The 51,399-nt window shown below is 67.6% G+C and carries 67 protein-coding genes and 1 tRNA gene (1 of these 68 only partly in view); 52 read left to right on the top strand and 16 right to left on the bottom strand.

Annotation, left to right across the window (positions count from 1 at the left end; genetic code table 11):
* From rplB to ACK4I0_RS02475, 25 genes are all read left to right on the top strand, one after another.
* Nucleotides 1–14, top strand: partial view of a 50S ribosomal protein L2 gene (rplB, locus tag ACK4I0_RS02595; RefSeq protein WP_135063551.1) — the 3' portion only. It extends 823 nt beyond the left edge of the window; the window shows 14 of its 837 coding nt (coding positions 824–837); its start codon lies beyond the left edge, outside the window; its stop codon occupies nucleotides 12–14.
* A gap of 2 nt (nucleotides 15–16) precedes the next feature.
* Entirely contained in the window at nucleotides 17–295 is a 279-nt protein-coding gene (rpsS, locus tag ACK4I0_RS02590) for a 30S ribosomal protein S19 (RefSeq protein ID WP_184272436.1), read from the top strand.
* A gap of 3 nt (nucleotides 296–298) precedes the next feature.
* Nucleotides 299–679: a 50S ribosomal protein L22 gene (gene rplV, locus ACK4I0_RS02585; RefSeq protein ID WP_122468628.1), complete on the top strand. Its 381-nt coding sequence runs from the start codon at nucleotides 299–301 to the stop codon at nucleotides 677–679.
* Nucleotides 679–1,431, top strand: a complete 753-nt coding sequence (rpsC, locus tag ACK4I0_RS02580) for a 30S ribosomal protein S3 (protein WP_135063547.1) — start codon at nucleotides 679–681, stop codon at nucleotides 1,429–1,431. The genes rplV and rpsC overlap by 1 nt, the downstream gene beginning before the upstream one ends.
* Nucleotides 1,432–1,434: 3 nt before the next feature.
* A complete protein-coding gene (gene rplP / locus ACK4I0_RS02575; protein WP_135063545.1) occupies nucleotides 1,435–1,875 on the top strand; it encodes a 50S ribosomal protein L16 in 441 nt (146 codons plus the stop codon).
* Nucleotides 1,872–2,063, top strand: a complete 192-nt coding sequence (rpmC, locus tag ACK4I0_RS02570; RefSeq protein ID WP_135063543.1) for a 50S ribosomal protein L29 — start codon at nucleotides 1,872–1,874, stop codon at nucleotides 2,061–2,063. The genes rplP and rpmC overlap by 4 nt, the downstream gene beginning before the upstream one ends.
* A gap of 9 nt (nucleotides 2,064–2,072) precedes the next feature.
* On the top strand, nucleotides 2,073–2,315 hold the full coding sequence (gene rpsQ / locus ACK4I0_RS02565) for a 30S ribosomal protein S17 (RefSeq protein ID WP_135063541.1): 243 nt from the start codon (nucleotides 2,073–2,075) through the stop codon (nucleotides 2,313–2,315).
* Between the two features lie 18 nt (nucleotides 2,316–2,333).
* On the top strand, nucleotides 2,334–2,702 hold the full coding sequence (gene rplN, locus ACK4I0_RS02560) for a 50S ribosomal protein L14 (RefSeq protein ID WP_021698481.1): 369 nt from the start codon (nucleotides 2,334–2,336) through the stop codon (nucleotides 2,700–2,702).
* A gap of 2 nt (nucleotides 2,703–2,704) precedes the next feature.
* On the top strand, nucleotides 2,705–3,013 hold the full coding sequence (rplX, locus tag ACK4I0_RS02555; protein ID WP_135063539.1) for a 50S ribosomal protein L24: 309 nt from the start codon (nucleotides 2,705–2,707) through the stop codon (nucleotides 3,011–3,013).
* Nucleotides 3,013–3,576 carry a 50S ribosomal protein L5 gene (gene rplE / locus ACK4I0_RS02550; RefSeq protein ID WP_409607684.1) on the top strand — a complete coding sequence of 188 codons (564 nt, stop codon included), beginning with the start codon at nucleotides 3,013–3,015 and terminating at the stop codon, nucleotides 3,574–3,576. Before rplX ends, rplE begins: the two co-directional genes overlap by 1 nt.
* Nucleotides 3,577–3,595: 19 nt before the next feature.
* Complete coding sequence (gene rpsN / locus ACK4I0_RS02545) at nucleotides 3,596–3,901, top strand: 30S ribosomal protein S14 (RefSeq protein WP_135063535.1); 306 nt, start codon at nucleotides 3,596–3,598, stop codon at nucleotides 3,899–3,901.
* 15 nt (nucleotides 3,902–3,916) lie between these two features.
* Nucleotides 3,917–4,315 carry a 30S ribosomal protein S8 gene (gene rpsH, locus ACK4I0_RS02540; protein ID WP_125256867.1) on the top strand — a complete coding sequence of 133 codons (399 nt, stop codon included), beginning with the start codon at nucleotides 3,917–3,919 and terminating at the stop codon, nucleotides 4,313–4,315.
* Between the two features lies 1 nt (nucleotide 4,316).
* Entirely contained in the window at nucleotides 4,317–4,850 is a 534-nt protein-coding gene (rplF, locus tag ACK4I0_RS02535; RefSeq protein WP_409607681.1) for a 50S ribosomal protein L6, read from the top strand.
* Nucleotides 4,851–4,853: 3 nt separating this feature from the next.
* The gene (rplR, locus tag ACK4I0_RS02530; RefSeq protein ID WP_409607679.1) at nucleotides 4,854–5,216 is read left to right on the top strand and encodes a 50S ribosomal protein L18; all 363 of its coding nucleotides are present in this window, start codon (nucleotides 4,854–4,856) and stop codon (nucleotides 5,214–5,216) included.
* 12 nt (nucleotides 5,217–5,228) lie between these two features.
* Entirely contained in the window at nucleotides 5,229–5,834 is a 606-nt protein-coding gene (gene rpsE, locus ACK4I0_RS02525; RefSeq protein WP_409607677.1) for a 30S ribosomal protein S5, read from the top strand.
* 5 nt (nucleotides 5,835–5,839) lie between these two features.
* Complete coding sequence (gene rpmD, locus ACK4I0_RS02520) at nucleotides 5,840–6,034, top strand: 50S ribosomal protein L30 (RefSeq protein ID WP_409607675.1); 195 nt, start codon at nucleotides 5,840–5,842, stop codon at nucleotides 6,032–6,034.
* 111 nt (nucleotides 6,035–6,145) lie between these two features.
* Nucleotides 6,146–6,673 carry a 50S ribosomal protein L15 gene (gene rplO / locus ACK4I0_RS02515; RefSeq protein ID WP_135063525.1) on the top strand — a complete coding sequence of 176 codons (528 nt, stop codon included), beginning with the start codon at nucleotides 6,146–6,148 and terminating at the stop codon, nucleotides 6,671–6,673.
* Between the two features lie 134 nt (nucleotides 6,674–6,807).
* Nucleotides 6,808–8,211 (top strand): preprotein translocase subunit SecY, encoded by a 1,404-nt coding sequence (secY, locus tag ACK4I0_RS02510; protein WP_409607673.1) that lies wholly within the window; start codon nucleotides 6,808–6,810, stop codon nucleotides 8,209–8,211.
* Nucleotides 8,212–8,241: 30 nt separating this feature from the next.
* Nucleotides 8,242–8,802: an adenylate kinase gene (locus ACK4I0_RS02505; RefSeq protein ID WP_409607671.1), complete on the top strand. Its 561-nt coding sequence runs from the start codon at nucleotides 8,242–8,244 to the stop codon at nucleotides 8,800–8,802.
* Between the two features lie 117 nt (nucleotides 8,803–8,919).
* Nucleotides 8,920–9,603, top strand: coding sequence for an energy transducer TonB (locus ACK4I0_RS02500; protein ID WP_409607669.1), 684 nt, complete (start codon nucleotides 8,920–8,922; stop codon nucleotides 9,601–9,603).
* A gap of 142 nt (nucleotides 9,604–9,745) precedes the next feature.
* Nucleotides 9,746–10,114 (top strand): 30S ribosomal protein S13, encoded by a 369-nt coding sequence (gene rpsM / locus ACK4I0_RS02495; protein ID WP_409607667.1) that lies wholly within the window; start codon nucleotides 9,746–9,748, stop codon nucleotides 10,112–10,114.
* Nucleotides 10,115–10,123: 9 nt separating this feature from the next.
* Nucleotides 10,124–10,513 (top strand): 30S ribosomal protein S11, encoded by a 390-nt coding sequence (gene rpsK, locus ACK4I0_RS02490; RefSeq protein WP_409607665.1) that lies wholly within the window; start codon nucleotides 10,124–10,126, stop codon nucleotides 10,511–10,513.
* A gap of 88 nt (nucleotides 10,514–10,601) precedes the next feature.
* Nucleotides 10,602–11,621 (top strand): DNA-directed RNA polymerase subunit alpha, encoded by a 1,020-nt coding sequence (locus ACK4I0_RS02485; protein WP_409607663.1) that lies wholly within the window; start codon nucleotides 10,602–10,604, stop codon nucleotides 11,619–11,621.
* A gap of 106 nt (nucleotides 11,622–11,727) precedes the next feature.
* Nucleotides 11,728–12,147, top strand: a complete 420-nt coding sequence (gene rplQ / locus ACK4I0_RS02480) for a 50S ribosomal protein L17 (protein WP_409607661.1) — start codon at nucleotides 11,728–11,730, stop codon at nucleotides 12,145–12,147.
* 75 nt (nucleotides 12,148–12,222) lie between these two features.
* Nucleotides 12,223–12,693 carry a GNAT family N-acetyltransferase gene (locus tag ACK4I0_RS02475; RefSeq protein ID WP_409607659.1) on the top strand — a complete coding sequence of 157 codons (471 nt, stop codon included), beginning with the start codon at nucleotides 12,223–12,225 and terminating at the stop codon, nucleotides 12,691–12,693.
* 4 nt (nucleotides 12,694–12,697) lie between these two features.
* Here ACK4I0_RS02475 and ACK4I0_RS02470 read toward each other — a convergent pair whose 3' ends face one another.
* Both ACK4I0_RS02470 and ACK4I0_RS02465 read right to left on the bottom strand, forming a co-directional pair.
* Nucleotides 12,698–13,543, bottom strand: coding sequence for a hypothetical protein (locus ACK4I0_RS02470; RefSeq protein ID WP_409607657.1), 846 nt, complete (start codon nucleotides 13,541–13,543; stop codon nucleotides 12,698–12,700).
* On the bottom strand, nucleotides 13,533–14,429 hold the full coding sequence (locus tag ACK4I0_RS02465) for an ABC transporter ATP-binding protein (protein ID WP_409607655.1): 897 nt from the start codon (nucleotides 14,427–14,429) through the stop codon (nucleotides 13,533–13,535). The genes ACK4I0_RS02470 and ACK4I0_RS02465 overlap by 11 nt, the downstream gene beginning before the upstream one ends.
* Before the next feature lie 100 nt (nucleotides 14,430–14,529).
* Between ACK4I0_RS02465 and ACK4I0_RS02460 the strand changes: the two genes are divergently transcribed.
* The 3 genes from ACK4I0_RS02460 to ACK4I0_RS02450 all read left to right on the top strand — a co-directional run bounded on the left by ACK4I0_RS02460 (nucleotide 14,530) and on the right by ACK4I0_RS02450 (nucleotide 18,505).
* Complete coding sequence (locus tag ACK4I0_RS02460) at nucleotides 14,530–15,753, top strand: ectonucleotide pyrophosphatase/phosphodiesterase (protein ID WP_409607653.1); 1,224 nt, start codon at nucleotides 14,530–14,532, stop codon at nucleotides 15,751–15,753.
* Between the two features lie 55 nt (nucleotides 15,754–15,808).
* Nucleotides 15,809–17,050 (top strand): TCR/Tet family MFS transporter, encoded by a 1,242-nt coding sequence (locus tag ACK4I0_RS02455; RefSeq protein WP_409607651.1) that lies wholly within the window; start codon nucleotides 15,809–15,811, stop codon nucleotides 17,048–17,050.
* 78 nt (nucleotides 17,051–17,128) lie between these two features.
* Nucleotides 17,129–18,505, top strand: a complete 1,377-nt coding sequence (locus ACK4I0_RS02450; RefSeq protein WP_409607649.1) for a trypsin-like peptidase domain-containing protein — start codon at nucleotides 17,129–17,131, stop codon at nucleotides 18,503–18,505.
* Between the two features lie 9 nt (nucleotides 18,506–18,514).
* On the opposite strand, the gene ACK4I0_RS02445 is transcribed toward ACK4I0_RS02450, so the two are convergent.
* Entirely contained in the window at nucleotides 18,515–18,928 is a 414-nt protein-coding gene (locus ACK4I0_RS02445; RefSeq protein ID WP_409607647.1) for a VOC family protein, read from the bottom strand.
* Nucleotides 18,929–18,995: 67 nt separating this feature from the next.
* On the opposite strand from ACK4I0_RS02445, the gene ACK4I0_RS02440 reads away from it, so the two are divergent.
* The 4 genes from ACK4I0_RS02440 (at nucleotide 18,996) to ACK4I0_RS02425 (ending at nucleotide 22,126) form a co-directional block, all read left to right on the top strand.
* Nucleotides 18,996–20,312 (top strand): replication-associated recombination protein A, encoded by a 1,317-nt coding sequence (locus ACK4I0_RS02440; protein WP_409607645.1) that lies wholly within the window; start codon nucleotides 18,996–18,998, stop codon nucleotides 20,310–20,312.
* Between the two features lie 68 nt (nucleotides 20,313–20,380).
* Nucleotides 20,381–20,833, top strand: coding sequence for a hypothetical protein (locus ACK4I0_RS02435; RefSeq protein ID WP_409607643.1), 453 nt, complete (start codon nucleotides 20,381–20,383; stop codon nucleotides 20,831–20,833).
* A 9-nt stretch (nucleotides 20,834–20,842) separates the two neighbouring features.
* Nucleotides 20,843–21,589, top strand: coding sequence for an RluA family pseudouridine synthase (locus ACK4I0_RS02430; RefSeq protein ID WP_409607641.1), 747 nt, complete (start codon nucleotides 20,843–20,845; stop codon nucleotides 21,587–21,589).
* A 33-nt stretch (nucleotides 21,590–21,622) separates the two neighbouring features.
* Nucleotides 21,623–22,126 (top strand): CC0125/CC1285 family lipoprotein, encoded by a 504-nt coding sequence (locus ACK4I0_RS02425; RefSeq protein ID WP_409607639.1) that lies wholly within the window; start codon nucleotides 21,623–21,625, stop codon nucleotides 22,124–22,126.
* Nucleotides 22,127–22,130: 4 nt separating this feature from the next.
* Here the strand turns inward: ACK4I0_RS02425 and ACK4I0_RS02420 are convergent, their stop codons facing one another.
* Entirely contained in the window at nucleotides 22,131–22,571 is a 441-nt protein-coding gene (locus tag ACK4I0_RS02420; protein ID WP_409607637.1) for a DUF2214 family protein, read from the bottom strand.
* A gap of 44 nt (nucleotides 22,572–22,615) precedes the next feature.
* Between ACK4I0_RS02420 and crcB the strand changes: the two genes are divergently transcribed.
* The 6 genes from crcB (at nucleotide 22,616) to ACK4I0_RS02390 (ending at nucleotide 26,254) form a co-directional block, all read left to right on the top strand.
* The gene (crcB, locus tag ACK4I0_RS02415; protein WP_409607722.1) at nucleotides 22,616–23,002 is read left to right on the top strand and encodes a fluoride efflux transporter CrcB; all 387 of its coding nucleotides are present in this window, start codon (nucleotides 22,616–22,618) and stop codon (nucleotides 23,000–23,002) included.
* Complete coding sequence (locus ACK4I0_RS02410; protein WP_409607635.1) at nucleotides 22,999–23,994, top strand: RluA family pseudouridine synthase; 996 nt, start codon at nucleotides 22,999–23,001, stop codon at nucleotides 23,992–23,994. Before crcB ends, ACK4I0_RS02410 begins: the two co-directional genes overlap by 4 nt.
* A complete protein-coding gene (locus ACK4I0_RS02405) occupies nucleotides 23,991–24,668 on the top strand; it encodes an HAD family hydrolase (RefSeq protein ID WP_409607633.1) in 678 nt (225 codons plus the stop codon). The genes ACK4I0_RS02410 and ACK4I0_RS02405 overlap by 4 nt, the downstream gene beginning before the upstream one ends.
* Nucleotides 24,665–25,429, top strand: a complete 765-nt coding sequence (locus tag ACK4I0_RS02400; protein ID WP_409607720.1) for an ATP12 family chaperone protein — start codon at nucleotides 24,665–24,667, stop codon at nucleotides 25,427–25,429. Before ACK4I0_RS02405 ends, ACK4I0_RS02400 begins: the two co-directional genes overlap by 4 nt.
* A 79-nt stretch (nucleotides 25,430–25,508) precedes the next feature.
* Nucleotides 25,509–25,958 carry a hypothetical protein gene (locus tag ACK4I0_RS02395; RefSeq protein ID WP_409607631.1) on the top strand — a complete coding sequence of 150 codons (450 nt, stop codon included), beginning with the start codon at nucleotides 25,509–25,511 and terminating at the stop codon, nucleotides 25,956–25,958.
* A complete protein-coding gene (locus ACK4I0_RS02390; RefSeq protein ID WP_409607629.1) occupies nucleotides 25,955–26,254 on the top strand; it encodes a winged helix-turn-helix domain-containing protein in 300 nt (99 codons plus the stop codon). The genes ACK4I0_RS02395 and ACK4I0_RS02390 overlap by 4 nt, the downstream gene beginning before the upstream one ends.
* A gap of 3 nt (nucleotides 26,255–26,257) precedes the next feature.
* Here the strand turns inward: ACK4I0_RS02390 and ACK4I0_RS02385 are convergent, their stop codons facing one another.
* Nucleotides 26,258–26,941, bottom strand: a complete 684-nt coding sequence (locus ACK4I0_RS02385; RefSeq protein WP_409607718.1) for a tRNA1(Val) (adenine(37)-N6)-methyltransferase — start codon at nucleotides 26,939–26,941, stop codon at nucleotides 26,258–26,260.
* 194 nt (nucleotides 26,942–27,135) lie between these two features.
* Between ACK4I0_RS02385 and ACK4I0_RS02380 the strand changes: the two genes are divergently transcribed.
* Nucleotides 27,136–28,152, top strand: a complete 1,017-nt coding sequence (locus tag ACK4I0_RS02380; RefSeq protein ID WP_409607627.1) for a polyprenyl synthetase family protein — start codon at nucleotides 27,136–27,138, stop codon at nucleotides 28,150–28,152.
* A gap of 1 nt (nucleotide 28,153) precedes the next feature.
* On the opposite strand, the gene gluQRS is transcribed toward ACK4I0_RS02380, so the two are convergent.
* Together gluQRS and ACK4I0_RS02370 are read right to left on the bottom strand one after the other, a co-directional pair.
* The gene (gene gluQRS, locus ACK4I0_RS02375; RefSeq protein WP_409607625.1) at nucleotides 28,154–29,002 is read right to left on the bottom strand and encodes a tRNA glutamyl-Q(34) synthetase GluQRS; all 849 of its coding nucleotides are present in this window, start codon (nucleotides 29,000–29,002) and stop codon (nucleotides 28,154–28,156) included.
* Nucleotides 29,003–29,005: 3 nt separating this feature from the next.
* Nucleotides 29,006–30,148, bottom strand: coding sequence for a JmjC domain-containing protein (locus ACK4I0_RS02370; RefSeq protein WP_409607623.1), 1,143 nt, complete (start codon nucleotides 30,146–30,148; stop codon nucleotides 29,006–29,008).
* Between the two features lie 46 nt (nucleotides 30,149–30,194).
* Between ACK4I0_RS02370 and ACK4I0_RS02365 the strand changes: the two genes are divergently transcribed.
* Both ACK4I0_RS02365 and ACK4I0_RS02360 read left to right on the top strand, forming a co-directional pair.
* The gene (locus ACK4I0_RS02365) at nucleotides 30,195–30,869 is read left to right on the top strand and encodes a DNA-3-methyladenine glycosylase family protein (protein ID WP_409607621.1); all 675 of its coding nucleotides are present in this window, start codon (nucleotides 30,195–30,197) and stop codon (nucleotides 30,867–30,869) included.
* The gene (locus ACK4I0_RS02360; protein ID WP_409607619.1) at nucleotides 30,869–31,507 is read left to right on the top strand and encodes a trimeric intracellular cation channel family protein; all 639 of its coding nucleotides are present in this window, start codon (nucleotides 30,869–30,871) and stop codon (nucleotides 31,505–31,507) included. The genes ACK4I0_RS02365 and ACK4I0_RS02360 overlap by 1 nt, the downstream gene beginning before the upstream one ends.
* Here ACK4I0_RS02360 and arsC read toward each other — a convergent pair.
* Both arsC and ACK4I0_RS02350 read right to left on the bottom strand, forming a co-directional pair.
* Nucleotides 31,504–31,845, bottom strand: a complete 342-nt coding sequence (arsC, locus tag ACK4I0_RS02355) for an arsenate reductase (glutaredoxin) (protein WP_409607617.1) — start codon at nucleotides 31,843–31,845, stop codon at nucleotides 31,504–31,506. The genes ACK4I0_RS02360 and arsC overlap by 4 nt on opposite strands.
* A gap of 2 nt (nucleotides 31,846–31,847) precedes the next feature.
* Nucleotides 31,848–32,381 (bottom strand): hypothetical protein, encoded by a 534-nt coding sequence (locus ACK4I0_RS02350; protein WP_409607615.1) that lies wholly within the window; start codon nucleotides 32,379–32,381, stop codon nucleotides 31,848–31,850.
* 74 nt (nucleotides 32,382–32,455) lie between these two features.
* Here ACK4I0_RS02350 and ACK4I0_RS02345 point away from each other — a divergent pair, with 74 nt between their 5' ends.
* Genes ACK4I0_RS02345 through astB form a run of 4 tightly spaced genes read left to right on the top strand, consistent with a single transcriptional unit; the run spans nucleotide 32,456 to nucleotide 37,462 of the window.
* Nucleotides 32,456–33,712 carry a hydrolase gene (locus tag ACK4I0_RS02345; RefSeq protein WP_409607613.1) on the top strand — a complete coding sequence of 419 codons (1,257 nt, stop codon included), beginning with the start codon at nucleotides 32,456–32,458 and terminating at the stop codon, nucleotides 33,710–33,712.
* The gene (locus tag ACK4I0_RS02340) at nucleotides 33,712–34,719 is read left to right on the top strand and encodes an arginine N-succinyltransferase (RefSeq protein ID WP_409607611.1); all 1,008 of its coding nucleotides are present in this window, start codon (nucleotides 33,712–33,714) and stop codon (nucleotides 34,717–34,719) included. Before ACK4I0_RS02345 ends, ACK4I0_RS02340 begins: the two co-directional genes overlap by 1 nt.
* Entirely contained in the window at nucleotides 34,716–36,131 is a 1,416-nt protein-coding gene (gene astD, locus ACK4I0_RS02335; protein WP_409607609.1) for a succinylglutamate-semialdehyde dehydrogenase, read from the top strand. Before ACK4I0_RS02340 ends, astD begins: the two co-directional genes overlap by 4 nt.
* Nucleotides 36,128–37,462, top strand: a complete 1,335-nt coding sequence (gene astB, locus ACK4I0_RS02330) for an N-succinylarginine dihydrolase (protein ID WP_409607607.1) — start codon at nucleotides 36,128–36,130, stop codon at nucleotides 37,460–37,462. The genes astD and astB overlap by 4 nt, the downstream gene beginning before the upstream one ends.
* A gap of 6 nt (nucleotides 37,463–37,468) precedes the next feature.
* Here astB and ACK4I0_RS02325 read toward each other — a convergent pair whose 3' ends face one another.
* From ACK4I0_RS02325 to ACK4I0_RS02315, 3 genes are all read right to left on the bottom strand, one after another.
* Entirely contained in the window at nucleotides 37,469–41,683 is a 4,215-nt protein-coding gene (locus tag ACK4I0_RS02325) for a translocation/assembly module TamB domain-containing protein (RefSeq protein WP_409607605.1), read from the bottom strand.
* Nucleotides 41,680–43,464, bottom strand: coding sequence for an autotransporter assembly complex protein TamA (locus ACK4I0_RS02320; protein ID WP_409607603.1), 1,785 nt, complete (start codon nucleotides 43,462–43,464; stop codon nucleotides 41,680–41,682). The genes ACK4I0_RS02325 and ACK4I0_RS02320 overlap by 4 nt, the downstream gene beginning before the upstream one ends.
* Before the next feature lie 61 nt (nucleotides 43,465–43,525).
* Nucleotides 43,526–43,786, bottom strand: coding sequence for a hypothetical protein (locus tag ACK4I0_RS02315; protein ID WP_409607601.1), 261 nt, complete (start codon nucleotides 43,784–43,786; stop codon nucleotides 43,526–43,528).
* 126 nt (nucleotides 43,787–43,912) lie between these two features.
* Here ACK4I0_RS02315 and ACK4I0_RS02310 point away from each other — a divergent pair, with 126 nt between their 5' ends.
* On the top strand, nucleotides 43,913–45,655 hold the full coding sequence (locus ACK4I0_RS02310) for an ATP-binding protein (RefSeq protein WP_409607599.1): 1,743 nt from the start codon (nucleotides 43,913–43,915) through the stop codon (nucleotides 45,653–45,655).
* Here ACK4I0_RS02310 and ACK4I0_RS02305 read toward each other — a convergent pair.
* The 3 genes from ACK4I0_RS02305 to ACK4I0_RS02295 all read right to left on the bottom strand — a co-directional run bounded on the left by ACK4I0_RS02305 (nucleotide 45,631) and on the right by ACK4I0_RS02295 (nucleotide 48,100).
* Nucleotides 45,631–46,704: a CaiB/BaiF CoA transferase family protein gene (locus ACK4I0_RS02305; RefSeq protein WP_409607597.1), complete on the bottom strand. Its 1,074-nt coding sequence runs from the start codon at nucleotides 46,702–46,704 to the stop codon at nucleotides 45,631–45,633. The two genes, ACK4I0_RS02310 and ACK4I0_RS02305, sit on opposite strands and share 25 nt — an antisense overlap.
* A 59-nt stretch (nucleotides 46,705–46,763) precedes the next feature.
* Nucleotides 46,764–46,840 (bottom strand) — tRNA-Lys (locus tag ACK4I0_RS02300).
* Nucleotides 46,841–47,053: 213 nt separating this feature from the next.
* Nucleotides 47,054–48,100: a ligase-associated DNA damage response exonuclease gene (locus tag ACK4I0_RS02295; RefSeq protein WP_409607595.1), complete on the bottom strand. Its 1,047-nt coding sequence runs from the start codon at nucleotides 48,098–48,100 to the stop codon at nucleotides 47,054–47,056.
* Between the two features lie 48 nt (nucleotides 48,101–48,148).
* Between ACK4I0_RS02295 and ACK4I0_RS02290 the strand changes: the two genes are divergently transcribed.
* The 6 genes from ACK4I0_RS02290 (at nucleotide 48,149) to ACK4I0_RS02265 (ending at nucleotide 51,050) form a co-directional block, all read left to right on the top strand.
* On the top strand, nucleotides 48,149–48,601 hold the full coding sequence (locus ACK4I0_RS02290) for a PaaI family thioesterase (protein WP_409607593.1): 453 nt from the start codon (nucleotides 48,149–48,151) through the stop codon (nucleotides 48,599–48,601).
* A complete protein-coding gene (locus ACK4I0_RS02285) occupies nucleotides 48,598–48,990 on the top strand; it encodes a PaaI family thioesterase (protein WP_409607591.1) in 393 nt (130 codons plus the stop codon). Before ACK4I0_RS02290 ends, ACK4I0_RS02285 begins: the two co-directional genes overlap by 4 nt.
* Before the next feature lie 66 nt (nucleotides 48,991–49,056).
* The gene (locus ACK4I0_RS02280) at nucleotides 49,057–49,422 is read left to right on the top strand and encodes a hypothetical protein (protein ID WP_409607589.1); all 366 of its coding nucleotides are present in this window, start codon (nucleotides 49,057–49,059) and stop codon (nucleotides 49,420–49,422) included.
* Nucleotides 49,423–49,493: 71 nt separating this feature from the next.
* Nucleotides 49,494–49,841, top strand: a complete 348-nt coding sequence (locus ACK4I0_RS02275; protein ID WP_409607587.1) for a hypothetical protein — start codon at nucleotides 49,494–49,496, stop codon at nucleotides 49,839–49,841.
* Between the two features lie 89 nt (nucleotides 49,842–49,930).
* Nucleotides 49,931–50,359, top strand: coding sequence for a hypothetical protein (locus ACK4I0_RS02270; protein WP_409607585.1), 429 nt, complete (start codon nucleotides 49,931–49,933; stop codon nucleotides 50,357–50,359).
* A 61-nt stretch (nucleotides 50,360–50,420) separates the two neighbouring features.
* On the top strand, nucleotides 50,421–51,050 hold the full coding sequence (locus ACK4I0_RS02265; RefSeq protein ID WP_409607583.1) for a helix-turn-helix transcriptional regulator: 630 nt from the start codon (nucleotides 50,421–50,423) through the stop codon (nucleotides 51,048–51,050).
* A 55-nt stretch (nucleotides 51,051–51,105) separates the two neighbouring features.
* On the opposite strand, the gene ACK4I0_RS02260 is transcribed toward ACK4I0_RS02265, so the two are convergent.
* Nucleotides 51,106–51,273: an SH3 domain-containing protein gene (locus ACK4I0_RS02260; RefSeq protein WP_409607581.1), complete on the bottom strand. Its 168-nt coding sequence runs from the start codon at nucleotides 51,271–51,273 to the stop codon at nucleotides 51,106–51,108.
* Nucleotides 51,274–51,399 lie beyond the last annotated feature (126 nt).

Raw genomic sequence — 51,399 nt, 5'->3', positions numbered from 1 at the left:
AGAAGGCTCGCTAAGAATGGCCCGCTCCTCCTGGAAAGGCCCGTTTGTCGACGGGTATCTGCTCAAGAAGGCCGACGCCGTTCAAACGTCGGGCCGCAAGGACGTGATCAAGACCTGGTCGCGCCGCTCCACCATCCTGCCGCAGTTCGTCGGTCTGACGTTCGGTGTCCACAACGGCCAGAAGCATGTGCCGGTGATGGTCAACGAGGACATGGTCGGCATGAAGTTTGGCGAGTTCGCCCCGACCCGGAACTTCCCGGGCCACGCGGCGGACAAGAAGGCCAAAAGGAAGTAACCGATGGCCCAGTCCAAGAACGAGCGTCGGGTCGCCCCGACTGAAGCCCGCGCCAAGCTGGTCAACGTCCGCATCAGCCCTCAAAAGCTGAACCTGGTTGCCGCTTCGATCCGCGGCATGCCGGTGCAAAAGGCGCTGAACGAACTCGAGTTCAGCCGCAAGCGCATCGCGACGGACGTCCGCAAGGTCCTGTACTCGGCCGTGTCGAACGCCGAGAACAACCACAACCTCGACATCGACAACCTGGTCGTCGCCGAGGCCTTCGTGGGCAAGAACCTGGTGATGAAGCGTTTCGCGAGCCGCGCTCGTGGCCGCTCGTCGCGCATCCTGAAACCGTTCAGCGAGATCACCATCGTGGTCCGCGAAGCCGGCGAGGCCGCCTGATGGGTCAGAAAATCAATCCGATCGGTTTCCGCCTCGGCGTGAACCGGACGTGGGACAGCCGCTGGTTCGCCGACGGCGCCAACTATTCGCGCCTGCTGCACCAGGACCTGAAGCTGCGTACGTGGCTGAAGGAACGCCTGTCGGGCGCCGGCGTGTCGCGCATCATCATCGAGCGTCCGCACAAGAAGTGCCGCGTGACGATCTACGCCGCCCGTCCGGGTGTCGTGATCGGCAAGAAGGGCGCGGACATCGAGAAGCTGCGCAAGGACATCTCGGCCATGACCGAGGGCGAGGTTCACCTGAACATCGTCGAAGTCCGCAAGCCCGAGACCGACGCCCAGCTGATCGCCGAGAACATCGCGCAGCAGCTGGAACGCCGGATCGCGTTCCGCCGCGCCATGAAGCGTGCGATGCAGTCGGCCATGCGCCTGGGCGCCAAGGGCGTCCGCATCAACGTGTCGGGTCGTCTGGGCGGCGCCGAAATCGCGCGGATGGAATGGTATCGCGAAGGCCGCGTGCCGCTTCACACCCTGCGCGCCGACATCGACTACGGCTTCATCGAGGCCAAGACGACCTACGGCATCATCGGCGTGAAGGTCTGGGTGTTCAAAGGCGAAGTGCTCGAGCACGACCCGATGGCCCAGGACAAGCGCTGGGCTCAGGAAGCCTCGGGTCCCTCGTCCAACGAAGGCCGTGAACGCGGCCCCCGCGGCGACCGCGGCCCCCGTCGCGACCGCGGACGTGAGAACTAAGTCATGCTGCAACCCAAGAAGACCAAGTACCGCAAGGCATTCAAGGGCCGGATCCATGGTTCGGCCAAGGGCGGCTTCTCGCTGAACTTCGGCTCCTACGGCCTGAAGACGCTGGAGCCCGAGCGCATCACGGCGCGTCAGATCGAAGCGGCTCGCCGCGCGATCACCCGCCAGATGAAGCGCCAGGGCCGCGTCTGGATCCGTGTCTTCCCAGACCTGCCGGTCACGGGCAAGCCGGCCGAAGTGCGGATGGGCAAGGGCAAGGGCGCCGTGGACCACTGGGCCGCGCGTTGCCACCCGGGCCGCATCCTGTTCGAAATCGACGGCGTGCCGGACGACATCGCGCGCGAGGCCCTGCGTCTCGGCGCGGCGAAGCTGCCGGTTCGCACTAAGGTGGTGACGCGTCTCGACGCCGGCATCGCCCAACTGGAGCAAGCGGCATGACCAAGATCGCCGATCTGCGGGCTCAGACCCCCGACCAACTGGCCGACGAGCTGCTGAAGCTCAAGAAGGAACAGTTCAACCTCCGCTTCCAGGCGGCCACCGGCCAAATGGAAAAAACCCACCGCGTGGGTGAAGTGCGCAAAGACATCGCCCGTATCTCGACGCTGCTGCGTCAACAGCAGGCGTAAGGAACGAAGATGCCGAAGCGAATTCTCGAAGGCGTGGTCGTCTCCGACAAGGGCGACAAGACCGTCGTGGTCAAGGTGGAGCGCACCCTGCTTCACCCCGTCCTGAAGAAGACTGTCCGTCTGTCCAAGAAGTACCACGCCCACGACGAAGGCAACGCGCTGAAGGTCGGCGACGTGGCCCGCATCGTCGAGTGCGCCCCCAAGTCCAAGTTGAAGCGCTGGGAAGTCCTTTCCAACGCCTCGGCTTCGTAAGAAGAAGGATCGGATCCCATGATCCAGATGCAAACTAACCTGGAGGTGGCCGACAATTCGGGCGCTCGCCGGGTCATGTGCATCAAGGTGTTGGGCGGCTCCAAGCGCCGCTACGCCTCGGTGGGCGACACCATTGTCGCCTCGGTGAAGGAAGCGATTCCGCGCGGCCGTGTGAAGAAGGGCGACGTCGTTCGCGCCATCGTCGTGCGCACCGCCAAGGACATCCAGCGCAAGGACGGCTCTGTCATCCGTTTCGACAAGTCGGCCGCCGTCATCGTCAACAAGCAGAACGAGCCCGTCGGCACGCGGATCTTCGGCCCGGTTCCTCGCGAACTTCGCGCCAAGAACCACATGAAGATCATCTCGCTGGCTCCGGAGGTCCTGTAACCATGGCCGCCAAGATCAAATCGGGCGACAACGTCGTCGTCCTGACCGGCAAGGACAAGGGCCGCACCGGCAAGGTGCTCAAGGTTCTGCCGACCGAAAACCGCGTCGTCGTGCAAGGCGTCAACATGGTTCAGCGCCACACGCGCCCGACCCAGGCTGACCCGCAAGGCGGCATCAAGAACAAGGAAGCGTCGCTGCACCTGTCGAACGTCGCGATCGCCGACGCCAACGGCAAGGCGACCCGCGTCGGCTTCAAGATCGAAGGCGACAAGAAGGTCCGCTTCGCCAAGACGACGGGAGACGTCATCTGATGGCCGCTACCGAGAAATACACCCCGCGCCTGAAGGACGAGTACAAGGCTCGCATCCGCCAGGTGATGAAGGAAAAGTTCGGCTACACGAACGAGATGCAGGTGCCCAAGCTGGACAAGATCGTCCTGAACATGGGCATCGGTGAAGCGGTCGCCGACTCCAAGAAGGCGAACGCCGCCCTCAAGGATCTGACCGCCATCGCCGGTCAGAAGGCCGTCGCCACCAAGGCTCGCAACTCCATCGCCGGCTTCAAGCTGCGCGAAGGCATGGTCATCGGCGGCAAGGTCACGCTGCGCGGCGATCAGATGTACGAGTTCCTGGACCGGTTCATCACGATCGCGCTGCCGCGCGTGAAGGATTTCCGGGGCCTGAAGGGCACCTCGTTCGACGGTCGTGGCAACTACGCCACCGGTCTGAAGGAGCACATCGTGTTCCCGGAGATCAACTACGACCAGATCGACCAGATGTGGGGCATGGACATTGTCGTCTGCACCACGGCCAAGACCGATGAGGAAGCCAAGGCTCTCCTCGCCGAGTTCAAGTTCCCGTTCGTGACGAACTGAGCGGGAAGGGAAGAGATCAATGGCTAAGAAAAGCGCCGTAAACCGCAATGAAGCCGTCAAGGCCCTGGTTGCGAAGTATGCCGCGAAGCGGGAAGCCCTGAAGGCGACCGCCAACGACGAGAGCCTGCCGCTGGAGGAGCGCTTCGAAGCGCGCCTGAAGCTGGCGGAACTGCCGCGTAACTCCGCGCCGACGCGCATCCGCAATCGCTGCGAGGTGACGGGTCGTCCGCGGGCTTACTACCGCAAGCTCAAGATGAGCCGTATCGCCCTGCGCGAACTCGGCAACCTGGGGCAAGTCCCCGGCCTGACGAAGTCGAGCTGGTAAGGGGAGCGAACAGACATGATGATCAACGATCCCCTGAGCGACATGATCGCTCGCATCAAGAACGCGGCGACCCGCAAGCGTTCCAAGGTGCTGACCCCGGCCTCGCGTCTGCGCCAGCGCGTCCTCGACGTGCTGCAGGACGAAGGCTACATCCGCGGCTATTCGCTGGTTCAGAACCCCGGTGAATTCCCGCAGTTCGAGATCGAGCTGAAGTACTTCGACGGCCAGCCGGTGATCGCCGAGATCGCCCGCGTGTCGAAGCCCGGCCGCCGCGTCTATTCGGCCATCAGCGATCTGAAGCCGATCAAGAACGGCCTCGGCATCTCGATCCTTTCGACTTCGAAGGGCGTCATGTCCGACGCCGCCGCGCGCGACGCCAACGTCGGCGGCGAAGTCCTCTGCAGGGTCTACTGACATGTCCCGTATTGGCAAGAAAACCATCAGCATCCCGAAGGGCGTGAACATAACGCTCGACGGTCAGACCGTCTCGGTGAAGGGTCCCAAGGGCGAGCGCTCCTGGACCGTGGCCGAAGAGATCGAGGTCAAGCAGGAAGGCGAAGAGCTGTCGCTGACCCCGCGGACCGACACCCAGCGCGCTCGCGCGATGTGGGGTCTGTCGCGCACCCTGGTCGACAACATGGTCACCGGCGTCACCTCGGGCTTCGAAAAGTCCCTGGAACTGGTCGGCGTGGGTTACCGCGCCGCGATGAAGGGCCAGGCCCTGTCGCTGCAACTCGGCTTCTCGCATGAAGTCGACATCGATCCGCCCGCCGGCGTCACCTTCGCGGTGCCCAAGCAGACCGAGATCAAGATCTCGGGCGCCGACAAGCAGGCCGTGGGTCAGATCGCCGCCGTCATCCGCAAGCTGCGTCCGCCGGAGCCCTACAAGGGCAAGGGCGTGCGTTACGCCGGCGAGACCGTGCGTCGCAAGGAAGGCAAGAAGAAGTAAGTCATGGCTCTCTCTCTTCGACAACAAGCCAAGCGCCGCTCGGAGCGCACTCGTCGCCGCCTGAAGGCCGTCTCCAACGGCCGTCTGCGTCTCTCGATCTATCGTTCGGACAAGAACATCTCGGCCCAGATCATCGACGACGCCCAGGGCGTCACGGTGGCCTCCGCCTCTTCGCTGGAAGGCGAAAAGGGCAAGAAGGAAAAGGGCTCGGACGTCGCCGCCGCTTCGCGGATCGGCAAGCTGATCGCCGAACGCGCCATCGAGAAGGGCGTCAAGGACGTCGTCTTCGACCGTGGCGGATACATCTATCACGGCCGGGTCAAGGCGCTGGCGGAAGCCGCGCGTGAAGCCGGCCTGAACTTCTAAGGGACGCGAAGCATGGCGCATCAACCCCAGCGTGGCGGCGGCGGCAACGACCGCAACCGTCGCGACAACCGCAACGCTCCTGTGGACGGTCCGGATTCGGACATCGTCGAGAAGCTGGTGCACATCAACCGCGTCGCCGCCACCGTGAAGGGCGGCCGCCGGTTCTCGTTCGCGGCCCTGATGGTCGTCGGCGACGGCAAGGGCCGCGTCGGCTTCGGTCACGGCAAGGCGCGCGAAGTGCCGGAAGCCATCCGCAAGGCGACCGAAGAAGCCAAGAAGACCATGATCAAGGTTCCGCTGCGCGAGAACCGCACCCTGCACCACGACGGCAATGGCCGTTGGGGCGCCGGCAAGATCATGATGCGCGCCGCCCCTCCCGGGACCGGAGTCATCGCGGGCGGTCCGATGCGCGCCGTGCTCGAAACCCTCGGCGTCCAGGACGTCGTGGGCAAGTCGACCGGTTCGTCGAACCCCTACAACATGATCCGCGCCACCTTCGAAGCTCTGAAGGTCCAGTCCTCGCCCCGCATGGTCGCGTCCAAGCGCGGCAAGAAGGTCGCGGATCTGATGGGCCGTCGCAACGACGGCGCCTCGGCGCCTGAAGCCATCGAGGGCTGATAGACATGGCCAAGCAAGACACCGCCACCGTCACCATCCGTCAGACGGGCAGCCCGATCCGCCGCAAGGCCGATCAGCGCGCCACCCTGACGGGCCTGGGCCTCAACCGCGTGGGTCGTGAATCGACCCTGGAGGACACCCCCTCCGTGCGCGGCATGATCGCCAAGGTCGCCCACATGGTCGAGGTGGTCGAGAAGTAAGACCCTTCGCGACTTGCGAAGATCTGGAGGGCCGCCTATAGGCGGCCCTTCGTTTTTACACCGCCGAGTCCGGCCGATGGCCGGGCGCTAGAACCCGAAAGGATCAGGCACATGAAACTGAATGAAATTCGCGACAACGAAGGCGCCCACAAGAAGCGCATGCGCGTCGGCCGCGGCCCGGGTTCGGGCAAGGGCAAGACCGCCGGTCGCGGCGTCAAGGGTCAAAAGTCGCGTTCGGGCGTCGCCATCGGCGGCTTTGAAGGCGGCCAGATGCCGCTGTACATGCGCATGCCCAAGCGCGGCTTCAACAATCCCAATGCCCTGAAGCTGGCTGAAGTGAACCTGTGGCGCCTGCAAGACGCCATCGACGCCAAGAAGCTGGATATCAAGGGCGACATCACCGGCGAGGCCCTGGTGGCCGCCGGCGTGATCCGTCGCGTCAAGGACGGCGTGCGCCTGCTGGGCACCGGCGAGATCAAGGGCAAGCTGAACCTGGTCGTGTGGTCGGCTTCGGCCGGCGCCATCAAGGCCATCGAAGCGGCCGGCGGCTCGGTGACGCAGCAGCGCATCGAGGCCGAAGCCAAGGCTCAGGCCCGTCTGGACAAGCGCCAGGCGGCTCGCGGGAAGCCCAAGGCCTGATCGAAAAGCGTCGTCCCGCGATCGTCATTCGACGTTCGTCGGAAAGAAAAGCGGGATGACGGACTGGAAGCGGCCTCGCATAGAGGCCGCTTTTCACCTATCTGACGACGACTGAAAGTCGTGGGGACGCGCGTATGGCCTCGGCCGCTGAACAACTCGCTGCAAACATGAACATGGGCTCGTTCGCCAGGGCGACCGAGCTTCACAAGCGCCTGCTGTTCACGCTAGGCGCGCTGCTGGTCTATCGGATCGGCACCTTCGTGCCGATTCCGGGCATCAACTCCGAAGCCTTCCTGGCCTTCTTCCAGAATCCGGAGGGCCAGCGCGGCATCCTGGACATGTTCAACATGTTCTCGGGCGGCGCGGTCGAGCGGATGGCCGTCTTCGCGCTGAACGTCATGCCCTACATCTCTGCGTCGATCATCGTGCAGCTGATGCAGGCGGTCTATCCGCCGTGGGAGAAGCTGAAGAAGGAAGGCGGGGAGAGCGGCCGCAAGCAGCTTAACCAGTACACCCGCTATCTGACGGTCTTCCTGGCCGTGGCCCAGTCGCTTGGCATTGCAGTCGGACTGAACGCCCAGCCGAGTCTGGTGGACAATCCCGGTCTGTTCTTCATCACCACGACGGTCGTGACCCTGACGGGCGGCACCATGTTCCTGATGTGGCTGGGCGAGCAGGTGACGGCGCGCGGCGTCGGCAACGGCATCTCGCTGATCATTTTCGCCGGCATCGTGGCGGTCCTGCCGTCCACCGTCGCGCGCCTTCTGGGTCTGGCTCAGCAGGGCCAGATGTCCGCCTTCGTCCTGCTGTTCATCGCCATCATGGCCGTGGCCGTGGTCGCCTTCATCGTCTTCATGGAGCGGGCCCAGCGTCGTCTGCTGATCCAGTATCCCAAGCGCCAGGAAGGTAACCGCATGGCGGGCGGCGAGCGGTCGTTCCTGCCGTTGAAGGTCAACACCGCCGGCGTCATCCCGGCGATCTTCGCTTCGTCGCTGCTGATGCTGCCGGCGACCGTCGCCCAGTTCACGGCCAACGCCGACCTGCCCGAGTGGATGAGCTGGCTGCCGATGGTCACGGCCCAGCTGACGCACGGCCAGCCCCTGTTCATGGTGCTCTACGCCGCCCTGATCATCTTCTTCTGCTTCTTCTACACCTCGATCACCTTCAACCCCGATGACACGGCCGAGAACCTGCGCAAGTACGGCGGCTTCCTGCCGGGCATTCGTCCAGGCAAGCGCACGGCTGAGTATCTGGACTATGTGCTGACCCGCCTGACCACCATCGGCGCGGCCTACATCACCGCTGTCTGCCTGCTGCCCGAGTTCCTGGTTTCGCAGTTGGGCAACACCAGCCTCTATTTCGGCGGGACCTCGCTGCTGATCGTGGTGTCGGTGACCATGGACACGGTCTCGCAGATCCAGTCGCACCTTCTGGCCCACCAGTACGAAGGCCTGATCAAGAAGGCCAAGTTGCGGGGTCGCGGCGGCGGCCCGCGTGGCGGCGGCGGTCGCGGCTCGCCGGCGCCGGTTCGGCGCTGATATCTTCACGACGATAGGGGAGGGCGGGGCGTGAACCTGATCCTGTTTGGTCCGCCCGCGGCGGGCAAGGGAACCCAGGCCAAGCGCCTGGTCGAGCAGCGCGGCATGGTTCAGCTGTCGACGGGCGACATGCTGCGCGCCGCCATTGCTTCGGGCTCCGAGCTTGGCCTGAGGGTCAAGGATGTGCTGGCCCGCGGCGATCTGGTGACTGACGAGATCGTCATCGCCCTGATCGAGGATCGTCTGCCCGAGGCCGAGGCCGCCGGCGGGGCCATCTTCGACGGCTTTCCCCGCACCGTCGCCCAGGCCGAGGCGCTGGACGCCATGCTGGCCAAGCGCGGCGGCCAGATCGACCGCGTGGTGCGTCTGAAAGTCGACGACGCCGCCCTGACCGAACGCATCGCCAAGCGTTTCGCAGACCAGGGCCGTCCGGACGATAATCCCGACACGTTCAAGGACCGTCTGGCCGTCTACAATCGCCAGACCGCGCCGCTGCTTCCCTATTATGAAGCCCAGGGCAAGCTGATCGAGATCGACGGCATGGGCGACATCTCCACCGTCGCCAAGGGCATCGACGCCGCCCTGGCCTGACGATGCGGGCGCGGAGATGAAGCGGGGCTGACTTTCGGGCGGGATGCGCGTTCATGTCCAATGCCGCATCATGACCGGGTGTCCTTGAGCCCGCCAGCCAATCATCCACGCGCACGCATGGCCGCCGCTCTTCTGAGCGTTGCGGCCGTTCACGCCGGCCTGTTCGTCGTGCTGAGCCAGGAAAAGGCGGGCGAGCCCGTGGTTTCGCCGCCGCCCTTCGTCGTGACCCTGACCCCGCCTTTCGTCATGCCGCCGCTGCCGCCCCCCCAGGCCGATCCGGCGCCCAGCGATGGCGGCGGAGCGCCGGCCGCGCCTTCCATCGTCCGACCCGCGCTTCGCCCGCCCGCCACGCCTGTCGAGATCACGGCCCCGCCCGAGCCGGTGCCCGAACCAGATCCGATCGTGGTGGGCCAGGCGCCGATCGCCGGGCCGGTAGCAGGTGCTGGGCAGGGCGGCGAAGGAACCGGGACCGGCGGAGGCTCGGGTTCAGGCGCGGGCCCCGGGGCCGGCGGGCGCTTTCAGGTGCTGCGCGGCCCCACGCTGGACGAGCGCCGACGCGCCCACCCCCCAGCCGCTCTGCGCGCAGGTCGATCAGGCCGCGCCGCCATGTCCTGCGTCATCGGCCTGGACGAGCGGCTCAGCGATTGCCGTGTCGTCAGCGAGACGCCGGAAGGCCAAGGGTTCGGCCAGGCGGCATTGACCCTCGCGCCTGCGTTTCGCGCCCGACCGCCGGTCGCGGACGGGCGGCCTCAGTCGGGAACGCGCGGAGTGTTTGGGGTCGTCTTCGGTCGGGATGGATGACCTATCCCGTTTGTCGGCGCTCCGACCGTTGACGAAATCGGAATCAGGGGTATAAGGGCCGCCTTCCGCGAAGGGCGCGCACGCTCCTGGTCTGTTGACCGGAGCGTTTCCTGCGTCTGACAACGCGTATCTGGAGATTTTCGTGGCCCGTATCGCTGGCGTCAACATTCCGACCAACAAGCGCGTCGAAATCGCGCTTCAGTACATCCATGGCATCGGCGCGCACGCCGCCAAGGAGATCACGGCGAAGGTGGGCATCGAGCCCGAGCGCCGCGTCAACCAGCTGACGGACGCCGAAGTCCTGCAGATCCGTGAGACGATCGACAAGGATCACACCGTCGAGGGCGACCTGCGCCGCGAGACGTCGATGAACATCAAGCGTCTGATGGACCTGGCCTGCTATCGCGGCCTGCGTCACCGCAAGGGCCTGCCGGTCCGCGGCCAGCGCACGCACACCAACGCTCGCACCCGCAAGGGTCCCGCCAAGCCGATCGCCGGCAAGAAGAAGTAAGACATAGCCATGGCCAAGGAACAGGGTCGCGTTAAGCGCCGCGAACGCAAGAACATCACCTCGGGCGTCGCCCACGTGAATGCGTCGTTCAACAACACCATGATCACGATCACCGATGCCCAGGGCAACGCGATCTCGTGGTCGTCGGCCGGTCACATGGGCTTCAAGGGTTCGCGCAAATCGACCCCCTACGCCGCCCAGATGGCCGCCGAAGATGCAGGCAAGAAGGCGCAGGAACACGGCGTGAAAACGCTGGAAGTCAATGTTTCCGGTCCGGGTTCCGGTCGTGAATCGGCCCTGCGCGCGCTGCAGTCGGTCGGCCTGACGATCACCACGATCCGCGACGTGACGCCGATGCCGCACAACGGCTGCCGTCCGCCCAAGCGCCGCCGCGTCTAAACGCGACAGCGCCGCACGACCCCCTATTCCCGCCAACCGCGCCCCGTCGACAGGGCGCGGATCTGGCGAAACCCGTTCGAGGGACAAAATGATCGAGAAGAACTGGCAAGAGCTGATCCGTCCCGAGAAACCGCAGATCGAGATCGGCTCCGACGCCCAACGCAAGGCGCGTCTGGTGGCCGAACCTCTGGAGCGCGGTTTCGGCGTGACGCTCGGCAACGCCCTGCGGCGTGTGCTGCTGTCCTCGCTGCAAGGCGCGGCGGTTACGGCCATCCAGATCGACGGCGTGGTCCATGAATTCTCGTCGCTGGAAGGCGTGCGGGAAGACGTGGTCGACATCGTCCTGAACATCAAGCAACTGGCGCTGCGCATGCACGCCGAGGGCCCCAAGCGCATGACGCTGAAGGCCACCGGTCCGGGCGCGGTGACCGCCGGCCAGATCGACGTGCCGTCGGACATCGAGGTTCTGAACCCCGACCACGTGATCTGCACCCTGGACGACGGCGCTTCGGTGCGCATGGAACTGACGGTCCAGAACGGCAAGGGCTACGTCGCCGCCGAAATGAACCGTCCGGAAGACGCCCCCATCGGCCTGATCGCCGTCGACGCTCTGTACTCGCCGGTGAAGCGCGTCGCCTATCGCGTCGAGCCGACCCGTCAGGGCCAGTCGCTGGACTACGACAAGCTGATCATGGAAGTCGAAACCAACGGCGCCGTGACCCCGGTGGACGCGGTGGCTTACGCTTCGCGCATCCTCCAGGACCAGCTGCAGATCTTCATCACCTTCGACGAGCCCAAGGCGGCGGTCGAACAGGCGGACGGCAAGCCCGACCTGCCGTTCAACCCGGCCCTGCTGAAGAAGGTGGACGAGCTGGAACTGTCGGTTCGTTCGGCCAACTGCCTGAAGAACGACAACATCGTCTACATCGGCGACCTGATCCAGAAGACCGAGGGCGAGATGCTTCGCACCCCGAACTTCGGCCGCAAGTCGCTGAACGAGATCAAGGAAGTGCTGGCGACCATGGGCCTCAGCCTCGGCATGGATGTGCCGAACTGGCCGCCGGAAAACATCGAAGACCTGGCCAAGAAGTTCGACGACCAGATCTAAGTTTCAACCCTCCGCCCAAGACCTTCGAGGTCGCGGAGCGGTTAGAATGAGAGAGCCCCAGGTCCGCACGGTTCGCGGAAACCAGGGTTGAGTAGGAGAGACCCCGATGCGCCACGGCGCCGCCTATCGTAAGCTCGGCCGTACGGTCAGCCACCGCCAGGCCATGTTCGCCAACATGGCCGCCTCGCTGATCAAGCACGAGCAGATCACGACCACCCTGCCCAAGGCGAAGGAACTGCGTCCCTTCGTCGAGAAGCTGGTGACCCTGGCCAAGAAGGGCGACCTGCACGCTCGTCGTCAGGCGATCAGCCAGGTCCGCGACGTGCCGCAGGTCGGCAAACTGTTCGAGACGCTCGGCCCGCGCTACGCCGAGCGCAACGGCGGCTACATCCGCATCATGAAGGCGGGCTACCGCCACGGCGACAACGCGCCGATGGCCGTGATCGAGTTCGTCGATCGCGACGCCGACGCCAAGGGTCTGGATTCGGGCCCGGTCGAAGCCTTCGAGGGCGACGACGAAGCCTGATCGGCCTCTGTGCCGACTGATCTATCAAGGGGCGGCTGGAGCGATCCGGCCGCCTCTTTGCATGCCGGAACCCAGATGACCGAAGACGTCTGCATCGTCGCATTCGAGCCCCGCCATGCCGAGGCCTGGGCCGCGCTGAACACCGCCTGGCTGATCGAAGGGGGCTTCGACATTGAGGCTAAGGACCGCAAGGTTATTGACGATCCGCAGGGGCAGATCCTGGCGCCCGGGGGGCGCATCTTCGTGGTGGAGCAGGCGGGGCAGGCCATCGGCTGCTGCGCGTTGATGGCCATGGAGGACGGCGGGTTCGAGGTGGCCAAGATGACCGTGGCGCCGGCCGCGCGGGGGCGGGGGTTGTCACGGCGACTGCTGGAGGCCTGCGAGGCCGAGGCGCGGACGCTGGGCGCGCACAGGCTGTATCTGGAGACTTCCAGCACGCTGACCGTCGCCGGGCGGCTGTATCGCAGCTGCGGCTTCGTCGAACTGCCGCCGCGGCCCACCCCGTATGTTCGCGCCGATGTCTTCATGGAAAAGACGCTGGGCTGACGCCTTATTCCTTCGACAGGTCCTGCCGCTGGAACCAGGCCAGGGCGGCGAAGAAGGGGATAAAGGTCCAGGCCGCCAGGCTGACGATCGCCTTGGCGACCAGCGTCGTCTGATTGGTCTGGATCGCGGCCTTTAGACTGTCGAACGCAAGGCCCGGCATGAGCATATGCGCCAGCCAGCCGGTCAACTCCAATCCGAAGACCGGGGCCAACTGGCCCAGGAAGAACTGGGCGATGCCGACGATCAGCGGCATGAACAGCGCCGCCAGCAGCGACCGCGTGAGCACCGCGGCCAGCAAGGCCAGCATCAGGAACTGCATCACCCGCACCATGCCGGCGAGAAACAGCAGCGCCAGATCACCCAGCTGCGCGCCGCTGAGGCTGAAGGCGAAGTTGCGCTGATACATGGCGCCGCGGATCGCCTCGGCGCCCATGGCGCTGGCCAGGTAGGCGACCATGGCGGCGGCGACCAGCATCTTCACCACGCCGACCTTGCCGATGATCGTATTGGCGCGGCTGTTGCGCGCCAACGTCAGCCGGGCCGTCTCCCAACGGTAGTCGCCCGCGAAGACGACGGCCGCGCCAATCAGCACAAAGGCCAGGACTGCGGGATTGGCCAGGCTTGCAGCCTGGTTGACCAGGGCCCCGCCCATATCCAGGACGCCCCCCGTTCCGGTCAGTTCGGGCGGCAGTTGAACGTCCTTCAGCTCGCTCGTCCGCTGCTGGATCATGAAGTAGCCGAAAACGGTCAGGGCGAGGCCGGCCAAGGGCGCGAAGAGCACGCTCCAAAACATGGCCGAGCGGTTGCGCCACAGGCGATAGCCCTCGGAACGAATGGCGTCAGACAGCATCACGGTCTCCCGTCTCGGCCATGAAGACGCTTTCCAGGTCGCCGCCGACCCAGCGCGCCTCGTCGATGTCGACGCCCTTTTCGATCAGGGCGCGGAGCAGGCCAGGGGCCTCGGCGCGGGCCAGGCTGGCCAGAACGGCGTCGCCTTCGATCGTCCCGCGCTCGCCCAGCACGCCCATCATCGTCGCCAGCGGCGTGCCGGACAGGCGCAGACGTTCGCCCGCGCCGGCCATCAACTCGCTGACCTTGCCCTCGGCGGCCAGGCGGCCCTTGTTGAAGATGGCGACGCGGTCGCAGACGCGCTGGACCTCAAGCAGCTGGTGGCTGGCGAGGATGACGGTGACGCCGTCATTGTCGGCCAGCGATCGGATCAGGGCGCGCATCTCCTGAATGCCGGGCGGGTCCATGCCCGAGGTCGGCTCATCCAGGATGACGAGGTCAGGCCGCGTCATCAGGGCGGCGGCCACGCCCAGCCGTTGCAGCATGCCGACGGAGAAGCCCCGCACCTTCCGGTTCGCCGCCGCCGACAGGCCGACCCGGTCCAGCCAGGCGTCGATCTCGACCGAGCGGGCCTCGCCATGGGCGAGCGAAAGCCAGACCAGAACCTGGCGCGCCGTCATGTAGGGCGGAAAGCGGGGCGTCTCGATCATGGAGCCGACGCGGCGCATGGCGGTGGGATCGCCCGGACGGCCGGCCAGAATTTCCACCTCGCCCTGCGTCGGCCGGATCAGCCCCAGCAGAATTCGAAACAGCGTCGACTTGCCTGCGCCATTCGGTCCCAGCACGCCGTACACGCCGCCGCGCGGCACGATCAGGTCGAGGCCATTGAGGGCGCGCACTGCGCCGTAGGTCTTGGTCAGGCCTCGGGTCTGGATAACGGTGCTCATAGAATGAAACCTGCCCCGGTTCGCCCTGAGGCGACAAGCCGTCTTACGCCTGTCGCGGATTAAGCTTAGGCAATGTTGGACAGCTGTTACGGAGTATCACGTGCTTCACCGTCTGGCCGGACTGGCCCTGACCCTCGCCCTCGCCGCCTGCGCCAGCGCACCGACCCAGGGGGTCGTCGATCAAGCCGAGCGGCCGCTGGTGATCCTGGTCTCGATCGACGGCTTCCATCCGGACTATCTGACGCGTGGCGATACGCCGGTCCTGTCCCGCCTAGCTGCCGAGGGCGCCAGCGGGCCCATGAGGCCGTCGTTTCCGACGGTGACCTTTCCCAATCACTACACGTTGGTGACCGGCCTTCATCCGGACAATCACGGCATTGTGGCCAACAATATGGTGGACGCCGAACTAGGCCGTTTCAGTCTGGGCAATGCTGCGGCGGTGACCGACCGCCGCTGGTGGGATCAGGGCGAGCCGATCTGGGTCACGGCCGAGAACGCAGGCGTTGTCACCGGCACCATGTTCTGGCCGGGCTCGGAGGCCGAGATCCGGGGCGTGCGGCCGACGCACTGGACCAGGTTCGACCAGTCGATGCCCGGCGATGCGCGGGTCGACCGCGTGCTGGGCTGGCTGGACCTGCCCGAGGGCCAGCAGCCGCGCTTCAGCACCCTGTATTTCGACATCGTTGACACCGCGGGTCACCGCCACGGACCGGACGGGACGGCGACGCGCGAGGCGGTGCGGTCGGTCGACGCCTCGATCGGACGGCTGGTCGAGGGGCTGAAGGCGAGAGGGCTCTATGAGCGCACCGTACTGGTCATCGTCTCCGATCACGGCATGGCGGCGACCTCGCCTGATCGGACGCTGTATCTGGACGACATGATCGATCCCGAGGCGGTTCAGATCGTCTATTCCGGCCCGGTCACCTTCCTGAACCCCATCGAAGGCCGCCGCGCCGAGGTTGAGGCGGCGGTGCTGGGCGCGCGGCCGCATCTGGAGTGCTGGCGCAAGGCGGACATCCCGGCGCGCCTGGCCTTCGGCCGCAACGCCAGGGTGAGCGAAGTCGTCTGTTTGGCCGAAACCGGCTGGCTGCTGGCCACGCGCGCGCGGCCGGTGACCCGCGAGGGCGGGGCGCACGGCTATGACAACCAGTCGCCCGAGATGCAGGCCATCTTCATCGCCCACGGACCGGGCGTGGCGCGGGGCCGGACCCTGACCGATCTGGACAGCGTGGACGTGCAGCCGTTCCTGGGCCGCCTGCTGGGCATCGAGGTCCCGGCGGGCGACGGCCGACCGCAGGACACCTTGGCGGTCATGGCGCAGTAACGCCTGACAGCTTGTGCACGACGGCCGCCGCGGCTTGAGCTAGAGAGCGGCGGCCATGTCCATCCTGCATCCCAAGGCCCGGCGCGCGGCGCTGGCCTTCATCTTCGTCACGGCCGTGCTCGACATCGTCGCCATGGGGATCGTCATCCCCGTGCTGCCCCATCTGATCGAGGAGTTCGTCGGCTCCAATGCGCGCGCTGGCCTGCTGAACGGCGTGTTCGTGGCGCTGTGGGCGGGCGCGCAGTTCCTGGCCTCGCCGGTGATCGGATCCTTGTCGGATCAGTATGGGCGCCGGCCGGTCATCCTGATCAGCTGCGCCGGCCTGGCGGTCGATTATGCGCTGATGGCGCTGGCGCCGAACCTGTGGTGGCTGGCGGTCGGGCGGCTGATCGCGGGCGTCACCTCGTCCAGCTTCACCACCATCTACGCCTACATGGCCGACATAACCGAGCCGGCGAAGCGGGCGCGGGCCTATGGCCTAATCGGCGCGGCTTTCTCGGGTGGCTTCGTGCTGGGGCCGGTGATGGGCGGATTCCTGGGCGAGTTCGGCCCTCGGGTTCCGTTCTGGGTGGCGGGGGCCCTGTCGGGCGTGGCCTTCCTGTACGGCCTGTTCATCCTGCCCGAGAGTCTGCCGATCGAGCGGCGCATGAAGTTCAGCTGGCGGCGCGCAAATCCGGTCGGCGCCATGATGCTGCTGAAGCGGCACGCGGAACTGGCCGGTCTCGCGGTCGTGAATTTCCTGCTCTATTTCGCCCACCACGTCTTTTCGGCGGTGTTCGTGCTCTACGCCGGGCTGCGCTATGGGTGGGGTCCGTGGCAGGTGGGGGCGCTTCTGGCCCTGGTCGGCGTACTCGACATGATCGTCCAGGGCGTGCTGGTCGGCCCGATCTCGAAGCGGTTCGGCGACCGCGCCACCATGATCTTCGGCCTGTTCGGCGGGACGGTCGGCATCGCTCTGATGGGCTGGGCGCCGACGGGCGTGGCCTTCATCGTCGCCATGCTGCCGAACGCCCTTTGGGGGCTGGCCATGCCCACCCTGCAGTCGTTGATGACGCGCCGCGTGGGCGAGGACGAGCAGGGTCAGCTGCAGGGCGCGAACATGAGCGTGGCGTCCATCGCCGGCGTGCTGTCGCCGCTGTTCTTCGGCTGGATCTATTCCATCTCGACGGAGGCGGATTCACCCATCCATCTGCCGGGCCTGGCCTTCTATCTGGCGGCGATCGTGCTGCTGATGGCGGCAGGGATCGGCTGGGTCACCGCGCGGCAGGCGGAACGCGCGGAGGCCGCGTCCGTTTGAGGCGCCGCGCCGCCTTGATCACGCCGGAAAAGCGTTGCGGAATGGCGACGCTGTTTTTCGCCTGATCGACGGATGACCATGAAGCCTTCCTGTATCGCCATCGCCGCCGCCATGGGTCTGGCCGCCTGCGGCCAGCCGCAGCCCTCAAAGGCCCAGGAAGGCGTCTTCGCCGAGGCTCCGCGCCAGCTGCCGGCCGACGCCGCGTCGATGAAGTCCAGCTTCGCCCCGGTCGTGCGACAGGCCGCGCCGGCCGTGGTGAACATCGCCGCGCGTGGCGTGCAGCAGGTTCGCGATCCCTTCTGGGGCATTCCCGGTCAGCGTCAGACCGGCTCGGTCGGTTCGGGCGTCATCGTGCGGTCCGACGGCGTGGTGGTGACCAACAATCACGTCATCCAGGGCATGCAAGAAATCCGCGTCACCCTGAACGACCGGCGTGAATTCCCCGCGCGCGTCCTCCTGGCCGACGAACGGTCAGACATCGCCGTGCTTCAGCTGGAGCGGGTCGACGGCGACCTGCCCGTGCTGCGGATCGACGACCAGGAAGAACAGCAGATCGGCGACCTGGTCCTGGCCATCGGCAACCCGTTTGGCGTCGGCCAGACGGTGACCAACGGCATCATTTCGGCCCTGAACCGAACCGAGACCGGCATCACCGATTCCGGCTCCTTCATCCAGACCGACGCGGCCATCAACCCCGGCAATTCGGGCGGGGCGCTGGTGGACATGGATGGGGACCTGATCGGCATCAACACAGCCATCTTCTCGCGCACGGGCTCGTCCAGCGGCGTGGGCTTCGCGGTTCCGGCGGCTATGGTCAGGCGCGTGGTGGAGAGCGCGGTCGGCGGCGCGTCCAGCGTGGTGCGGCCGTGGCTGGGCGTGCGCGGCGACACGGTGTCATCCGACATCGCGCGCAGCCTGGGGCTTGAGCGACCGCAGGGGCTGATCGTCACCGACGTCTACGCCAACGGCCCAGGCGCGCGCGCCGGTTTGCGCGAAGGCGACGTCATCACGGCCATCGACGGCGGCGAGGTCAACGATCAGGGCGGGCTGAACTATCGCGTCGGCACCCGTTCGCCCAATGACACGGTGCGGGTGACCGTTCTGCGCGATGGTCGGAACCAGACTCTGGACGCGCGGGTCAGCACCCTGCCGGGCGACGCCGATCCGGGCGACGGCCAGGTCGTGTCGCAAGGCGCGCTGGCCGGCATTCGCGGCGTGCCGCTGAACCCCGCGCTGGCCGACCGCCTGGGCGGAGATCCGTTCACCAACGGCGTGGTCGTCACCGGCGTGACGAGCGGCAGCGTGCCGGCCCGCATCGGTCTGCGGCCGCGCGACCTGATTCGTTCGGTGGACGGCCGGGCCGCGACCTCGCTGGCGGTGATCGGTCAGGCGCGGCGCGGGTCCGAGCTGGTGATCGTCCGCGGCGGGCGACAACTGACGGGCCGACTGCCCTAGGCGTCAGCGCTAGGCGGGCCCGCCGATCGACCACAGGTGCCCGAAGGGGTCGCGCAGCTGGCCGTAGCGGTCGCCCCAGAACTGCTCCTCCATCGGCATGATCGGCTCGGCCCCGTTGGCCAACGCACGCGCCCACCACTCGTCGGGATCGGCGACCTGAAGATGCAGGGTCACGCCCTTGGGCTTGATGTCGGCTTCGCCGTGATACTCAGGGAATTCGTCGTTCAGCATGACGCTGGCGCCGTTGATGCGGAGGTGACAGTGCATCAGCCGCTCGCCGTCCTCGGCCAACTTACGCGTCAGTTCGACGGCGGCGAAGGCGCGCTGGTAAAACTCGCTGGCCGCCTGGCCCCCGCGTGAGGGGATGGTCAGGTGCGGGGTGACGCCGCCGGTCGGGCCCTGTTCGTTATGGTCGTCGGACATGATTTCCTCCGTGCATGCGATGCTAACGCGTGAAAAGCCGTCGGCGACCGCCTATCTCTGACAGCTCATGAGCGATCTGTTCGAAGCCTCCGGCATCCACCCGCCCGACGCGCCTCTGGCCGACCGGCTGCGCCCCCGCACGCTGGATGAGGTGGTGGGCCAGGATCATCTGCTGGGCGAGGGCGGGCCCATCCGGCGCATGATCGAGGCCGGCCGACTGGGCTCGATGATCCTGTGGGGCCCGCCGGGCACCGGCAAGACCACCATCGCGCGCCTTCTGGCTCAGGCCGCGGGCTATCAGTACCAGCAGATCAGCGCCGTCTTCTCGGGCGTGGCCGATCTGAAGAAGGCGTTCGAGCAGGCGCGGGTGCGGCGCGCGGCGGGGCAGAGCACCCTGCTGTTCGTTGACGAGATCCACCGTTTCAACCGCGCCCAGCAGGACGGCTTCCTGCCCTTCGTGGAGGAGGGGGTGGTCACCCTGGTCGGGGCCACGACCGAGAATCCCAGCTTCGAGCTGAACGGCGCCCTGCTGTCGCGTTCGCAGGTCTATGTGCTGAAGCGGCTGGACGACGCGGCGCTGGATCAGTTGCTGGCGCGGGCCGAGGCGCACGAGGGCCGGCCGCTGCCGCTGACGCCCGAGGCGCGTCAGGCCATGGCGGCGCTGGCCGACGGGGACGGCCGCTATCTGCTGACCATGTCCGAGGTGTTGTTCGACCTGCCGCAGACTGAGCCTATGGACGTGCAGGCCCTGGCCGGCGTGCTTCAGCGCCGAGCGCCCGCCTACGACAAGAGCCGGGAAGAGCACTACAACCTCATCAGCGCCCTGCATAAGTCGGTGCGCGGCTCGGACCCCGACGCGGCGCTCTACTGGCTGGCTCGGATGCTGAACGGCGGCGAAGATCCGCTGTATCTGGCGCGGCGCATCGTGCGCATGGCGGTCGAGGACATCGGCGAGGCCGACCCGCTTTCGATCCTGGTCGCCAATGCGGCCAAGGACACCTACCACTTCCTGGGCAGTCCCGAGGGAGAGCTGGCTCTGGCCCAGGCTGTGGTGCATCTCGCCACCGCGCCGAAGTCCGTGGGCGTCTACGAAGCCTTCAAGGCCGCCAAGCGCGCCGCCCACGAAACCGGCAGCCTGATGCCGCCGGCCCATATCCGCAACGCGCCGACCAAGCTGATGAAGTCGCTGGGCTACGGAAAGGGCTATCAGTACGACCCCGACACGCCCGAGGGTTTCTCGGGCGCCGACTTCTTCCCCGACGAGATGGAGCGGCGCGTCTTCTACAAGCCCAAGGGCGAGGGCCACGAGGAAAAGATCAAGTCGCGGCTGGACCGTTGGGCCGAAATGCGGGCGCGGATGCAGGGCGACAATGGGGAAAACTGAACGCCGTTCATTGTTAACCCCCTCGACTTGGGTCTAGCGTCGGGATCGGAACTCCTGGGGAGGGGGCGATGATCGAGATGATGCGCCATCCGCGCGCGCCGTGGCATCTGTGGCTGGTCGGCGTGCTGTCGCTGCTTTGGAATGCCTTCGGGGCCTGGGACTTCATCCAGACCACCACCCGTGGCGAGGCTTATATGCGGGCCATGGGCATGAGCGAGGATATGATCGCCTACTATGAGGCCCTGCCGGCCTGGATGTACGGGCCGTGGATTCTTGGTGTTTGGGGCGCGGTGCTCGGATCAATCCTGCTGATGGCGCGGTCGCGCTGGGCGGTCGTGGCGTTGGCCTTGTCCTTTCTGGGGGCGTTGATCAGCCTGATCTACGGCAAGCTGGTCGACCCGCCGCCGGCGCCGCCGGTTGGCATGGAGGTCACCGAGTGGATGCCCTACGGCATTCTGCTGATCGCCGCTCTGCTGCTCTGGTACGCGCTGGCCATGGCGAAGCGCGGCGTGCTGCGCTAACCCCGGCGCGTGACCCGCGCACCCGTCGACCTGAGCCCCGAAGACATCGCCGCCGTCCGCTCGTGGGTGATCCACGAGGACGCGCATCTGATCGCGTTTGCCAAGCCGTCGGGCCTTTCCAGCCAGGGCGGGCGGATCAAGGCGCATACGCTGGACGACCTGCTGTGGGCCTTCATGCGCTCGAACGGCAAACGGCCCGAGCTGGTGCATCGGCTGGATCGCGACACCTCGGGCGTCATTCTGGCGGCCAAGACCAAGCCGGCGGCCGGCGCGCTGGGCAAGGCGATCCAGATGCGCAAGGTATCCAAGACCTATCTGGCGCTGGTGTCCGAAGCGCCCCAGCCGCGCGACGGGCGCATCACCGCCCCGCTGCGCCGCGAAGAGATCGGGCGCGAAAGCTATATGCGCGTCGTGGCTTTTGACGCCCCCGGCGCCCAAGGGGCCGAGAGCGGCTATCGCACCTTGGCGGCCAGTGAGGATGGGGCTTTGGTGGAGCTGTCGCCGGTGACGGGGCGGATGCACCAGCTTCGGGTGCACATGGCCTCGATCGGGCGGCCGCTGGTGGGCGACGTGCGTTATGGCGGCGCGCTGACGTTCGGCGGACGTGCGGCGTCGCGTCTCATGCTGCACGCAGCGTCGCTCAGCTTTCCGCATCCCGAAACCAGCGAGCGCACGACCGTCACTGCCCCTCCGCCGGAGGATTTCCAGGCGGCGATGCGCGCTGCTGGACTGGCGGGGAACGAACCGGGGGCATGAAGCGCTAATCTGGTGAAAACCGGAGACAACGCCATGAAGCGCCTCGCCATTCTGCCGATCCTCGCCGCCTCGACCCTGGCTCTGTCCGCCTGCGCGAGCCTAGCGCCGTATGGGCCGCAAACCTCGGCTGGCGGGCAGGGCTTCACCGAGCAGCGGATCGAGTCCAACCGGTTCCGGGTGAACTACTATGGCGTCGGCGCGCCGGGTCCCGTGGCCGATCTGGCCTTGCTCAGGGCGGCGGAGCTCACGACCCAGCAGGGCTATGACTGGTTCGAGGTGACCCAGCGTTGGATCGACGGCCGTCCCGACAGCGCCGGCGGCGTGCGTCCCTCGGTCGGTGTCGGCTACAGCTCGGGTCGCTATGGCGGCTATTCCGCCTCCGGCGTCGGCGTGGGCCTGGGGCTGAACTTCAGCGGTCCGTCGCCGACCTCGACCACGCTGGAGGTGCTTATGGGCCGGGGCCAGCGCCCGGACCGACCCAACGCCTATGATGCGCGCGGCGTGCAGGACTCGGTTGGCGCTCGCAGAGGTCTTTGAGCCTCTAGAACGGCCAGCGCGCCATGGCGGCGGCGAAGCCAAGCAGTGGGATGAACATCAGGGTCATCAGCGCAAGTCGGATTCGCGTGGCCTTGATCTCGACGAAGGCAGGCTGAAAATCAGGCTGGTCGCGCGCCGACTTCGCCCAGCGCATGAAGCGCAGCGTCGGGGTGATCGACAGCAGGCCGATCAGCAGGAAGGTCGCCAGCTTGGCCCAGAAGAAGGGGTTGGCTTCGTAAAAGCTCCACCCCTTTCCGCCCCACACCACCCGCGCCACGCCGACGCCCAAGACCAGCGCCGATGTCAGACCGACGCCGGCGTCGATGCGCGCCAGGCGGCGGGTGTCGATGACGGGCGCCGACACCAGGGCGCGTTCCAGAACCAGCATCCCGAACAGGCCGAACACAAGGACATGATGCAGGATGGCGAGCAGCAGGTCGGGCATGGCGGCTTCGCTTTCGGTGCAGCCTCTGTAATAAGCCGCCGATGATGACACGTTTTCTGCTTGTGGCGAGCGGCGGGGCCTTGGGGGCCATGGCGCGCTATGGCGTGGGCATGGTGGCCTTGCGCTGGGGCGGGATTGGCGGCTGGCCCTGGGGCACCTTTGCTGTCAACGCCATCGGCGGGTTGCTGATGGGTCTGCTGGCGGGCTGGCTGGCCTTGCGCGGGACCGCAGGGCAGGAGAGTGTTCGCCTGTTCGCCGCCGTCGGTCTGCTGGGCGGTTTCACCACCTTTTCGGCCTTTTCTCTGGAGACGGCGTTGATGATCCAGCGCCGGGAGCTGGCGCTGGCTGCCGCCTATGTCGCCGGCTCGGTGGTCGTGGCAATCGGGGCGCTGTTTGTCGGGCTTTGGCTGGCGCGGAGGGCCTTCGCATGAGCCGCGAAGTCCAGACCCTGTACGTCGCCGAGGCCGAAGACGGCATTCGCCTTGACCGGTGGTTCAAGCGCCGCTGGCCCCACCTGTCGCACATCCAGGTCGAGAAGATGGCTCGCAGCGGCCAAATCCGCGTCGACGGCTCGCGCGCCAAGCCGCAGGATCGGCTGACCGCCGGGGCCGCGATCCGCGTGCCGCCTCTGCCCGACGCCAATCCGCGCCAGCCGGGCGACAAGCACGAACTGACCGAGCGCGACGTGGCCTACGCCAAGTCGCTGGTGCTGTATGAAGACGACTCGGTCATCGCCCTGAACAAGCCGCACGGCCTGGCGGTGCAGGGCGGCACCAAGACCACCAAGCACGTCGACCGCCTGCTGTCGGCCTGGGGCGAGGGGATGGATCGGCCGCGTCTGGTGCACCGGCTCGACCGCGACACCTCGGGCGTGCTGCTGCTGGGCAAGGGGCCCGAGGCGGCCAAGCGGCTGGCCGGCGCCTTCGCGCGGCGTCAGGCCAAGAAGACCTATTGGGCCATCGTCATCGGCAACCCTAAGCCTGTGTCCGGCCAGGTCGATCTGGCGCTGAAGAAGACCGGCATCAACGACTTCGAGATGATGCGGCCCGCCGATCCCAAGGACCACGGCGCCGAGCCGGCCGAGACCGCCTATGCGACGCTCAGCCGGGCGGCGCATCGCGCGGCCTGGATGGCGCTGAGGCCCTTCACCGGCCGGACCCACCAGCTGCGCGCCCACATGGCTGCGATCGGCCATCCCATCCTGGGCGACCCCAAATACGGCACCGAGCAGTCGGCCGAGCTGAGCGGGCCGCTGAGGTTGCAGTTGCACGCTCGACGCATCGAGCTGGATCACCCCGGCGGCGGCAAGCTGATCGTCGAGGCCCCGCTGAGCCCCGAGATGAAGGCCGGCTTCGCCCACTTCGGCTTTTCCGAAGACGAGGCGGACGAGGACCCCTTCGCCGGAGTGAGGCGCCTGCGTTGAGGCCTCTGGCGGTCTTCGACATCGACGGCACCCTGGTCGACAGCCGAGTGCTGATCCACGAGGCGGCGGCGGCCGGCGCGCGGGCGGTGGGACTGCCGGACCCGACCTATGACGAAGTGCGCCAGACCGTGGGTCTGTCGCTGCCGGTCGCGATGCGCGCGCTGGCGCCTGACATCCCGGACGCGGCGCTGGATCGGTTCGTAGCAGGCTTTCAGGCCTATTTCCGGGCCCATTACGATGCGGGGCGCGAAGAGCCGCTGTATCCGGGCGTCGACGACATGCTGCGCCGTCTTCGAAAAGACGGCTGGCGGCTAGCCTTGGCGACGGGGCAGAACCGGCGTGGCGTGGTGCGGAACCTGGCGCGGGCCGGGTGGGGCGACACCTTCATATCGGCCCACTGCGCGGAGGACGGGCCGGGCAAGCCGGATCCGACGATGTTGCGCGCGGCCATGACCGCCTGTCGGGCCTGCGCCGCCACTACGGTCATGATCGGCGACACTGGTCACGACCACCGCATGGCGGTGAACGCAGGCGTGCCCGCCTATGGCGTGGCCTGGGGATTCAACACCGTCGAGGAGCAACTGGCCGCGGGAGCGGCGCTGGTTGCGACGGACTGGCCTGACCTGGAAGCCGCGCTCGACCGTTTCGCTGTCCAAGCCTTCGAGACCGCCTGATGCATATTCCGCCTCTGGATCCCAACGTCGCGGCCCGAAAGGGCTTTCGCGAGTCCGAAGAGCGCATCAAGCGCTTCTGGAAGACCGCCAGCACGGAGGCGCGTGACGGCGGCTGGATCGTTCTGCTGGACGGCCGCGCGCCCAAGACGCCGGCCGGCGCCGCGCTGGTCCTGCCGACCGAAGCCGCCGCGCAGCTGGTCGCGGATGAGTGGAACGCTCAGGGCGAGCATCTGGCCCCCGCGACCATGCCGGCCACCCGCCTAGCCTCCACCGCCATCGACCGCATTGGCCAGGCCCGCGAGCCGGTGGCTGACGAGATCGCCGCCTACGCGGGCTCGGACGCCCTCTGCTACATCGCTGAGGCACCGACCGGTCTGATCGAACGCCAAGCGCGCGAGTGGACGCCTTGGCGTGAGTGGGCGGCGCGGGAACTGGGCGTCGCGCTGCATCCGGCTGAGGGCATCGTGCACCGCGCCCAGCCAGCCGAGTCCCTGTCGCGGGTGAAGGCGCTGGCGCTGGAACTGGACGACTTCGCCCTGACGGGTTTGGCGACGGTCGTGCCGCTTTTCGGATCGGCGGTGCTCGGTTTGGCGATGCATAGCGGCGCTCTGTCGGCCGAGGAGGCGTTTGAAATCTCGCGACTGGAGGAACGTTTCCAGGAAGAGCAGTGGGGTCAGGACGCCGAGGCCGCCGAGCGCGCCGCCGCCCGCCGCGACGAGGCCGTGCTGTTGCAGCGATGGTTCGAGGCGCTGCGCACCTAACTTTCCATATCGGAAAGTTTTCACTTGCCAATGTGGAAAGTCTGGTTCATTTTCCATTGTGGAAAGTGAGGAAGGCACCATGACCGACGACAATCAGAGCCCGCAGGACGCACTGGCCTCCATCACCGCCGCCCGCGCGGGGATCGTCAAGGATACGCGCTATCCGCTGTCCTGGGACTTGGGCTACGGCGCGATCTGCGGCGCCATGGTCGGCGGTCAGGCGCTGCCGACCTTGTGGGCGGGGCTAGTGCTGGTTTTCGCCATGGCGGGCCTGGTTCTGGCGATCCAGGCCTGGCGCAAGGAGATGGGCTACTGGGTCAACGGCTATTCACCGCGTCGGGCGCGCTGGGTGGCGATTGGCCTGGCGGTGCTGCTGATCGCCCTGATGGGCGTGTCTCTGTGGTTCCGCTTCAACGGGATGCACTGGGGCGGTCTGATCACCTTCGCGCTGGGCTTCACGGCGGCGGTCGTGGGCGGGCGGCTGTGGATGAGGACCTGGAAGGCGGAGTTGGCGGAGGAGGGGCAGTGACTGCGCCGGCCTTCGATCCGATCATCCACGCCCCGGGACGACTGCAACTCTGCGCCATCCTGTCCAGTGTCGACGAGGCCGAGTTCACGGTGCTGAAGGAGGCGGTACAAGTGTCGGACTCCGTCATGTCCAAACACCTGAAGCAGTTGGAGGAGGCGGGCTATGTCACTCTGTCCAAGGCGGCGCGCGAAGGTCGGCAACGGACCTGGGCGGCCCTGACGAAGGCGGGGCGTCAGGCCTTCACCGCCCACGTCGCCGAGTTGAACCGACTGGCCGCCGCGACCCTGCCGGTCTGAGGGTCAGAAGAACAGCGAGGCTTCGCCGCGCAGGATCGCCTCGGCCTCAGCCGTATGCTTGGCGTCGGAGCGGTCATGCAGAATCAGGGGCGGCAGCAGGCGCAGCGGGGCCTTGCCGCCCCGAACGGCCTGGAACAGCACACGCTTTGCGGCTTCGTCGGCGTGGGGCTGGACCGGGCGAATGGCGAACGAGCCGGCCTTGGCGCCCAACAGCGCCAGCAGGTCGGCCAGGCGGTCGGCGCGATGAATGACGACGATGCGACCGCCGTCCTTCGTCGCCGCCAGCAAGAAATCGGTCCAGGCCTTCAGTCCGTCGTCGGCCATCCAGGCGGCGCGCTTGCCCTCGGCGGGCGCGCGCAGGGCGTTCGCGTCATCGAAAAAGGGCGGGTTAGAGACGGACCAGTCGAAACGGTCCAGCTCGAGCGCGCGAAAGCCGGCGGAGACGTCGCCGCTGATGATCTCCGCCGGCGCGCTGTTCATTGTGGCGTTCCAGCGCGCTAGGCCGGCGGCGTCGGCTTCGCGCTCCAGCCCGGTTAGGCTGACGCCGGGCCGCCGTTTCGCCAACTGCATCAGCACCGCGCCGGCCCCGCATCCGGCTTCGATCAGACGCTCGCCGGGCCGCGCCTCGACGGCGGCCGCCAGCAGGGCGGCGTCCATGCCGGCGCGGTAGCCGCGTTCAGGCTGCATCAGGCGGACACGACCGTCCAGCAGTCGGCTTTCGACGGCGTTTTCGGTGGCGGAAGAGGACGGGTCTGACACGGCGATCCTTCTTGACCCATGGGGGGCGCGCCACCATTGTGCGCCGCATCGCGACCGGGCAAGCCGGCGTATCGTTTTTGCGGGCGCAACGACGTCCGCCTCGGTGGTGAAAGAGTTTTCCTTTGGACGCTGCAACCGTCGCCGCTCCCCGCGCCAAGGGTGATGTGGAGGCCCTGGCCCGTCTGGCCAAGGTCGACATGGCGGCGGTCGACGCCCTGATCCTGGAGCGGATGCAGTCCGACGTGCCGGTGATCCCGCGCCTGGCCGAACATCTGGTTGCAGCGGGCGGCAAGCGGCTGCGTCCCCTTCTAACCGTGGCGGCGGCCCGCGCCTCGGGCGCGACCGACGAGATCGCCGCCCCGCGCAAGCTGGCCGCTGCCGTCGAGTTCATCCACACCGCCACCCTTCTGCACGACGATATTGTCGACGGGTCGGAGATGCGGCGCGGCAAGGTCGCGGCGCATCTGATCTATGGCGCGGCGTCGTCGGTGCTGGTCGGCGACTTCCTGTTCGCTCGCGCCTTCGAGCTGATGGTCGAAACGGACTCCATGCGCGCGCTGGGCGCCTTGGCCCATGCCTCCAGCGTCATCGCCGAGGGCGAGGTGCTGCAGCTGACGCGGGCCCACGATCTGAACCTGGATCAGGCTACCTATCTGCAGATCATCCGCGCCAAAACGGCCGAGCTGTTCGCGGCGGCCGCAGAATCGGGCGCGGTGGGGGCGGGCGCCGACGAAGCTGCGGTTAAGGGCCTGCGCGATTACGGCATGGCGCTGGGCGTGGCCTTCCAACTCGCAGACGACGCCCTGGATTACGGCGGCGCGTCCGAGGCCTTGGGCAAGAACGCTGGCGACGATTTCAACGAGGGCAAGGCGACGCTGCCGCTGCTGCTGGCGGTCCAGCGCACGCGCGGCCGCGAGGACGCCTTCTGGGAACGCACCGTCACCAAGGGCGAGCGCGCGCCGGATGACTTCCGCCGCGCGCGCGAACTGATCATCTGCACCGGCGCGGTAGGCGCGACCCTGGATCTGGCAGGCGACTACGCTGACCAGGCCAAGGCGGCGCTGAGCGTGCTGCCCGCTGGCGAATGGCGTGAGGCCCTGGAACGTTTGGCCGACTTCTCCGTCAGCCGCGCGGCCTGACCTACAGGCCGATCCGCGTCCGCACCTGTTCCGGGGTTACGCCATCGCCGCGCAGCTCCGCCAGGGTCACCGAGCGGTCGCGCTTGGCGTAGCGACGACCGTCCGGTCCGCTCAGCAGGCGGTGATGGCGGTAGGTCGGCGCGGGCCAGCCCATCAGGGCCTGGATTAGACGCTGGATGTGCGTGGCCTCGAACAGGTCTTCACCTCGGATCACCTGGGTCACGCCCTGCAGGGCGTCGTCGTGAGTGACTGCGAGGTGGTAGGCGACGCCGGCGTCCTTGCGCGCCACGATGACGTCCCCCGCCGTTTCCGGGCGCGCCGCTAAGCGGCCGGTCTCGCCGTTGGGACCTTGGCCGGTTTCACTGAACGACAGGGCGGCCCAGGCCTCTTCTCCCAGCGCCTCGCGCGCGCGATCCAGCGAGAGCCGCCAGGCGAAGGGCCGGTCAGAGGCCAGAAGGCGGGCTTCCTCGTCCGCCACGTGGGGTCCGGGACGCACAGCCTCGACGGGGCCATGGGGCGCGTCGCCGATGACGGCGGCGACCTCCTTGCGGGTGCGGAAGCACCGGTACAGCAGGCCGCGCGCCCGCATGTGTTCAATGGCTGTGGCGTAGTCGTCCAGATGATCCGACTGACGCCGCACCGGCCCGTCCCAGTCCAGGCCCAGCCAGGCGAGGTCCTCGAGAATCCCCGCCTCGTATTCGGGCCGGCAGCGGGTAGGGTCGATGTCCTCGATGCGCAGCAGGAAACGTCCGCCTGCATCACGCGCAGCCCGCCACGCGGTCAGCGCCGAATAGGCGTGGCCCAGATGCAGCCGGCCGGTCGGGGAGGGGGCGAAGCGGGTGACGAGCAAAGGCTAGACCGGCTTCAAGGCGCCGGATTGCCGACATGCGTCGATTGCGTCTCGAACCACGGTTTCCGGGATGAAGTCGAACTGAGCAATCATGTCCTCCAGAGCGACCTGCGGCTGCGTCAGCGCCCACTCGACCACTTGTCCGCCTAACCCCTTGATCATGGGGCCAGGCATTCCGGTTCTGCGCAGCAGGGTCAGCGCCGGCTGACGCGGAAGATCGAAACCGGCGTCGCGCGGCTGCAGCTTCTGCTGAGCCATCGCCACCTCGTCGTGGATGCCCGGGCCGGCGGCCAGCTCGGCCAACCGGCGTCCCAGATCGCTCAACATTTCGGACAGGTCGGCGCCATTATTTCGAGCGGCCGCCGGCAGCCAGGCCCTGAATGCGGGATCCTGCATGGCGGCTGTCTCAAGCAAGCTGAACAGGAGGCGGCCGTAGAGCGGCGTCACCGAGAAGGTGGCGTGCAGAGAGGCGCCGTCCACGGCTATCGCGTCATGGTACCAGCCTCGCGGCACGTAGAGCACGTCGCCGGGCCGCATTCTGACTTCGGAGACGAGGTCTCCCTTGGTCTGATTCAACCACTGACGCGTCTGGCGCGGGTCGTCGAACTCGGGATAGCCTACCGGTCGGTCCGCTTGATTGGCGTATAGGCGCCAGATCTTTTCGCCCTCGGTCTGAACGGCGAAGACGTCATGAAGGTCGAAATGCGGACCAAAGGCCTGAACGCCTTTGAAAGAGCAGTAGATATTGACCGCCACCAACGCCGCGAACTCGTGGCTCAAGGTGCGCGACGCCGTCCTGAGGGCCGGAGTCAGATACTGTGCGTCTTCCGCGATCAGGCTTGCGCCCATGGCCAGCAAGCCGTTCATCTTGCCGGGTTGAGGCTGGGAGCGGAGACCGCCGTGGATGTGAATCGGCGAACAATAGGCCGCCGGGTCGATCGGCTCGTTGTTGAACACCATTTTCAGAGACGTCGGCGTCCAGATTGACGATTGTGCCAGCAGGCCGTTCATCTCAGACCAGGACAACAGCGCCGCTCGGTTCGGATGGTCGGCCGAGGCCGGAATGTGCAGCGGTTTTCGGCCGGCATATTCGGCTTCGAACTGTTCTCGGGTGACGGGAGCGATGAAGTCGTCGAAACTGTCCATGATGCGACGTTAGAGACGCGCATCCCAGCTGTCATCAGGACTGCAAATGGCTCTCGCCCCCACCCCGTCCCAGATCACCGAGGCGCGTGCGGCCCTGGCCGCCGCCGATCCGGCGCTGGCGCGTGCGCATGCCACGACGCCGGACTTCGAATGGCGGCTCAGGCCCGGCGGTTTTGAGGGCCTGTTCCGCATGATCGTGGAGCAGCAGGTCTCGGTTGCGGCCGCGGCGGCCATCTGGGCGCGGGTGGTCGACGGGCTGGACGGGGCGGTGACGCCTCAAGCCGTGCTGGCGCGCGACGTGGAGACGCTGCGCACCTTCGGCCTGTCGGGTCAGAAGGCGACCTATGGCCGCGAGATCGCCCTGGCCCAGGCCGAGGGACGGATCGACTTCGACCATCTGGAGCGGCTGCATGACGCCCAGGCCGTGGCCGCGCTGACCGCCATCAAGGGCGTGGGCAAATGGACGGCCGAGACCTTCCTGATGTTCTGCGAAGGCCGGCTGGATGTCTTTCCGGGCGGCGATGTGGCGCTTCAGGAAGCCATGCGCTGGGCTGATCGCGCCGAGGTCCGGCCCACCGAAAAACAGGCCTATGCCCGCGCCGAACTTTGGCGGCCGCATCGCGGCGCGGCTGCACATCTGCTGTGGGCCTGGTATGGCGGGGTGAAGCGCGGCGAGATCGCGCTGGAGCAGGCCGAACAGAACGCCGGGGGAGGCGACTGATGGATCCCACCATCGCACATCCGGACCGTGTTCTGCCGCTGCTCGACTTCGCGGGCGTGGCGGTGTTCGCCGCCACCGGCGCCCTGGCCGCCGCGCGGGACAAGCACGACCTGGTGACCTTCTCCTTCTTCGCCGCCGTGACGGGCGTGGGCGGCGGCACCCTGCGTGACCTGCTGATCGGCGCACCGGTCTTCTGGGTGCAGGACTGGCGCTACATTGCAGTATGTCTGGTGGCTGCGGCGGCGGTCTGGGTGACGGGCAACCGCACTTGGCGTTTCCGCGCCCTGCTGTGGCTCGACGCCCTGGGACTGGCGGCCTACGGCGTGATGGGGGCGGCCAAGGCGGCGGCCTTCGGCGTATCGCCGCTGATCTGCATCGTCATGGGCGCGTTGACGGCGACCTTCGGAGGCATCGTGCGCGACCTGCTGGCCGGCCAGCCCTCGGTGCTGCTGCGCCGCGAGATCACCATCTCGGCCGGCATTGTCGCCGCGGCGACCTTCGTCGGCCTGAAGACGCTGGGCGTGCCCAGCTGGCCGGCAGCCTTCGCCGGCACGGGGCTGGGCTTTGCGCTCAGGGCCGGCGCCCTGACTTGGGGATGGAGCCTGCCGTCCTTTCCCGGCGCGCCGACGCGGCCCTAGATCAGATCCAGAATCGTCTCGACCGGGCGGCCGATGCGCGCGCCCTTGTCCGTCTCGACGATGGGCCGCTCGACCAGCACGGGGCGAGCAATCATGGCGTTCAGGATCTGATCGTCCGACGCGCCCGCGTCGGCCAGTTCCACCGCCTCGGCTTCCCGGCGGCGTAGCAGCCCCGCGAGACCCAGGCCCGATCTTTCGGCCAGACGCATCAGCGTGTCGCGATCCCAGCCGGTCTTCAGATATTCGACCACGGTCGGCTCCACGCCGTGTCCGCGCAGCAACTCCAGCGCCTTGCGCGAGGTCGAGCATTTGGGATTGTGGAACAGGGTCGGCGTCATCGTCAGCGGGCCGCTTTCAGGCGACGCAGATAGACCGCTCCCTTGAGTGCTGCGCCAGACAGCACGACCAGGATGGCTGTAGCCACCCAGTCCACCGCCACCAGCCAGACTGGCACGGGAGACGGGGCGACCTCGGCCATGCCGCCGGTGACGATCGCCGCCACGTTCATGAAGGCCCCCCAGCCGGTCAGGATGAGCGCGGCCATGGGGATGAACCGGGTCATCTTCGTCCACTGGAGCGCGGCGATCAGGCCATAGACCAGAAGGGTGAAGATAGCGGCGAAAACAGCGGCCACCGGCATGACGAGCTCCAGCGCCACTGTGCCGCCCGCCATGTTCTCCAGTTCCGGCGTCGCGAGCGTCATCGCCGCCTGTGGGTTGACGCCCATCCAGCCGATGAGCGCAACGCCTGCCGCCGCATGCGTCATCAGGGCGACGGCGCCCAGGCGCGCCGAGCGTTGGCCCTCCAGCATGCCGCGCGGCTCGCGCAAAGGATGAGCGGCCTGTAGCCAGGGCTTGAGATCGAAGGATGTCATGGCCGCCTCCTATCGTTCGAGGCGTCGAGACGCCAGCCTTCACCTTTGTGGTCGAGACCGTTAGGGTCCGGCCCATGCGGATTCTGGATGAAGACAGGGCCGTGCTCGACCATGTCGCGGCGCGGGCCGAGCGCATCGTCGGGCGCGCGGTGGACTGGGCCAATCTGAACTCGGGCAGCCGAAATCGCGGCGGGCTGGAGGCGGTGCTGAACGCGCTGGAGGCCGAGGCCCGGCGTGTCCTGCCCGAGGCGGCGCTTGCCCGCATCGCCACCACGCCTTCCGTGGTCGTTGGCGACGACGCGGTGGCGCGAGAAGAAGCCTATGTCGACGCTCTGAGCGTATCGATCCGGCCCCAGGCTCCCATCCAGGTCGTGCTGACCGGCCATTACGACACCGTCTTCCCGATCGACAGCGCCTTCCAGACCGTGGGCCTTCGCGCGGACGGCGCGCTGAACGGCCCGGGCATCGCCGACATGAAGGGAGGCATCAGCGTCATCCTGGCGGCGCTGGAAGCGTTCGAGACCCACTCTGCCAAGGGCGGCGTCGGCTGGACCGTACTGCTCAGCCCGGACGAGGAAATCGGTTCGCCCGGATCGGCGCCGCTGCTGGCCGAACTCGGCGCGCGCGGTCATCTGGGCCTGACCTACGAACCCGCCCTGGCGGACGGTTCGATGGCGGGCGCGAGGAAAGGCTCGGGCAACTTCCACCTGATCGTGCGCGGGCGGTCCGCCCATGCCGGGCGGGCCTTTCACGAGGGGGCGAACGCCGTGGCCGGCGCGGCCGCCGTCGCCGTCGCCTTGCACGACCTGAACGGCAAGCATGAGGGCGTGACCGTCAATGTCGCCAAGATCTCAGGCGGTACGGCGCTGAACGTCGTGGCCGACCATGCGGTGGTGCGGTTCAACGTGCGCGTTCCCGACGCCGAGGCGGCCGACTGGATCGTGACACAGATCGACGCCATCGCCGCCCGGCCGCCCTTCGAGGGCCTGAGCCTGGAGCTGCATGGCGGCTTCACCCGCCCGCCCAAGCCCATGGACGCGGCCCAGACGGCCCTGTTCGAGGCGGTGCGCCAGGCCGGCGAGCTGCTGGGCCAGAGCATCCGCTGGGCCCCTTCTGGGGGGGTCTGCGAGGGCAATAATCTGCACGCGGCGGGCCTGCCCAACATCGACACCCTGGGCGTGCGCGGCGGCGATATCCATTCGGACCAAGAGTTCGCCTGGCCCGATAGCTTTGTCGAACGGGCCCAGCTGAGCGCGCTCATCCTGTGCAAGGTCGCCTCGGGCGAGATCGACGCGCCGGGGCTGAAGGCCCTGCTTCTGGAGAGCCGCTGATGCTGGTCGTCCGCCCCGCCCAACCCCGCGATCTGGATCACCTGCTGGAATTGGCGATCCTGTCCGGCCCCGGCTTCACCAGCCTGCCCGAGGACCCGGACGTGCTGGCCGACCGGCTGGACGTCAGTCGCGACAGTTTCTCTGGTCAGCTGGAGCCGCAGGAGCGCTGGTACACCCTCATGCTTGAGGAGACCGACACCGGCGACGTGGACGGCGTCGGCTCGGTCAAGGCGGCCGTGGGCCTGAAACGACCCTTCTTCAGCTTCCGCGTCGTGAACAACACCCAGTCCTCGCCCTCGCTGGGCGTGAAGCTGGATCAGAAGACGCTGGTGCTGGTCAACGAATGCACCGGCTGGACCGAGGTCGGCTCGCTGTTCCTCAAGGCGGATCGGCGCAAGGGCGGGGCGGGGCGGCTGCTCAGCCAGTCGCGCTACATGCTGATCGGTGCCGAGCCTGATCTGTTCGCCGACAACGTGCTGGCCGAGCTGCGCGGCGTCTTCACGCCCGACGGCGCCTGCCCGTTCTGGGACCACGTCGCGCACAAGTTCTTTCCCATGGAGTTCGACGAGGCCGATCGCATGACCGGCTCGACGGACAAGCAGTTCATCCTGGACCTCGCGCCGCGCCACCCGATCTATATCGAGCTGCTGCCCGAGCCCGCGCGGGCGGTCATCGGCAAGGTGCATCCGCAGGGCGTACCCGCGATGGCGCTGCTGGAAAGCGAAGGCTTTCGGCCCAACGGACTGGTGGACATCTTCGACGCTGGTCCGACTGTGGCCTGCGGCCGCGACAACATCCGCACGGTCCGCGATGCGCGCAGGCTGAAGGTCGAGATCGTGGACGAGCCGGACGTCGAACTGGTCAGCCTGATCTCGACCGACAGCGTCGGCGACTTCCGCGCCGTGCGCCAGCGTGTCGAGATCGAGGGAGAGACGGCCCGCCTGAACCGCGAGACGGCGGCGGCGCTCAAGGTGAAGTCGGGGGACGTCGTAAGGGTGAAATCATGAGCCAGCTGACTTCGATCGATCCGGCCACCGATCAGGTGGTCTGGCAGGGCGCCGAGAGCACGCCGGGCCAGGTGGCCGACGCCGTCGCGGCCGCGCGCGCCGCCTTCCCCGACTGGGCCGATCGCCCGCGTCAGGACCGGATCGACGCCTTGAAGCGCTATCAGGCCGCCCTCAAGGCCCGCGCGACCGAAATGGCTCAGGCCATCAGCCGCGAGACCGGCAAGGCGCTGTGGGAGACCACGGCCGAGCTGGGCGCGATGCAGGGCAAGGTCGACATCTCCATCCGCGCCTATGACGAGCGCACGGGCGAACGGGCCAATGACACTGCCTTCGGCCGCGCCGTGCTGCGCCACAGGCCGCATGGCGTGGCGGCGGTGCTGGGGCCGTTCAACTTCCCCGGCCATCTGCCAAACGGCCATATCGTGCCGGCCCTGCTGGCCGGCGACACGGTGGTGTTCAAACCCTCGGAAGAGACGCCCTGGACCGGTCAGCTGATGGCCGAGTGCTTGGCAGAGGCCGATCTGCCGGCCGGGGTCTTCAACCTGGTGCAGGGCGGACGCGACGTGGGCGCGGCCCTGTTGGACCAGCCGATCGACGCCCTGATGTTCACCGGCTCGGGCGCGGCGGGCGCGCATTTCCGCAGGAAGTTCGCGGACGACCCGCATGTCATTCTGGCGCTGGAGCTGGGCGGCAACAATCCGCTGGTGGTGTGGGACGCCGCGGACGTCGAGGCCGTGGCCGGGCTGGTGGTCCAGTCCGCCTTTGTCACGACGGGCCAGCGCTGTTCATGCGCGCGTCGGCTGATCGTGCCGGAGGGACCGCAGGGCGACGCCATCGTCGAAGCCGTGGCGGCCCTGGTCGATCGGCTGATCTTCGCGCCCTGGGACAGCCAGCCCGAGCCGTATGGCGGGCCGCTCATCTCCAAATCGGCGGCGGCGGCGGCGCTCAAGGCCTTGCAGGACCGGATCGACGCCGGCGCGCGGGTGATCCGCGCCTCGGGGCCGGTCGACAATTTGCCGGGCGCCTTCGTCCGGCCCGCCCTGATCGACGTGACCGGCGTGCACATGCCGGACGAGGAGATGTTCGCCCCCTTCCTGTCGGTCACTCGCGTCGCGACCTTCGACGCCGCGATCCAGGAGGCCAATGCCACCCGCTACGGCCTGTCCGCCGGCCTCGTCAGCGACGATCCGGCGAACTGGGACCGCTTCATTCGCCGCATCCGCGCCGGCGTCGTCAACTTCAACCGCCCCACGACGGGCGCGGCGGGCGACATGCCCTTCGGCGGCCTGGGCGCCAGCGGCAACCATCGCCCCAGCGCCTATTACGCCGCCGACTACTGCGCCTATCCGGTCGCCAGCTTCGAAGCGGCGGGGGTGAAGAACATCGAGGGCGAGATGAAGGGCCTGCGATGAGCGGGGCGGTCGAAGCCAACGCCGACGGGCTGATCGGGCCGACGCATTCGTATGCGGGGCTGTCGCCGGGCAATCTGGCGTCGAGCCTGAACAAGGGGGAGGCGTCGAACCCGCGTGCGGCGGTGCTGCAGGGGCTCGACAAGATGAAGGCCCTGGCGGACCTGGGCCTGCCGCAGTTCGTGCTGCCGCCGCATGAGCGGCCGAACATTCCCTTCCTGCGCACTCTGGGCTTCGCCGGGACGGACGCCGAGGTTCTGGAGCGGGCGTGGACAGACGCGCCCAGCTTCGCCGCGGCGGCCTGTTCCGCCTCGCCGATGTGGGCGGCCAATGCGGCGACCGTGACGCCCAGCGCTGATGCGGCCGACGGGCGGGTGCATTTCACGCCGGCCAATCTGGTGACCAACCTGCACCGCTCGCTTGAGCACCAGCAGACGAAGCGGGCGCTGGATGCGCTGTTTCCCGACGCCGAACGGTTCGCGGTCCATGACGCCCTCAGCCCGGTCGCACATCTGGCCGACGAGGGGGCGGCCAATCATGTGCGGCTATGCGCCGAGCACGGCGCGCCGGGCGTGAATCTGATGGTGTGGGGCCGCGAGGCCTTCGAGGCCTGGGACGATCCCTATCCGGCCCGCCAGACGCGCGAGGCGTCGCAGGCCGTGATGCGGCGGCACCGGGCGTCTGGCGCCGTGCTGGCGCGCCAGGGGCGGGCGGCCATCGCGGGCGGCACCTTCCACAACGACGTGGTGTGCGTCGGCGCGCTGCAGACCCTGTTTTTCCACGACCTCGCGTTCGAGGACACGGCGGGGACCAAGGCCGCGATCCGCCGCGCCGCCGAGGGCCTGTTCGAGCCGATCTTCTTGGAGGTGGCGTCGACGGACCTGCCGCTGGCGGACGCGATCTCGAGCTATCTGTTCAACTCCATGCTGATCCAGGCGCCAGGGGACGACCGGCTGACGCTGATCTGTCCGACCGAGACGCGGGACAATCCTCTCAGCCATGCGGTGGCGCAGAGCCTCGCCGGGTCGAACGGGCCGATCGGCCGGGTCGAGTACGTCGATGTGCGCCAGTCGATGCGAAACGGCGGCGGCCCGGCGTGTCTGCGCCTGCGCGTGGTGCTGACCGAGGCCGAGCTTGCGGCGACCAACCCGGCCATGCGGCTGACCGACGAGCTGTACGGCCGGCTGTCGGCCTGGGGCGAGCGGCACTATCGCGACCGGCTAACGCCCGGCGATCTGGCCGATCCCGCGCTGCTGGACGAGAGCCGGCGGGCGCTGGACGAGTTGACGGGCCTGCTCGGCCTGGGCGCAGGCTTCTACCCCTTCCAGCGCTAATCTGACCTAGCGGCGGTTGGGACGTCGGTCGACCGGTTCACCGGGGCGGCGCGATTCTCGACGCCAGCGGATCGACAGGCTGGCGTCGCCCTGGCCGCCGAACTGCGAGCTGACCGCCAGATTGCGCCGGACCTGCCACTCCACGCGCACCGCCGAGCCCCCTTCGCCGCCGCCGATGACTTCCAGATAGATGTCGTCGGTGATGTAGCGGCCGCCGGCGACGGTCAGAGCCGAGGCGTCGCCGCCGAAGGAGAGACGGTCCAGCCCCGCCAGTTCGCGCAGGTTGCCGATGACGTCGAAGCCGCCGCCGCCCGCCAGAGACGCCACGCCGGACGCCAGCTGCGCCGCCTCGAAGGCCGACAGCTGAGACGCAGAGCGGCCGAACAGCACCTGCGACAGGATTTCGTCCTGGGGCAGGGCGGGGGTCGAGCTCAGCGCGATTTCGGGCCGTGCGGCCGTGCCGGTGACGCGGATCACCGCCGTCAGAGCGGGGTCCTCGCGCGTCGCCATCAGGTTCAGGCGGATGCGTTCCGGGTCAGTGGACAGGGCGATGGTGCCGGTGTCGTCGAACACGAATCGCTTGCCGGCGAACTCATAGTCACCGCGCACGATGCGCGCGTTTCCGGTCAGCTGCGGCTCAGCGATCGTGCCGCGCACCCGGGCGTTCAGGCCCAGCTCGACGTCCAGCCCACGACCGCGAACGAAGATCTGGCGGCCGGTCAGGTCGATGTTGAGCGCGATCTGAGGACCGCCCTGGCGACCTGTCGGCTCGACCGGATCACCGCCGGGGCGGTTGATCTCGATCACGTCCATGCGGACGACGCCGTTCGAGCCGGGCGGATTGGCCGCGATCTCGGCCTCGTTGACCGTCAGGTCGCCGTTCAGCTGAATGTTGCCGTCGGCGGCGCGAACCACGGTGATGGGGCCGGAGGCGCGAGCCTCCGCCAGGTCATTGTCGATGATGCGGAAGCGCGTCAGCTGAAGCTGCAGGCTCGACGCCGACCCCTGGCGCAGGCCCAGCCGGCCCTGGCCGGACACCTGCCCGCCCGAGCCGTCATTGCCCTCGAAGCGTTCCAGCACGGCCGTCGTGTCGTCGAAGCGTGTGGCCAGGCCGACGTTCTCGAGCCGCAGGCCGGTCGCGGTGTCGTTGAACGACCCCTGCGCCAGATCCAGCCGGCCGTTTATGCGCGGGGCGTTCAGCGTGCCGCCCAGGGTGGCGTTGGCGTCGATCTGACCCGCCAACGAGCGCTCGCCGCCCAAGAACAGGTCCCATATCGGCTGGATCTGCCCGTTGATGGCCACGTCGCCGCTCATGTTGCGCGTGCGGGCGATGGCCAGCCGCAGAGGCGCGGCAGAGGTCTCGACCGGCAGGGTCACATTGGCCCGCGCCTGAACGGCGTTGGGGCTGGCGGCGTTGGCCTGAATGGTCAGGGTGTCGCCGGCCAGGTTGGCCACGACCGTTCCGTCCACGGCCAGGCCGCGCGGCGCATCCACGCTGCGCAGCTGACGCAGGTCGACGTTGGCCGAGCCGGTCAGGTCCGATCCAGCGCCTCGCAGGGACACGCGACCCGTCACCTGACCGCGCAGGTCGGGCGCGATGGAGCCGACCTCGACGCCTTGCAGATTGGCCTCGATGGAGGCGGCGCGGTCGTCCTGACGCAGCTCGCCGGTCAGGAAGCCACCGCCGACGCCCAGATCGGCGCGGATCACACGGCCCGCGCCGCTGAAGGCCGCGACCAGCGGGGTGCGGGTGTTGAAGGCGACCTCGCGCACACGGCCTGCACCGTTAAGCGTCACGCTGGTGTCGTCCCCCCGGCGCGAGAATATCCCGTTGCCGTCGAAGTTGACCGGGTTGGGGCCGCCGACATCGGCGACCAGGGTGAAGGGCAGGCGCTCCAGCGTGCCCTGGCCGTTCAGGTCCAGGCTGCGGATGACGATGTCCGATCCGGCCGGGCGCACGTTGCGGCCGGTGACGTTCAGGATGGCGGTCTGATCGCCGCCGCCCTCGGTCAGGCGGACGCGCCCCTGCGCCTCGCCCGCCGCCAGGAAGGCGCCGGGGCGGGCAGTGAAGGTCAGGTCGGCGCTGGATGGCACATTGTCGGACAGGGCGATGGCACCCTGGGCCGTGATCCCGCCGGCGTCCAGATCGACGTCCGACAGGCGGATGCGGTCGCCGCCCAGGAAGAAGTTGCCCGAGGCGCGCGCCGGTCCGTAGTTCGAGGCCGACGTCAGGGCGACGCGGCCGTCGGACGAATCCGCGCCGCGACGGAAGCTGAGAACCAGGTCGGCCTGGGTCAGTTGCAGGGCCGCCACGTCGATGCGGTCGAAGCGGGCGCGCAGGTCGGCGCGCGGCTGGGCCAGGGTGCCGGTCAGGGCGCCGTCGCCGCTCATGTTGCCGACGATCTCGACCGGGCCGGCGGCGAAGGGGCCCTGGGCGTTCCAGTCCAGCGCCAGGCGCAGGCGGCCGCCGGTTTCGATCAGACCCTTGGCCCCGGCGCGCGCCTGGGCGCCGGTCAGCTGGCCTCGGTCGATGGCGATCCGTCCGTCGTTGAACGATCCGGCGAGCTGCAGGCGGGGCGTCTGTCCCAGCAGGCGATCCAGCTCGGCCATGCCGGTGACCAGGCGCTGGCCGCGGCCGTCGAAGGTCATGACCCACGGCGCGCCGGGGCGGGCGGACGAGGCCTGGATGGGGCCGCCGAAGGCGCCGCGCGCGCCGGGCTGGATGCGGCCGACGTCGGTGATGGCGGCGTTGCCCCGGAAGCCCAGGCCGCCCGTCAGATTGCGCTGGCCCGAGCCGGTCAGGGTCAGGGCCTGACCGCGCGCGTCGATACGGCGCAGCAAGAAGGCACCGTCAGCTAGGCGCGAAGCCTCCATCTGCACGCGCGGCGTGGCGCCCAGCAGGCCGCCGATGATGCCTTGGCCCGAGCCGCCGGTCGCGCGGATGTCGCCGACCACGTCCATGCGGCCGTTGTTGACCGCGACGTTCAACGGGCCCGAAATACGGGTGGCGCGGTAGGAGGCGATGTCGGCGCCCAACAGGCTGGCCGAGCCGTCTAGCTTCCAATTCTGAGCGTCGCCGGTGAAGACGCCGACGTAGGCAGCCGGACCTGCGATCGGCGTGCCAGCCAAGCGGCTGAGCGATCGGGTCGAAAGCTCCAGCTTCATGCCGTCGGGCGCCGCGCGGTCGCTCATGCGGATGACGCCTGAGGCGCGGCTGTCGATGTTGTCGGCATAAAGCCGCCAGCCCACGCCCTGGAAGCCTTCGCGCCGATCCGGCACGGCGGCGAAGCCGAAGCGGGCCGTGCGGCCGATACGCTCGACGAACGGCTCCAGCAGGTCCGAGCCCGAGAAGTCGAAGAAGCCGGACACCCGCGCGCCGTCGTCGCCGCCGTAGCGGCCGCGCACGGTCAGGGGCGTGAACTCGCCGGTGCGCATGACCACATCGACGATCTCGCCGTTGACGATGGCGGCGGCGGTGAAGGGCTGGTCGGGGGAATAGCCGAGCGCGCCGGCGATCGGGCCGCCCTGCGCCTCGTTGGCGCGCAGATTGACGCGCAGGTCATCGATCTCGCCGCCGAACACGGCGGCCAGGCGCAGATAGTCGCCCTCGCGGCTGAGGCTGTAGGCGTTGACGTTGGCCGCCTTGGCGCCCCGGCGCGGAATGTCGGCGTCACCCGACAGGCGCCACCGGCCGTATTCCTTGGAGAAGTCCTCCATCAGTTCGATGCTGGCGGCGAAGCGGTCGATCTTGACGTCGATGGGTGTGGGGCCGCCCGGTTCGGTCGGCGGCTCGACGATGGGCCGGCGGATGACGCGGATGTTGTCGGCCGAGATTTCGCTGGCGTGGAAGCGACGCATGACCAGGGGCCAGTAGCTCCAGTCCACGCGGACGTTGGTGGCTTCGAGCCAGACGCCCTCTTCGTCGGTGACGGTGACGCGCGCCAGGCGGAAGTCGTTGAACAGATCGCCCGACAGGCCCTCGACATTGATGCGGCCGTAGCGGCCGATCTTCTTGCCGGCGACGAAGCTGGTGACGAGGCCGCGGCCAGCGTCCGAGACGATGTACATCCGCCCGCCGACGGCCACGGCGATGACCAGGGCCAGCAGGACGGCGACGCCGATGCCGCCGAAGAAGGCAAGGGCCTGCAGGCGGGTGCGCTTGCGCTTTTCGCGCTTGGCCGGGCTTTCCGGCGTTTCGACGGTAGGAGGGGTCTCGGTCAAAACGCCTGGCCGATGCTGATGTAGAGCTGGAAGTCCGCGTCACCGTCGCGCTTGTCGAGCGGGAAGGCCACGTCGGCGCGGATCGGGCCGAACGGCAGCTTGTAGCGCACGCCGAAGCCGGCGCCGTAGCGCAGGTTGTTGAAGTTCGGCGTCTCCTGGAAGCCGATCGCGCCGGCGTCGACGAAGACCACGCCCTGGAAGCTTTCGCCGACGTCGCGGCGCACCTCCATCGAGGTTTCGAACAGGCTCAAGCCCCCGCGCGGGGTGTTGTCGGGTAGGCGCGGGCCGACGCTCTGATAGCTGTAGCCGCGCACGGACCCGCCGCCGCCGGAATAGAACAGGCGGTCGGCCGGCACGGTCAGCTCTTCGCCGCCGATTATGGAGCCCAAGCGCACGCGCCCGGCTAGCACGGTGGTTGCGCCGTCGGTCAGGGGCAGGTAGCCCGTCGCCTGACCTTCGGTGCGCAGGAAGAAGACGGTGTCGTCACCCGCCACCGCCGTCGGCTGAGCCGAAACGAGCAGGCGATAGCCGCGCACCGGGTCCAGCGGATCGTTGGAGCGGTCCATATAGACCGAGCTTCGTCCGGTCAGAATGGCCAGGTCGCGGTCAAACCGGACCGGCGTCATGGTGACCGGATCGAACCGGGTCTCGCGATAGCGGCCCGCGTCCAGGCCGACGCCATAGGTGAAGTAGGAGGTCTTGCCGATGCGCTGGCGCAGGTCGGCCGCCGTGGTCACGGCCAGGCGGCGATAAGCATCGGTGTCTTCGAAGACGAGAGCGGCGTCCAGCGTCAGCGTCCGGCCGGGGCGGCGCCAGTGCGGCAGGCTGAGGTTTGCGCCCAATCGGCTGTTGATGTCGGCCAGGCGCGCCTGGAACCGCAGGGTGTCAGCGCGGCCGAAGCGGTTGCGCCACGTCCAGATGCCTTCGACGCCGGAGCCTTCGGCCGTGGAGTAGGTGGCGCCCGCTTCCAACAGGCGCGGCGAGCTGTCGGCCAGGGTGACGACGACCGGACGAAGGCCCTGTTCATCGGTTTGGTCGATGGGAGCGAGGGCCACGCCGACGCCGTCGTAGACGTTGGTTTCGAGCAGGCGTCGCTCCAACTCGGCCACGTCCTCGGGGTCGTAGACGTCCCCGGTCGTCCACGGCGCCAGGCCGGCGACCCATTCGGGACTGGTGATGCCGCGCGTTAGCAGGCGGATGCCGTCCAGGCGGACCAGATCGCCGGATGCGATATTGTAGGTCGGGTCCACGGTGAAGGTGGCGTGATCGACCACCACGCGACGCGGCTCGGAGCGGGCGTCGGCATAGCCGCGTCGGGTCAGGGTCGAGACCACGCGCCCTTCCGCGGCGATGACATCGGCGGCGCGGCCGGGTTCGCCCGGCGCCAGCTGGATGGCTTCACGCGCGGCGGTCGCGCTCTCTGCGTCGGGCTCGGGCGCGCGCCAGGCGATGGTCGGTTCGGTCAAGACGAAGCGGCGACCAGGCTCGACCGAGACGATGGCGACGGCGGTTTCTTCACCCTCGACGATGTCTTCTAGGACCGGCTGATAGTAGCCCTCTGACCGGAGCAGGGCCTCGGCGGACTCGACCGCTGCTCGCGCGCGGCGGCGCGCTTCGAAGCGGTTGGCGGGCGCGTTCTCGGTCTCGCCGATGGCCTGTTCCAGCTGGCGGCGCAGGTCAGCGGTCAAGTCGCCACGGATCTGGGCGCGGGGTTCCGCCAGGGCCGGCGCGGCGAAGGTGCAGACGGCCGTGGCGAGAAGAAGCGAAGAGCGGAACGTCAAACCCAGGCCTTGCAGTCGGGCCGCAGAGAGGCGGCGATCGGAAACACGCGGTTGTCGCCGCTCAGTAGAACATTGTCTCGCTCTCGGGGCGGACCGTTTCTTCCGATGTCCGTTCTTCGGGCGGGAGGGTCGAGGCGTCGATGGGCGGGCCTTCGGGGACCGTTTCGGCTGCGGGCGCGGCAGCGTCTTCCGCCGGGGTCGCCTCGACCATGACTTCGGGGATGTCGGATCGCTCGGGCGTCCGGTCGTAGCGTGGCTCGTCGCAGGCGGTCATGCCCAGCACCAGGCCTGCGGCTACGAACAGCAGAGGCGATTGTCTCATCTGAAGAACTCCCCGAACTCGAACTCGCAACGCGGCCTTGCGTGCAAGGTTCCCGACGAGACGACAGACCCTCGGCAACGAAACCTTACGTTTTTCTGGGTTTAGTCGATCCGGGAGAGGATTAAAATGCAGCAATCGACCTACGCCATCGTCGCGGAGGTGCGCTTTCGCGAGCTGAAGACCCGCATCGGCCTGGCCGCATTCATCGGTTTGGTCGCCTGGGTCCTCTCGCCCTCGATCTTCCCTCTGGTCTGGTTCGGCGCGGTGATCGTCAGCCAGATGATCGACTGGCTGGTGTTCAGACCCTTCCGTCTCGAACCCGAACGACCCGTGACGCTCAGCCGTCAGATCGTGTGTTGCGTTACGGCCAGCCTGAGCGTCATCGTCTATTCCTCCATCGCCGCCTATCTGTGGTTCACGGCCGGCGAGGTGGGGCGTCTGTTCGCCATCGTCCAGGTGGCGGGCGGGCTGCTTCACGTCAGCCTGCACATGCACGAGGTGCGGCCCCTGCTTCTGTCGGCCGCCATACCGCACGGTCTGTATTTTCTGGGTCTGCCGATCCTGAGCGCCTGGATCACGGGGCAGAGGCATGTCGCCCTGATCGCCCTGGGCGGAGTGCTTTATCTGATGCATCTGGTCGTCGCCGTGCGGCAAAGCTCCCACACCAACAACGCCCTGCGGCGCGCCAATGAAGTGGCGGATCAGGAGCGTCGCAAGGCCGAGGTCGCCAGCGCGGCCAAGTCCGACTTCCTGGCGGTCATCAGCCACGAGATCCGCACGCCGATGAACGCGGTCATATCCTCGGCGAACCTGCTGCGCCGGACACGGCTGGACCAGCACCAGCAAGAGCATGTCGCCATGCTGACCGAGGCCGGAGATGTGCTCATGGGTCTGCTGAACGATGTGTTGGACTTCTCCAAGATCGAGGCGGGCCGCATGTCCCTCGAAGCCGCCGAGATGGACTTACGCGACCGGCTGTCCATGCTTGAGCGGATGTGGCGGCCTCGCGCGGAGGCGAATGGGGTCGAACTGACCGTCCTCGTGGCGGCGAACGCGCCCGCCTGCATCCTCACCGATCCGCTGCGGCTGCAGCAGATTCTGTTCAATCTGATCTCCAACGCCGTGAAGTTCACCGATCAGGGTCGCATAGATCTCACCGCGGAATGGGACGCAGGCGAAGGGCGTCTGAACGTGACGGTCAGGGACACGGGTTGCGGCATTCCGGCGGAAAGGCTGGCCAGTGTTTTCGACAGCTTCGAGCAGGCCGACGCCGGCACGACACGTCGCTATGGCGGAACGGGCCTCGGCCTGGCGATCAGCCGGCGTCTGGCGGAGTTGATGGGCGGATCGCTGACGGCCGCCAGTCGGGAAGGGGAGGGCTCGGCCTTCGTCCTGAGCCTCCCGGTGCGTGTGATCGATGCGTCGAACCCTCGGCCCGAGAGGCCCGAGGCCGATGGACAGGTCTTGTCGGGCCGGTCGGTGCTGGTCGTAGACGATCACGAGGTCAATCGCCGCATTGTCGGGCTGCTGCTTGAGCCGCACGGCCTGCGTCTGACCTTCGCGGCCAATGGTCAGGAAGCGGTGGAGATGGCCCGCGACGCCCGATTCGACGTGGTGCTGATGGATATGCAGATGCCGGTGATGGACGGGTTGGAGGCCACGCGGGTCATTCGTGCCGAGGGGGCCAACACGGGAACGCCGGTCATCGCCCTGACCGCCAACGCAATGGACAATCACCGCGCGGCTTGGGCCGCGGTCGGCGTGCGAGCCTTCCTGACCAAGCCGATTGAACCGAGCCTGCTGGTGACCACCCTGGCCCAGGCCTGCGCCTCAGCACGCGAAGATCACGGCCACAGCGCCAAAGCTTGATCCGGATTGAGCGCGGGCGGGAGCGGCTCGGCTGCGTCGTGTTCTCCGTTGAAGCGAGGCGCCGGTTGAGGCGCCCCGCCCGCGAACGTAGCCCTGGCCAGATTGTGCGGATGGTTGCGCGCCTCGGAGAGGGTCAGGACGGGCGTGACGCAGGCTTCCGTTCCCGCGAAATGGTCGGCCCAGTCGTCGCGGTCGCGCTCAGCAAAGGCCGCGGCGAAACGTGAATGCAGGCCGTCCCACGCTGCGAGATCGTACTGCGGCGCCTCGGCTGGCGGGATGTCCAGACCCGCCAGCAGGGCGGCGTAAAAGCGCGGCTCAAGCGCCCCCACCGCGACAAAGCGGCCGTCGCGGCAGGCATAGCAGCGGTAGAAGGGCGCGCCGCCATCCAGCAGGTTGCTTCCGCGACGATCCGACCAGAGACCGCGGCCCTCCAGGGCGTGAAACAGACTTGTCAGCAAGGCGGAACCGTCGGTCATGGCGGCGTCCACGACCGCTCCAAGGCCCGTCGCCTTGGCCTGGACCAGCGCCGCCAGCAGTCCGGTCACAGCCATCATGGCGCCGCCGCCATAATCGCCGATCAGGTTGAGTGGGGGGCGAGGCGGCCGGTCGGGCTCACCCATCGGATGAAGAGCGCCCGACAAGGCGATGTAGTTGATGTCGTGACCCACCTGGTCCGCCAGCGGCCCCGTCTGCCCCCAACCGGTGACCCGCGCGTAGACTAGCTGCGGGTTCGCGGCATGCAAAACGTCCGGTCCCAAACCCAGGCGCTCCATGACGCCGGGCCTGAAACCCTCGATCACGGCGTCCGCACGCGTGGCCAGATGCTTCACCGTCGCCAGATCGGCGTCCGATTTGAGATCGACCGGGAGGACGCGTCGCCCCCGATGCAGGATTTCGCCGCCTACGTCGTCGAACACGGCGGCTGGCGCGCCGCTGCCGCGCGTCAGGCGAATGACGTCGGCGCCGAGATCGGCCAGCACCATGCCGGCGAAGGTCACCGGGCCCAGGCCGTCAAATTCGAGAATGCGCACGCCCGCCAGAGGTCTCATGCGCTCTGGCTAGACGTCATGCAGGGAAAAATCGAGGGGAAGGCGGTCGGCGGGCCGGATGGTACGTCCTCTCGGGCTCGAACCGAGGACCCTCTGATTAAAAGTCAGATGCTCTAACCAACTGAGCTAAGGACGCATGCATTCCGGCGCCGCCGACGCGGGCGTCTTCTGTTGCAAACCGCCTGCGCGGTCAAGGCGCTGCGGTGATTTTCCTGGGTTTTGAGGAAGTGGGGCGTGAGCGGCCCGCCGCGAGGCGTCGGGGGGTGCATGGGCGGGCCGCTGGTCGCCCACCGTGTTGCAACAAGCGGTGGTGACAGGCGAACAACATCCAGTCGCCGGCTTGGTTCCGCTAATCAGCCTTTTCGGTACCCGGCGTCGGCGAAGCCTCGTCATCGTCTTCTTCTTCGTAGCCAACCAAGCGCAGGGCGCGGGCCTTGAGCCCGTTCAGCTCGGCCCAGCGGCACAGGCCTTCCTCGCGGCCGTGAGTGATCCAGATCTCGTCCGGGCGCAGTTCCTGGAACGTCGCCGTGAGTTCGGTCCAGTCAGCATGATCGGAAATAACGAGAGGCAGTTCCACGCCCCGTTGGCGCGCCCGCGCTTTCACGCCCATCCAGCCTGAAGCGAAGGCGGTCACCGGGTCGGCGAATCGCCGCGCCCAACGATCCTGGATCGCCGAAGGCGGGGCGATGACGACTTCGCCGCCCAGCGCGTCCTTGCCCAGTCCGGTGGCCGGCGCCAACGGGCCCAGATCGACGCCTTCGCGCTCGTACAGGCGGTTGAGCCGCTCGAGCGCGCCGTGAACGTAGATTGTGCGGTCCCACCCTCCTTCGCGCAGCAGGCGGATTACACGCTGGGCCTTGCCGAGCGCATAAGCGCCGACCAGATGCGCCCGTTCTGGAAACTGGCCCAAGGATTGGATCAGCCGTCCGATCTCCTCGGCGTCTGGCGGATGAGTGAAGACGGGCAGGCCGAAGGTGGCCTCGGATATGAAGACATGGCACGGCACGGGCTCGAACGACGCGCAGGTTGGGTCGCGCCGCCGCTTGTAGTCGCCGGACGCCACCATGGTCAGTCCACGCCAACTGATCACCGCCTGGGCGGAGCCCAAGACATGGCCCGCCGGCGCCAGGCGGACATCCACGCCCTTGTGAGACGCGGTTTCTCCATAGGGCGAAGGCTGACGGCGTTCCGCGAAGTCCTGGCCATACCTTTCCGACATGATCGCCAGGGTCTGGGGCGTGGCGAGCACGGCGCCGTGGCCCGATCGGGCGTGATCGGAATGACCGTGCGTCACCACCGCGCGATCCACCGGCCGCACGGGGTCGATGTAAAAGTCCCCGGGCGGGCAGTACAGACCGTGGGGCGTGGGACGGAGAAGGTCTTCAGGGCGGATCATGGCGTCGGTTGGCGTCGCGGACAGGCCCGCCAGTGCTAAGGTCCCGCCATGACGGATTCGTTCCTTGACGAGGTGCTGCCGCAGCTGGCGTCGGTCGCGGCCCACACCCATGCTCTAGGGTTTCGCTGGATTGGACGCGAGGCCGAGCGCGTTCGCATCGGCGCGCCTTGGCGCAAGGACCTGGTCGGCGACCCCGAGACCGGGGTGCTGGCCGGTGGGCTGGTGACAGCATTGCTGGATCATGCCGGCGGCCTGGCGATCTGGGCGCGGATTGGCGAGTTCCGTCCGGTGGCGACGCTTGATCTAAGGGTTGACTACATGCGCGCCGCCGTCACGGGCAGAGAGTTGCTGGCCGAGGCGCGTTGCTACAGGCTGACCTCTTCCATCGCTTTTGTGCGGGCTTGGGCGTTTGAAGACGATCCAGCCGATCCGGTGGCTGCGGCCCAGGCGGCCTATATGCTGACCCATCACAGGCCTGGTCGGAGCGCGAATAGCGCATGAGCATTCTTCAGACCTTGCCATATGCTCAGTTCCTTGGGCTGCGAGAAGAGACCGACGAGCAAGGACGGCTGGTCGTGATGCCGTTCCAGCCCATGCTGATCGGAAACCCCGTGCTGCCTGCCCTTCATGGAGGCGCAACGGCGGCCATGCTGGAGCTTACGGCGATCGCTCAGGCCGCTGCGGCCTTTCCCGCTGAACGCCTGCCCAAACCGATCAACGTGACCGTCGCTTATCTGCGGTCCGGTCGCGCGGTCGAGGTGCGGGCTCGGGCCCGCATCGGCAAGGCGGGCAGGCGTGTGGCCCATGTCGTGGCCGAGGCTTGGCAAGAGGATGAAGCTCAACCCATCGCCAGCCTGACCGCGCATTTCCTGCTGGGCGCTGACACGTAGGGATTGCGTTTTAAAGCAACCAAAGATTAGCCTCCCCATGACGGCTGGGTCGGATGGGGAGGATTTATGACCAGAAGCGACATAGGGCGATTGGTCGCCCAGCGTCTCTACGCGGCCGAGGCCGCTATCGACCTGGCGCTGGTCGAAGCGGCGGAACTGGCCGCCGAACTGCCCAGAGCGAGGGCAGAGGCGTATCTGTCGGCTGTCACGGGGCAGCAGGCCTTCACTTCAGCCGCCGCGGGTCTGTCGGCTTTGACCGAAGCCCGAGGGCATTTGGTCGATGTTCACAACACACTCGCCGCCCTCGCCCGGCGGCTGGATCTGGACGCGCTGGCTATTGGTCCCGTGGACAAGCCTGATGACGACAGCCCTCGCCGCCGCGGCGGTCCCGAAATGACCCATTCGCGCGTGGAGGGCGCAACCATAAGGTAAACAAAACCCTACCGTGACGCCCGCATCCGTGTTAACGGCTGGTTTACTATAACCAAGCTGGAGGGTTTTTCATGGACAGGACTGAAGTCGTCGCCGGCGTCGCCGGTGATCTGTATGCGACCGAAAAGGCCGTCGACGCGGCCATCACTCATGCTACGACCCTGGTTCAATCCATGATTGGCGCGCGCGTCGCTCTGGACGTTTCCCCGGTCGCTGGTTCGGGGTCGCAGGCCAAAGCTCTGGAAGCTATCGCGGCTCTCGGTGTTGCGCGCCAAGCGGTCGTGGCCTGCCATGCTGAACTTCAGAAAGACCATCGTCGCATGGGCTGGGGCGTCTATGCTGCCGGTCCGGTCAACAAGCCCGACGATTGGGAGACGCCGATCGGCAGCCGCCCCACGGGTCACCTGCGCGTCGCGTGAATTCGCTGTAAGATTGATGCTTGGCCGTTTCGGCCAAGCTCTAAATCAGGCAATGTCGCTCCCGTGCCGCAGGCGCGGGGGCGATTTGCATGTTCGACACCCTCTATTCTCAGATCGGCGCCGCCGTTATCGTGGCCGTTGCCGCTTTCGCCTTTCTGAAAGGTGATGAGCCCGAGCGGATCGGCGCCGGCGCCTATCTGTTTCTGTGGTTCGCTTCGCTGCTAGTGCAGAACGACAGCGATATTTACAGCCTTCAATGGAGCATGTTTGCGATCGACCTGATCGTTCTCGTTGTTTTCGCGGGGCTTAGCTGGAAAGCCGCGCGAAGCTGGCCTATTTGGGCGACCGCGCTTCAACTGCTGGCTGTCGCCAGTCACATCATGGTCTTCATAGACCTGAGACCTTCGGTGTCGGCCTTCTACACCGTTCTGAATATCGCCAGCTACGGGGTCATTCTCTGCATCGCCATCGGCACCTTCTGGGCTTGGCAGGAGCGTCGCGCCCAAGGCCTGGAGTAGGTGGATATTCCTATACTGGGCCGATAAGGTCGTCGGCAGGTGATTCGGCGAAAGGCCGCGCATGCCCCTGTCTCACGCCAAGCTTTGGCGCGCAGTCGATAATCTGGCGCGACGTGAGGGCCTGAGCCCGTCTGGCCTGGCGCGCCGCGCGGGCCTGGATCCGACCAGCTTCAATCCGTCCAAACGCATGGGGCCGGGCGATCCGCCCCGGCCGCGCTGGCCATCGACCGAGAGCCTGAACCGCGTGCTGGAAGCGACCGGCGCGACTCTGGCGCAGTTCGCCGCCCTGGCCGATGACGATGCGCCCCAGACCCTGCCGTTGCTGGGCTTGGCCCAGGCGGGTGAGGACGGGTTCTTCGATGATGCGGGCCTGCCGGTTGGGGAGGGCTGGGATCAAACCGAACTGCCGCGCGCTGGCGGCGCGCGCTTCAGCTTGAGGATCAGCGGCGATTCGATGGCGCCCCTGTATCGCGAGGGGGATCGGGTGATTGTCGATCGGGATGCGAACCAGGTCCGAAAAGGTGATCGCGCAGTGGTGCGCACGACCACCGGCGAAACTCTGGCAAAGGAGATCGCAGCTCAGAATGCGCGCGCGCTCACCCTGCGGTCCATCAATCCGGCTTATGAGGATCGCGTCCTGGCACGGGCCGATATCGCCTGGATGGCGCGTATCCTGTGGGTCAGCCAGTAGCTCAACGAAAGAAGCCGCCCCGAAGGGCGGCCTCCGTCCGTAGACATGGCGAAACTCACTGGGTGACGTAGTTGGCGTTCACCCAACCGCCGCCCGCGATCTGAATCCATTGACCCTGCGACGCTACTGCGGTGAAGGGCTGCCCGGCAGACAGAGTGCCCACCTGGCGGAAGCCGGTGCCCGGGCCGCCGCGAATGCGCAGATTGGATGCAGCGCGATACATGTTGGCGTTCTGCTGCGCGATGGCGCGTGTGCGTTGTTGGTTGCAGCCGATGTAGGACCCGGCCGCGGGGGCGGGGGCGGCGCCGCCCCCCCCCCCCCCCGCCCCCCCCGGGCGGGAGAGCCGCCA

It is taken from the genome of Brevundimonas sp., from assembly GCF_046295775.1.
Taxonomy (GTDB): Bacteria; Pseudomonadota; Alphaproteobacteria; order Caulobacterales; family Caulobacteraceae; genus Brevundimonas.
Note: the sequence above shows the minus strand (reverse complement) of the source record. Positions and strands in the feature narration are given on the sequence as shown.

Excerpts from the sequence above, each read along its gene's own strand:
- ACK4I0_RS02295 (WP_409607595.1), bottom strand. The coding sequence starts at position 48,100 with ATGATCCGCCCTGAAGACCTTCTCCGTCCCACGCCCCACGGTCTGTAC.
- ACK4I0_RS02310 (WP_409607599.1), top strand. The coding sequence starts at position 43,913 with ATGCAGCAATCGACCTACGCCATCGTCGCGGAGGTGCGCTTTCGCGAG.
- ACK4I0_RS02435 (WP_409607643.1), top strand. The coding sequence starts at position 20,381 with ATGATCGAGATGATGCGCCATCCGCGCGCGCCGTGGCATCTGTGGCTG.
- ACK4I0_RS02290 (WP_409607593.1), top strand. The coding sequence starts at position 48,149 with ATGACGGATTCGTTCCTTGACGAGGTGCTGCCGCAGCTGGCGTCGGTC.
- ACK4I0_RS02345 (WP_409607613.1), top strand. The coding sequence starts at position 32,456 with ATGCGGATTCTGGATGAAGACAGGGCCGTGCTCGACCATGTCGCGGCG.
- rpsE (WP_409607677.1), top strand. The coding sequence starts at position 5,229 with ATGGCGCATCAACCCCAGCGTGGCGGCGGCGGCAACGACCGCAACCGT.
- ACK4I0_RS02360 (WP_409607619.1), top strand. The coding sequence starts at position 30,869 with ATGGATCCCACCATCGCACATCCGGACCGTGTTCTGCCGCTGCTCGAC.
- ACK4I0_RS02275 (WP_409607587.1), top strand. The coding sequence starts at position 49,494 with ATGGACAGGACTGAAGTCGTCGCCGGCGTCGCCGGTGATCTGTATGCG.
- astB (WP_409607607.1), top strand. The coding sequence starts at position 36,128 with ATGAGCGGGGCGGTCGAAGCCAACGCCGACGGGCTGATCGGGCCGACG.
- ACK4I0_RS02340 (WP_409607611.1), top strand. The coding sequence starts at position 33,712 with ATGCTGGTCGTCCGCCCCGCCCAACCCCGCGATCTGGATCACCTGCTG.
- ACK4I0_RS02305 (WP_409607597.1), bottom strand. The coding sequence starts at position 46,704 with ATGAGACCTCTGGCGGGCGTGCGCATTCTCGAATTTGACGGCCTGGGC.
- rplN (WP_021698481.1), top strand. The coding sequence starts at position 2,334 with ATGATCCAGATGCAAACTAACCTGGAGGTGGCCGACAATTCGGGCGCT.
- rpsC (WP_135063547.1), top strand. The coding sequence starts at position 679 with ATGGGTCAGAAAATCAATCCGATCGGTTTCCGCCTCGGCGTGAACCGG.
- ACK4I0_RS02450 (WP_409607649.1), top strand. The coding sequence starts at position 17,129 with ATGAAGCCTTCCTGTATCGCCATCGCCGCCGCCATGGGTCTGGCCGCC.
- ACK4I0_RS02270 (WP_409607585.1), top strand. The coding sequence starts at position 49,931 with ATGTTCGACACCCTCTATTCTCAGATCGGCGCCGCCGTTATCGTGGCC.
- ACK4I0_RS02455 (WP_409607651.1), top strand. The coding sequence starts at position 15,809 with ATGTCCATCCTGCATCCCAAGGCCCGGCGCGCGGCGCTGGCCTTCATC.
- arsC (WP_409607617.1), bottom strand. The coding sequence starts at position 31,845 with ATGACGCCGACCCTGTTCCACAATCCCAAATGCTCGACCTCGCGCAAG.
- rpsN (WP_135063535.1), top strand. The coding sequence starts at position 3,596 with ATGGCTAAGAAAAGCGCCGTAAACCGCAATGAAGCCGTCAAGGCCCTG.
- rplE (WP_409607684.1), top strand. The coding sequence starts at position 3,013 with ATGGCCGCTACCGAGAAATACACCCCGCGCCTGAAGGACGAGTACAAG.
- rpsQ (WP_135063541.1), top strand. The coding sequence starts at position 2,073 with ATGCCGAAGCGAATTCTCGAAGGCGTGGTCGTCTCCGACAAGGGCGAC.
- ACK4I0_RS02370 (WP_409607623.1), bottom strand. The coding sequence starts at position 30,148 with ATGGACAGTTTCGACGACTTCATCGCTCCCGTCACCCGAGAACAGTTC.
- ACK4I0_RS02465 (WP_409607655.1), bottom strand. The coding sequence starts at position 14,429 with ATGAGCACCGTTATCCAGACCCGAGGCCTGACCAAGACCTACGGCGCA.
- astD (WP_409607609.1), top strand. The coding sequence starts at position 34,716 with ATGAGCCAGCTGACTTCGATCGATCCGGCCACCGATCAGGTGGTCTGG.
- rplP (WP_135063545.1), top strand. The coding sequence starts at position 1,435 with ATGCTGCAACCCAAGAAGACCAAGTACCGCAAGGCATTCAAGGGCCGG.
- rpsS (WP_184272436.1), top strand. The coding sequence starts at position 17 with ATGGCCCGCTCCTCCTGGAAAGGCCCGTTTGTCGACGGGTATCTGCTC.
- ACK4I0_RS02485 (WP_409607663.1), top strand. The coding sequence starts at position 10,602 with ATGATCGAGAAGAACTGGCAAGAGCTGATCCGTCCCGAGAAACCGCAG.
- ACK4I0_RS02315 (WP_409607601.1), bottom strand. The coding sequence starts at position 43,786 with ATGAGACAATCGCCTCTGCTGTTCGTAGCCGCAGGCCTGGTGCTGGGC.
- rplV (WP_122468628.1), top strand. The coding sequence starts at position 299 with ATGGCCCAGTCCAAGAACGAGCGTCGGGTCGCCCCGACTGAAGCCCGC.
- ACK4I0_RS02280 (WP_409607589.1), top strand. The coding sequence starts at position 49,057 with ATGACCAGAAGCGACATAGGGCGATTGGTCGCCCAGCGTCTCTACGCG.
- rplO (WP_135063525.1), top strand. The coding sequence starts at position 6,146 with ATGAAACTGAATGAAATTCGCGACAACGAAGGCGCCCACAAGAAGCGC.
- ACK4I0_RS02425 (WP_409607639.1), top strand. The coding sequence starts at position 21,623 with ATGAAGCGCCTCGCCATTCTGCCGATCCTCGCCGCCTCGACCCTGGCT.
- rplF (WP_409607681.1), top strand. The coding sequence starts at position 4,317 with ATGTCCCGTATTGGCAAGAAAACCATCAGCATCCCGAAGGGCGTGAAC.
- rpmD (WP_409607675.1), top strand. The coding sequence starts at position 5,840 with ATGGCCAAGCAAGACACCGCCACCGTCACCATCCGTCAGACGGGCAGC.
- rpmC (WP_135063543.1), top strand. The coding sequence starts at position 1,872 with ATGACCAAGATCGCCGATCTGCGGGCTCAGACCCCCGACCAACTGGCC.
- ACK4I0_RS02445 (WP_409607647.1), bottom strand. The coding sequence starts at position 18,928 with ATGTCCGACGACCATAACGAACAGGGCCCGACCGGCGGCGTCACCCCG.
- ACK4I0_RS02265 (WP_409607583.1), top strand. The coding sequence starts at position 50,421 with ATGCCCCTGTCTCACGCCAAGCTTTGGCGCGCAGTCGATAATCTGGCG.
- rplR (WP_409607679.1), top strand. The coding sequence starts at position 4,854 with ATGGCTCTCTCTCTTCGACAACAAGCCAAGCGCCGCTCGGAGCGCACT.
- secY (WP_409607673.1), top strand. The coding sequence starts at position 6,808 with ATGGCCTCGGCCGCTGAACAACTCGCTGCAAACATGAACATGGGCTCG.
- ACK4I0_RS02260 (WP_409607581.1), bottom strand. The coding sequence starts at position 51,273 with ATGTATCGCGCTGCATCCAATCTGCGCATTCGCGGCGGCCCGGGCACC.
- rpsH (WP_125256867.1), top strand. The coding sequence starts at position 3,917 with ATGATGATCAACGATCCCCTGAGCGACATGATCGCTCGCATCAAGAAC.
- rplQ (WP_409607661.1), top strand. The coding sequence starts at position 11,728 with ATGCGCCACGGCGCCGCCTATCGTAAGCTCGGCCGTACGGTCAGCCAC.
- ACK4I0_RS02365 (WP_409607621.1), top strand. The coding sequence starts at position 30,195 with ATGGCTCTCGCCCCCACCCCGTCCCAGATCACCGAGGCGCGTGCGGCC.
- ACK4I0_RS02420 (WP_409607637.1), bottom strand. The coding sequence starts at position 22,571 with ATGCCCGACCTGCTGCTCGCCATCCTGCATCATGTCCTTGTGTTCGGC.
- rplX (WP_135063539.1), top strand. The coding sequence starts at position 2,705 with ATGGCCGCCAAGATCAAATCGGGCGACAACGTCGTCGTCCTGACCGGC.
- rpsK (WP_409607665.1), top strand. The coding sequence starts at position 10,124 with ATGGCCAAGGAACAGGGTCGCGTTAAGCGCCGCGAACGCAAGAACATC.
- ACK4I0_RS02350 (WP_409607615.1), bottom strand. The coding sequence starts at position 32,381 with ATGACATCCTTCGATCTCAAGCCCTGGCTACAGGCCGCTCATCCTTTG.
- ACK4I0_RS02475 (WP_409607659.1), top strand. The coding sequence starts at position 12,223 with ATGACCGAAGACGTCTGCATCGTCGCATTCGAGCCCCGCCATGCCGAG.
- ACK4I0_RS02440 (WP_409607645.1), top strand. The coding sequence starts at position 18,996 with ATGAGCGATCTGTTCGAAGCCTCCGGCATCCACCCGCCCGACGCGCCT.
- ACK4I0_RS02470 (WP_409607657.1), bottom strand. The coding sequence starts at position 13,543 with ATGCTGTCTGACGCCATTCGTTCCGAGGGCTATCGCCTGTGGCGCAAC.
- ACK4I0_RS02410 (WP_409607635.1), top strand. The coding sequence starts at position 22,999 with ATGAGCCGCGAAGTCCAGACCCTGTACGTCGCCGAGGCCGAAGACGGC.
- crcB (WP_409607722.1), top strand. The coding sequence starts at position 22,616 with ATGACACGTTTTCTGCTTGTGGCGAGCGGCGGGGCCTTGGGGGCCATG.
- ACK4I0_RS02395 (WP_409607631.1), top strand. The coding sequence starts at position 25,509 with ATGACCGACGACAATCAGAGCCCGCAGGACGCACTGGCCTCCATCACC.
- ACK4I0_RS02385 (WP_409607718.1), bottom strand. The coding sequence starts at position 26,941 with ATGCAGCCTGAACGCGGCTACCGCGCCGGCATGGACGCCGCCCTGCTG.
- ACK4I0_RS02500 (WP_409607669.1), top strand. The coding sequence starts at position 8,920 with ATGGCCGCCGCTCTTCTGAGCGTTGCGGCCGTTCACGCCGGCCTGTTC.
- ACK4I0_RS02285 (WP_409607591.1), top strand. The coding sequence starts at position 48,598 with ATGAGCATTCTTCAGACCTTGCCATATGCTCAGTTCCTTGGGCTGCGA.